This window comes from Acidobacteriota bacterium (genome assembly GCA_028875575.1).
GTDB lineage: Bacteria > Acidobacteriota > Terriglobia > Versatilivoradales > Versatilivoraceae > Versatilivorator.
This window is the reverse complement of record JAPPDF010000020.1, coordinates 1-56,303: the sequence shown is the minus strand read 5'-3', so window position 1 is coordinate 56,303 and position 56,303 is coordinate 1. Positions and strand designations below refer to the sequence as shown.

The window sequence follows — 56,303 nt, the reverse complement described above, 5'->3', positions numbered from 1 at the left end:
CCAGCAGGATGGGGGCTCCATTGCTGCCTACCCCCAGCACGATCCTGCGGATATCCTCCAGATTTTGGATGTAGCCCAGACCTCGTATCATGAACTCCCGCTCGGCAACTTCCAGCAAGCGTCCACCGACGTCGCTGTTACTGCGTTGAACGGCGCGCCGAATCTGGGAAATGGGAATGTTGTAGGCTCGAAGCTTGTTGGGATCGACGGTGATCTGATACTGCCGTACGAAACCGCCGACGCTGGCGACCTCCGAAACACCCGGGACCGCTGTTAGCTCGTATTTCAGATACCAGTCCTGGATGGAGCGCAGTTGACTGAGATCGTGGCGATCCGATTGCAGGACATACATGAACGCCCACCCGACCCCTGTGGCGTCGGGACCCAGAGTCGGCGTGACGTTTGCGGGAAGCATCTGGGAGGCGGCGTCGAGATATTCCAGGACCCGGCTGCGCGCCCAATAGATGTCGGTGCCGTCTTCGAACAGAACATAGACAAAGGAGTAGCCGAAGAAGGAGTAACCCCGAACCACCTTGGTAAAGGGCACCGACAGCATTCGCGTGGTCAGGGGATAGGTAACCTGGTCCTCCACGATTTGAGGGGCCTGTCCCGGGTATTCGGTGTAAACGATGACTTGAACGTCGGAGAGGTCGGGAATGGCGTCCACGGGCACCTGCTGAACCGCGTAGACGCCTGCCAGCGAGAGGAAAGCCGCTCCCAGCAATACCAATAATTTGTTACGGATGGACCAGTCGATGATATTCGTCAGCATCGCCCTTTCCTCGCGATTTGGTCTGGCTAGCGGTTATCGGTTGCCTCCAACTCCCGTCCGACTTCGCTTTGCGCCGCAATTTTGTTGATGGCTTCTCTCAGGTTGCTTTCCGAATCGATCAGAAATTGGGAAGATGTCACCACGCGCTCGCCGGCCTTCAAGCCCTTTCTGATTTCTTGAAAACCGCCGCCCGCGGCTCCCAGCTCGACTTCTCTGGGCTCAAACAGATTGGTCTCCTTCTGCACGACAACCACGCTCCTCTCTCCGGTATGGAGCACCGATTCCTCGGGCACCTTGAGCGCCCTGGCGGGTCCGGGAATTTCAAGCTCCACCTCCGCGACCATTTCAGGGTGGAGGCGCCCGTCACGGTTGGGAATTTCAACCTGGGCTCCCAGGGTTCGAGTACGGGGGTCGAGCTCCGGGTTCAGGGAAACCACGGTGCCTTGCCACTTTCGCTCGGGAAAGGCGTCCAGGCTGACCCGAACTCTCTGTCCGATTCGCAGGTGCCGCATCTCATGCTGATAGATTTCCACCTGCGCCCAGACAGTGGAGGGGTCGGCAACCCGGTAGAGGTTCATCCCCGGGGAGACCTTCATGCCCTCGAGTGTTTCGGCGGCCTGATCGACCACCACGCCCGAAGCCGGCGAAGCGACTTTCAATCGCCTGAATGCCTTGCCCTGGGTTTTGAGCGTTCCGATCTGATCTTCGGTGACGTCCCAAAACAGCAATCGCTGGCGGGCAGCCTCCACCAGGTCCCGAGCCCGTTTGACGGCCTTTGGATGAGCCTGCCCGCGGAGTCGCTCCAGATACTGGATTGCTGCCAGATACTCCTGCTGGGTGGTGAGCAGTTGAGGGCTGAATATTTCGAACAGCAGGTCGCCCTTGCGCACCCGCTGGCCCAGGTAATTGACGTGAGCCGCTTCAATCCAACCCTCGTACTTGGTGTTGATCGACACCATGGTCCTGGGGTTGTAGTGAAGGGTGGCGATGGTCCGGATCAGCCGCGGGATCCGCCCCCTTTCAACCCGAGCTGTTCGAATGGAGAAATTCTGCAGGAAATCGGCATCCACCCGTATGCCGGACTGTGCCTCGGCCGGTTCCTCGTACACCGGAACCAGGTCCATTCCCATGGGTGATTTTCCTGGTTTGTCGGAAATATAGGTAGGATCCATGGGCGCTTGCCAATGCCGAATCCTGCGTTCCTTCTGCGATGGTTCCGGTTCAGTGGCGGTCTCCCTCACCGGAACCAGATCCATGTGACAGATGGGACAACTGCCAGGCTCCTTTTGAATCACCTGGGGATGCATTCCACAGGTCCAGAGCTGGAGTTGCCCCAACTGCTGCCCGAGATCGGATCCCGGGCCGGAAGGCTGCAGGCGGTCCAACCAGCCGGCAAGCCGCTCCCAATCCGGCAGATTCACATCGACCGCCAGCGGTAGCGCCAATCCCAGCAGAAAGGCCAGCAAAAGGCCGAGGATCCAACCGCCGTAGGATTTCATGGTTTCACCTCCCGATACGGAACGCCGACCGCGCGTTCCAATTCAGCTAAGTACTTCATGTAGTCGCTGATCAATTTGGCCAATCCTGTCCGAAGTTGAAATAGATCGCGTTCACTGTCCAACAGGTCCAGCACTCCCAGCCTGCCCGTGGCATAGGCTTCTTCCGTGGAATGAAGGACCTGTTCGGCCTGGGGAAGCAGCGTCCGTTCAAATAACCCGATCTGTTCCGCCAGGGTTTGAATGCGAAACCCAACAGCACGGATGGAGACCTCCACCTGCCTGATCAGGCTGCGGTAGCCGCGCCGGGAGGAGATGGTGCTTTCGGTGGCCTCCAGCACGGCCGCGTCCTGACTCTTGCGGCGGATGGGTAGGTTGACTCCCAGGGTGAGGCCGTAGATGTTCTTCCCGTTCTGGTCCGGGGGGTTCAGTCTTCCCAACCGATCGGAACGCCCTGCCACGTTGACGAAGCTGACTCCGAATGAGAGGTCGGGGCGATAGCCCTTTTGGGCCAGCTCGATCTGTCTTTTTCCCACCTCGATTCGGTGACCCGCCGCTTGAACCTCAGGCCGATTGACCCGTGCCGTCTGCAGAAGCTGCTTGACGTCGATTGAGCGCGGAGGAGGAGAGGGCAGGCGGACCGGGCCTACGGCCGTGGCGGCCGACCGGTCCAGCAAACCGTTCAATCGGGCTTCTACATCCACACGCTGGGTTTGCAAAAGCTGCAAACGGTGTTGAGATCGGGTGATTTGGGCCTGCAACTTGACCACTCCCTGCAGCGAACCCGCTCCCTGGGCATAGCGGGCCTGGGCAAGGGTTTCGTAGTGCCCAAGAATGGATTCATCCTCCCGGGTGATCTCGAGGACACGATCCAGGTAGGCCAGACTGTAATAGGCGTCCTTGACTTTTCGGACGAGTTCAGCCTCGCGGGCTCGATGCTGCTCCCGTAGAACCATGGATCGCTGCACCGACACCTGCTCCCGGTCTTTCAGCTTGCCGAACCAGGGAAAGCGCTGCGACAGGGTCACCATGGTGGTTTGCGGCCCCACTCTGGTTTCAGGGCGGCGTGCATACTGGGTGATCGCCAACATCGGGTCGGGCAGTTGACCAACCTGGGGAAGCCGCTGCAGCGATGCCCGGTAGTCCGCCAGGCTCTGCTGGAGCAGGGGACTGCGATTCAGCGCCAGGCGGATGAATTCGTTCAGGCGGGGATCTCCGTAGCTGGAATAGAGTTCCGCGGCGTGCGAGGATACCGATCCGACCAGGATCAGGATTCCGCCGACGATTGCCCGGGGCAGAGTTTTGGTGCCTCGCCTTCCAATCGGGTATGACTTCATATTTCCCTCATTCCAATTGAGGGCCGACGCTGCGAACCACAACGGTGCTGGGGGAATACAGCCAGGCATCCGAGGGGGTTCGGACGCGATGCCACGCCGGCACCCTCATCAGGTGGGACCGATCAATCGGATGGCTTGGGGTCTAGATACGGAGGACCGTCGAAAGGAGGTCGGGAGGGGACAGATCCTGCAGGAATTGTGGCGGAGGGCCGCCAAGAGAACTGGAGCCGCCCGGAGAGAGCGGCTGGCCGGATGATCTGGCGGAAGAGAGGAGCAATTGCCTGATAGTGTCCTTGGAGAATCGCTCTGCCGTGCGGAAGAAGCTGTTGGTGGCCTCGGACGAAGTTTCGCAGCAAAGCCCCCGATTCAGCTCAGGGGGACTTGCTGTCTCCGCCGGCGCGCAGTGGCCGGCTTCCGCCTTGACCGTCAGCCTGCTTTTCTCGGATTGTGACTGGTGGCAACAACTGTGGGCTTGGCCCTCCGTACACAGCCATTCCGCACAGACTCGGACCAGGTCACCCGCCTGCGATCCCACAAAGAGGATGAGCAGCAGATAGGTAATCGCTCGTTTCATGCTTGCCTGCCTCAAGACTATCCTAACAGCCTGACCCTACAATTACAATCCCGAGCGGTCTCAACGCGATATCAATCCCCTCGTGCCTTTTGCAAAATTCGCAGAGGAACAGGCCACTGTGCCGGCACAGGTGATGTTCTGCCTTCATCAGTGTCGGGTGTGACCTGGTGAGAAATGCGGGTTCACCACAAAAGGCACAAAACGAGTTTCTGGATATCACACAAGGCCCGCATGCCGTGGTCGTTTCTCATCGTCCGGCTCTTTGTGTGTTTTGTGCCTCTTGTGGCCATTTCCGGCAAAGATCTCGCTGCCGAATTTTCGCGAACGCCGTCATTCCCCGAGAACCACGAATCCCTATCCCTCGCGGCAGAGTCGGCCACGGTCGAGCCGTTGGGGGGCAAACAGGACCTCTCCTGAGTCAACAGTCAGCGGCAAGCCGGGCCGACCGTGGCATAATGGGCGACCTGTCCGGGTTGCAGACCGGGACTGCGGAAATTGAATCCAACCGGTTCAAGAGGGCACACATGAGCCTTCGCACGCCCACATCTCTACACAAAAAGAGCAAAGCCTCGACCGCCGAGCTCACCGCCGCTGTGCGGGCCATCCACCACAGGAATCGGGTGCGGCTGTTCGAGGACCCCTTTGCCAGGTTACTCTGTGGATGGTTCTGGCGACTGGTGGTCCGGATTCCTCCGCTGTCGTGGATTCTCATCAAGGGCGTGTTGAGAGCCATAGAACCCGTGTCCTTGTGCGTGCTGGTGCGGGCGCGACATGCCGAAAGAGCTTTGGAAGCCGCCGTAGAGAAGGGTATCGACCAATATGTGATCATTGGAGCCGGGATGGATTCCTTTGCCTTCCGGCGGCCCGACTTGATGCGTCGCATCGATGTCTTCGAGATCGACCATCCCCTCACCCAGAACCAGAAGTTGGCCCGTATCCGCCGGGCAGGATGGACCATTCCCCCTCGCCTGCATTTTGTTTCCGCCGACCTCACCAAAATTTCCGCTGTCGAGGCCTTGGAAAGCTCAGGCTTCCAACGGTCCCGGCCCACCTTTCTGACCCTGATGGGAGTTGCCTACTACCTCAGTGCCGAGGATCTGGGTGAGACGGCGGAATCCATTGCCCGAAACCTGCCTGAAGGTACCCTCCTGCTGCTCGACTACCTGCTGGACGAGACCTCCTCGAGCTCCGAACACCGGGTCATGAAAGAGAAATTGAAAGCTTTCGTAGCCAAGCGGAGTGAGCCCATGATCGCCGAATACTCCCTGGCGTCGATGAAAGCGCTGATGGCTGCTCGTGGCTTCGATACGCTAGAGAACCTCACTCTTCCCGAACTGGAACAGCGCTACCGATCCCCTCAGGGTGCATGGCACCTGGAAATCCCCAGCATCTTCGCGGTCGGCACCTTCCGGGTTGCCGCTCGGGAGCCCAGGAAGGCTTGACCCTTGTCGGGGGGCCTTGACCCGCCAACCTGCATTTCTCGTTGGGTGGCGCTCCAAGCGGTCAGCCTGCCGGCGCCAGCGGTCGACCAAGTCGCTTGAAAAGACGGAAGAACCGGCGGGTGCGCTGGCAGTCTCGGGCAATCTGGCCTCTCAACTGCTGCAGCGACCCGAACCTTTCTTCGTCTCTCAATCGGTGCAAGAAGGCCAGGCCGAGATCGTCCGGGGGGCTGTCCAGGCTGGTGTCGATAAGGTGGGTTTCCACGGTGAGATCCTTCCCGGCGACCGTGGGGCGCCAGCCGACGTTGGTTACGGCGGGATGGGTCTGATGAGTGAATGTGGCCTGGGTGACATAGACCCCGGGTCGAGGGATCAACTCGTCGCCAGGGCGCAGGTTCAAGGTGGGGAACAGGGATTCTCGTCCCAGACCTCGCCCGGACACGACCTTCCCCTTCAGGCTGAAAAACCTCCCGAGCAGGCGGTTGGCGCTGCTGATGCGCCCGGCACCGATCAACTCGCGTATTCGCGTGCTGCTCACCCTGGACCCGCGGACTACCACTTGAGGGCAGATGCGGACCTGAAAGTCGAGTCTCCGGCCAAGCTCTTGAAGCAAGGCAACGTCGCCGGTACGACGGTATCCGAAGGCGAAATCGCTCCCGACGAAAACCTCCCGCGCCCGGAATACCCCCACCACGATCTCCCGCACGAACTCCTCAGCGGTCATTCGGGACAGGGCCCGGTCAAAGTCCAGAACGGCAAGCACCTCCAGCCGACTGGCGCCCAGGAGTCGAGTCTTTTCCTCCGGGGGAGTGATTGCCCGGGGGGCGTTGTCCGGCGCCAGCAGTTGCAAGGGGTGGGGCTGGAAGCTGAGCAGGACCGACCGCGTTCCCGAGGCCCGGGATGCATCCACCAGGGTGTCCAGGATGCGCTGGTGACCCAGGTGGAAACCGTCGAAATTGCCAATGGTCAGGGAACTCCCGCGGTCTGTCCGATAGGATCTGTAGCCGTAGGTAATCTCCATGAAGTCAATGAAGGCGGCAAAGGGGAGGGAAGAGGCTGCACGCACGGGGCGGCGTTGAAGTCTTCCGGAACATATCAGCCGGCCTCGACCGGATTGCTCAACACCCCGATGCCCTCGATTTCAACTTCGACGACATCGCCGGGTTTGAGCCAGTCGGTAGCTCCCGGAGTGCCTGTGAATATCAGGTCTCCCGGGCTGAGGGTGAGATAACGGCTGATGTAGCTGACCACGGTGGCACAGTCGAACATGAGATCGGCCGTAGACTGTTGCTGAACCACCTGGCCGTTGAGACGGGTCTGCAGTTGCAGATTTCGGTGATCCAGCCCCTGAACCATTACCGGTCCGACGGGACCAAAGGTATCGCACCCCTTGGCGCGCCACCACTGCAGGTCCTGGTCGGGACCCCGCTGCCACCCTCGGGCACTGACATCGTTGCCGCAGGTCAGAGCGAAGATAAACGATTCCGCCTGCTCGGGTGAGACGTTTCGTGCGGTCCGTCCAATCACCACAACCAGCTCGCCTTCAAGGTGAACCTCATTAGCTTCGGCCGGAATAACGATGGGAGAGTCCGGATTTTGCAGAGAATTGAAGGGCTTGTAGAAGATTTCCGGGCGGGAGGGCGCCGGTCTTCCCTTGAGGTGGCTCCGGTAGTTTCGGCCCACAGCCAGGATCTGGCACGGTTCGCAGGGAACCAGGGTGCGGACCTCGGAGAGCCGGTGAACAGTCCCGGTCGTCTGACGGGTATGCAGGGGGTTGCCTTCCAGTTGGCGGAGACGATCTCCTTCCAGGATTCCATAGTGGACCCTGGCATCCTTCCGGTAGCGCATGAAAGCGGTCTTGGACATCATTCACCCGGTAGCGCGGGCCTCCTTGATCGCCGGCTGCCTCTGGCAGGCTCTCTGTCCATCAATCGTCGCGTTTGGAAGATTCCATGGCTCTCAACCGGCCCAGATCCGAGGCTAGAGCCGCCTTGCCGCTGAGCACGACGTTGCCGCAAGAGATAAACCGATAACCCTGTTCATGAGCCCTCCGGCACTCCTCCAGGGATTGCAGCGTGATCCCGGCGGCCTTTCCCGATGGAGCCACCCGGCGGGGAAAGTCCGCCAGGAAAGCCTGAACCTCCGGATGCTCAATCTGACCGATATGACCCAGAGCGGCAGAGGTATCGGTGGGGCCCAAAAACAGAACATCCACGCCCGGCAAGGCCGCAATGGATTCCAGGTTCTCGATGCCTGACTCCGTCTCGATCTGCACGACGACCAGGGTTTCCTGGTTGGCCCGGGGCAAGTAGTCGCTCCAGGACACTCCCTCGAAGTGGGGCCAAAGCGGCGAGACGCCTCGGGTTCCCTCGGGCGGGTACTTGCAATATTGCACGGCCAGCTCGGCTTCCTCAGCCGAGTTGACCTGCGGCACCATGATGGCGCTGGCGCCGATGTCGAGGGCCTTCTTGATGAGATGGGATTCCAGCCCCGCCACCCGAATCAGCGGGACACATGAATTTCGGCGGCACAAGAGGGGGATCCAGCGCACGGCCTCCACCTCGTAGGGACGATGCTCCAGGTCGATCCACAGAAAATCGATGCCGGTTTCGATGGTCGTCTGGGCCACGATCTCTGAGGCGTCGGCCAGACCGGCTCCCCAGGCGGCCCTTCCTTCCTGCAATAGCTGCTTTACCCGATTCTCAAACATGGGCAGGCTTCCCTCCCGCTGGCGTGCAAGTTGAGTTGGATTCCCCTTAGCCGGGGAGATTATCGGCCCTGGAGGTCCATACGGTCAAATTCTGCAGGTTTTTGGCGTCTCGAGGGCGCAAGAAGCGACTCAAGAGATAGGCCAGCCCGAACAGAAAGATATTCGAAAACACCACGATCCAGAACTTGTCCGGCAGGACCTGCTTGAGCTCGGGCATCAGTCGAGTTCCCGCGGCGGAGTCCGCAAACAGCCAGAAACAGACCCCTGCAACCGTGACGATGGTGGCAATCAGCGCCGCTCGGCTGTGGACTCTTTCTGTAAGAAATCCCAGCAGGAAGATACTCAGCAGTCCTCCACTGAGAATCGAAAACACCAGGGTCTGCAAGTCCATGAGAGTCTGGGTGCGAGCGAAATGGATGAAAAGCGCCACCGTGATCATGATCGCGCCAAAGCCTACCGAAACCCAGCGGCCGAACCTGAGATAGTGCCGCTCATCCTCCACCGACTTCTTGAATCGGCGGTAGAAGTCATTGGTCAGCGTGGCGGCCGAGGCGTTGATGCCGGAGTCGAGCGTGGACATGGCTGCCGCCAGCAGCCCGGAGAGGACGAAACCGGCCGCACCGGCCGGGACCTGGGTCAGCACGAAGAAGGGAAAGGCCTGCTCGGCAACCAGGCTGTCCAGCTCCGCGGCGGGGAAGTGCTTGTAATAGACATACAAGGCCGTCCCGATGAAAGCGAAATAGATCCAGACCGGAATGGTCATGACGGTCGACAGGATCAGCCCCTGGTTGGCATCCCGGTCGGTCTTCATGGCAATGTAGCGTTGGACGGCGTTCTGATCGGTGCAGAGCAGTTGGAAAAAGATGAACTGGTAGACGATGATGAGCACCCAGACGGTTTGTTCGTTCCAGTCCCAGCCCGTGCTGCCCACCGCGAATTTCCCGTCGGCTATCGCTTCGCTGAACACCTGCGACAGCCCACCCGGAATCAGGTCGATAGCAATGGGAATGCAGATGAGCCCCCCGACAATCAGGGCGATACCTTGAAGCAGGTCGGTGTAGATGACGGCTTCCAGGCCGCCCAGGATGGTGTAGGTGGCCACCAGGATGCCCAGCACCAGGATGACCCACTCCAGCGGGAAACCGGTCATGGGACCGAAGGGCAGGCAGACGGCATAGAGAATGACGCCGGTGCGAAACATCTGAAACACCAGAAAGCCGGCGGCGGCATAGAGCCGGGCCCAGGTGCCGAAGCGACGTTCCAGGTACTCGTAGGCCGAGCGCACGTGCCCCCGGCGAAAGTAGGGCATGAACAGAAAATAGGCGACGATGGCCGGAATGAAGTAGAAGAAGTGGGCCGGCATGTAGCGCCAGTCCTTTGCAAAGGTGAAGCCGGGAATGGCCAGGAAGGTCATCGAGCTGATGATGGTGGCCATCAGCGAAAATCCGACAATCCAGCCCGGCATGCTGCGATTGGCCAGGAAGTAGGCATCGGCCGAACGGTTGCGTCGGGCCGTATAGACGCCGATCGCCACCATCGCGCTCAAGTTGATGCAGATGGCCACCAGGTCGGGCCACCTCAGCAAATGTTCTGAAATCATGTCGTCACGTCCAAGGGACGGGGATGTATGCGATCGCTTTACGGGAGCGCCCAGGCCTCCACTCCGTTATCGATCCTTGCAGTTGCAGTCCCTCTCGCACCTGTCCCGGCCAACCGTGCCGGTCGCCGCACAAATCACCACAAGCTTTTGTTGTTCAGCATCTTGCCATACCCATTGGAAAGTTTTTCCGGCAATGAAATGGCAGGGCGTGCCCGGCGGGATATTCGGTCATGGCCGGTGTGGGGAGGTCATGATGCCGCCACCGCTGCGGCATTATAGGTTCTCTGGGCGCCTGAACCAAAAAAAGAATCCGGCGGTTTGGGTAGCGGCGTCGAACGACAGGTCGAATCTTCAGGGGCTGGCCATTGGCTTGAGGCCCATCCTCATTGGATCTCGAGGATCCAGCAGCAAGGTTGCCTCGGCGGTGACAAACGCAGAACCCTTGATGGAAGGCACGATGCGACCCTGGTCGAGACGGACCGTGGCCTCGAACAGACTGCCGATGATGCTTTCCTGCCGCCAGGTTTGTCCCGGGCCGAAACGGCCGTCGGCGACCAGGCATGCAACTCTTGCAGAGGTGCCGGTCCCGCAGGGTGAGCGGTCGTAGGAGCCCCCCGGGCAGAGAACAAAGTTCCTGGAGTCGGCGTCGGCCCGCTGCGGTGGGGCGTAGAGCGCAATGTGATCGATCTCCCGCCGGTCCCTGCCGGTGATTCCCCGATGGCGTAGCTCTCGCCTGATCTTCCAGGTACATTCGAGCAAGCAGTCGATGTTGTCCTCGGAGAGCTGAAGTCCGTGGTCTTCGCTCAGGAAGAACCAGTTGCCTCCCCAGGCCACGTCTCCCGTCAGGCGGCCGTAACCGTCCAGCTCCAGGGCCACCCCCTTGGCCAACCGATAGCTGGCCACGTTTTCAATGACGACTTCCCCTGACGGTTGCAAGCTGGCGGCAATCGTGCCCGCGGGGGTTTCCAGGCGATGCCGGCCGGGCTGGATGCGACCCAGGTAACCCAGGGTGGAGACTACCCCGATGGCGCCGTGACCGCACATTCCCAGGTAGCCTACGTTATTGAAAAAAATCACTCCGGCGGCGCAGTCCGCCCTGCAGGGCTCGCAGAGAAGGGCTCCGACCAGCGTATCGGAACCGCGCGGCTCGTTCACGACCGCGGAGCGAAAAGGATCGAAACGGTCCCGAAAACAGATCATTCTCGCGGCCATGGGACCGGTTCCGAGGGCGGGTCCTCCCTCGACCACCACCCGGGTCGGTTCTCCTCCGGTATGGGAATCAATGACGCGGATTCGTTTCATGCTTCTGGAAACGCTTGGAATTCAGGACCCATTTGACAAAAACGCCTTTGCCGGGTGGATGGAAACCGATTCAAAGTCGAGCATGGGCAGATTTTTGATTCACATCGATGCACAGGATGCACAAGATAATTTGCCGATACGGCGGACTTGCAGTCCTGGACATTGGTGCTGCTTCGGGCCAAGCGATTGCATTCGAGAGTCGGTCTGCCGAAATGGAAGAGCCTTCCCACCGGCATGCCAGTCGCGTTGCGGGTGCTTCCCAAGAGGGTGCAGGACGGCTTTCAGAGGAGTCGCTCCCCCGACATCCCCCACCGCACCATCGGGGTGGCTTTCTCCCTTGACGTCGTCGCATCATGGGAGGTCCATCGGACTTTGTGTTTGTTCGTGGTTGGTCTTCAACAACGAACGGCAGATTCTTCCTCCAATGATCCATCCGGAACGGCGTAAGCCGGACTCATCTGCGCCGGGAACGGCGGCGATTGAAGAGCCACAGCACCGTCAGCACGGTCCCCCACTGCAACAGGCAGGTCATGACGCTGTAGGGAAGCAGGGGATTGTACCATTCATCCGGGGCGTAAACGGTGGCCGAAAGGGATAGCCACCACAACAACAGCACCGAGGCCCCAACCGGGACCACGTACCGCATGGAGGCATCCCACCAGCGACCCGGGGACAGGTCGCCGGAATCGGCCGTCAGCTCCTCTCCCCGCAGCCGCTCACATCCGTATCGGGTCACGGCAAAGGCGACCAGAGCCCCCGAGATCATCAAGGCCACACCCCAGACGAAGTCCTGGTTCGCAAAAAAGGAAAGGCTGAGCGCAGAGGGAATGCCCATCAGATAGCTGACGACCGCCATCAGCAGCACCGCCCTGGATCGGGTCAATCCGGCATCGACCAGGACCCGGGTCTGCAGTTCCAGCATGGCCATCAGAGAGCTGAAGCCGGCCAGCGTCAGTCCCAGGAAAAACAGAATGGATAGGGGAATCCCCAACGACATGCGGGCGAAGAGCTGCGGCATCCAAATCAGCGTCAGACCGGTGGAAGCGGGGCCGCTGGAACGCAGAACCTCGAGAGTCTCCTGCCGGGAGAGGGTCATCTCCGTCTGAAGGACCGAAAAGACCGTTCCAAATACGATCAAGGCCGCCAGCAAGGAAACCAGGTTGTTGCCGATGCCCGTCAGGATGGCATTCTTGACGATGGGCTGTTGCCGTTGCATATAGGCGGCATAGGTCAGGAAGAGCCCCCAACCGGCTCCGGTGTCCCAGGCATTCTGACTGAGGGCCTCCAGCCAGATTTTCGGCTGGAGCAATTGCTCCCAGTCGGGAGTAAAGAGGTAGGCCACGCCCGCCCAGGAACCGGGAAGTGTCAGGGCGCGGACCAGCGAGATCAGGACGATTGCCAGCAGTGTGGGAATCATCCAGCGGTTGAGGCGTTCGATAGAGCGGATCCCTCGCCAGATGGCCAGGGCGCAAAGCACCAGGGCGAGGAGGTGGAAGAATGAGGGCCATGCCGAAGCCTGGAAGCGGTTCCAGGTCGAGAAGGCAGCCTCGGTGGACAGCGGCAGGGGTGCGGTGACCGTCTGCAGCAGGTAGTAGAGACACCACCCCACCACCACCGCATAGTAGAAAGTGATGGCGGCCGAGACAAAAGCGACGAAGCCACCGGTCCAGGACAGGTTTCGGCCCCCAATGGCGGCCAGCGCCTCGACGGGGCCCTTGCGACTGCGCCGACCAATGGCGTATTCGGCCACGATCAAGGGGATGCTCCATAGAAACAGAAACAGCACCCAACTGACCAGAAAGGCGCCCGCGCCGTGCTCGCTTCCGTTTTGAGCGGCGATGCGGGGGAACCTCCAGATGTTTCCGGTCCCCACGGCCACCCCCAAGACGCTGAACAGAAGGCCCCATCGGGTAGAAAATCGTTGATGGATGCTGCTGTCAGCGTGATCGGACATGCTTAAACCGTTGGAAGGGGATCGGGATTGAGCGCGAAAACATCGCGCCGGGGATGGGAGACGGTGGTCCGGCGGGGGACGGCGGGGATCACAAGGTGACCTTTCGGGAGCTTTGGACGAAGCTCATCTTGAGGTCGTGCAGGCATCGATCCAGGAGCCGGGTTTCATCGGGTTTCAGATTCCCTTGGGTCTTTTCCTGCAAGATCTCCAGGACATCGATGGTTTGCCGCGCCGCCGGGAGATTCTTCTCCATCTTTTGGGTTGCAGGATCGGGGACCAGGCCCATCTGGAGCATGGCCGTGGTGGAGAGAGACAGAACCAAGGTGGGAAAGTCCATTTTGGGTTCCCGGCTGTCCTGGCCGACAACCGGAGACGAAGCGCTCGCGCCGGCCCGCTCCTGGCCCTGGGCGACACCAGACGGGCCGGCAGGACTGGCGGGCCGGCTGGGAGCCTCCTTGGCCGAGTCCCGTAACTCCCCCTCCTCGGTGAACTTGCGGCGATCGGCAACCTTGAAGCCACTGTCTTCTTCAGCCATGGGACCTCCCAGGTGATCCAGATTGTCAGTGATTACTCTTTTTTCCACCGTGGACAACATGGAGTGGCTATAGCGCCAGCTTCCAGGGAGTCCGGTAGTTCACGCCGGTCAGGGCTTCCGCTTCAGGGTCGCCGATCACCTGTTCCTTGTCGACGTCCCAGCGGACCTGACGTCCCAGGCGCTGGGCGATATTGCCCAGGTGGCAGGCAATGACCGAATTGTGCCCGATTTCGACATCCGCCACCGGCGTCTCTCGGGAGCGCATGCAGTCGAGGAAGTTCTGCACGTGGTCGGGGGCATAGTCCCGTCCGACCCTCTGCCGGGGCAGCCCCGCCGCCTTGTAGGTGCGCCGCCTGCTATCGATTCTCCGCGTTTCGGGAAACACCTCCCAGCCGAAGCGATCCACTACCAGAACCCCGTCCTCTCCGTGAAAGGCAACCCCGTGCTCCCGTGCCTCCGGTCCGCGTCCCACGCCCAGGGCGTGTTCCCAGATCATGCTGAAATGGGGAAAGGCCCAGGTGACCTGCTGGGTGTCGGGAGTCTCCATGGCGTCGTCGGGATAGGCGAATTTTCCTCCGGCTGAGAATGCAGCGGAGGGAGCCTTGACCCCCATGCCCCAGTTGGCGATATCGACCATGTGGGCCCCCCAGTCGGTCATCAGCCCTCCCGAATAATCCCAGTACCAGCGGAAGGTGAAATGGAACCGATTGGGGTTGAAGGGTTGGCGCCTGGCTGGACCCAACCACAGGTTGTAGTCCACCCCGGCGGGCGGGGGACCGTCGGGAGCCTTGGGGGTGGCTCCCTTCCAATCCAGGTAGGCCCAGGTCCGAACCAGGCGAATCCGGCCAAGTTGCCCGGATTTCACATACTCCACCGCCTGAGCGAATTGGGGGGCGCTTCGTTGCTGAGTCCCCACCTGGACCACTCGCTGGTAGAGGCGAGCAGCCCTGACCATGGTTCGCCCCTCCTGAATGGTCAAGGAGAGCGGTTTCTCCACGTAGATATCCTTGCCGGCTTGACAGGCCGCCACCGATTGGAGGGCATGCCAGTGATCGGGTGTCGCCACGATGACGGCATCCAGCTCCTTCAAGTCCAGGACCCGGCGAAAGTCCCTGGTCTGCAAGGGCGCGGGACCATTAGCAGCTTCAATCGAACGCAGTGCCTTCCCGGTTTGCCCATCGTCCACGTCGCAAAGGGCCGCGCAACTGACCCCGTCCACCTTGAGGAAAAGTTCCAGGAGCCTGCGGCCTCTTCCCCCGCATCCGATAAGGCCAACCCGAATCCTGTCGTTGGCGCCCAGGGCATCGGAATGGGCTGGAGACCCCGCCCGCAGGGGCGGACTGGATGCAAGGTAAGCGGAGGCGCCCACTCCGGTGATTCCAATGGACTGGCGCAGGAAGTTTCGGCGGCTCTGATGGGTCATGGGTATTCCCCTGGATTCAAGCGAATATCGGTGCCACGACCGGTGATTTGAAGCTCGATCCCGTGGTCCCCGAAGTATCCAATGGTCTTCCGCAATTACCGGCTGTGAGAATACCCGCTTTTGGGGAACCTCGCAACCGGCGCCAAGGCTCCGGCGGCTGCGTCCCACCATCCATTTGAGCAGATCAGGACGCTGCTGAATCGAGCTGGCGTAGTCGGGCCTTGTGCGGGCGGGACGCCCGCACCACACTGGCGAGGCCTCGCCCATCTCCTCCACGCGGCTCGACCGGCAACGGCGCCGGGACTCTGCTTCGGCCGAGCCCATGCCGTTCCCGCCGGCAGGGTGGCCGGGTGCCAAATCGAGGGGAACTGAGCGGCACCGAAGGGAATAGCATGCGGGCGGGACGCCCGCGCTCCCGGGTGGGCCTCTTCCCACCACTCTTGCTTCTCACGGGGCCACGCGCTGGCTTGCCGGGCCTGAGCCCGGCCGATGCGGCAGAGCCGGCACGCTTGGTGGCCCTTCAGGGCCTTCGTGGATAACTCTTTTTTTCGTTTGTTTCAGATAAGAGGCTTAACGTGTCGATCCAACAACTCTCCACTCTCCACTCTCCACTTGCCACGGTTGACTTGACACCAGCCTTGATTTAGATTTCGGCAACGCGGAACTTTGCGCATTCGATACCGCCGGGGTGGGGTCCGAATGAAATCAGAATCCATTGCCCTGCTCATCCAAGCGCAGGATCGTACCGGGGTGCTCTTTCAACTCACCCGGACCATCGCCGAACACGGAGCCAACATCAGCTCCGTGGACATTGTGAAACGGGGAACCCAGGCGGCCAGCGTCTACCTGGAGCTGCGCGATGTCAAGGAGGTGGACGCACTCCTCAGAGACCTGCGAGCACTGGAGGTGGTCACGGCGGTAGACTCGCTCGATCCGTTGCTCAAAGTCTATGGCAAGCGGATCATCATCATCGGCGGCGGAGCCCAGGTGGGACAGGTGGCTCTGGGCGCCATCAGCGAGGCCGACCGGCACAACCTGCGTGGCGAGAGGATTTCGGTGGACACCATCCCGCTGGTGGGCGAAGACCACATCGCGGCTGCGGTGCGCTCAGTGGCCCTGCTGCCCCGGGCAAGGGTTCTGGTCATGGCGGGAGCCATCATGGGCGGAGACATCGCCCAGGCCGTAGAGGAAATCAAGGGGCAGGGAATTACCGTGCTGTCCCTCAACATGGCCGGCACCGTGCCCGAGGCGGCCGATCTGATCGTGAGCGACCCCGTTCAAGCCGGTGTCATGGCTGTCATGGCAGTTGCCGATACGGCCACGTTCGACATCACCCTGCAGCGATCCAGACGTTACTGACATGGCCCGCATTTCTCAACGGGCCGCCCAGTGTTGTCTGCGAAGGAGATCTTCATGAAACTGGCTCAAATCCATGACCCTGAAATTGGACTTCACCTGGCAAAAGTGGAAAACGAGAGTGTCTACCCGGTCCTGGCGGAAGCCAACGGACTGCGCACACTGCTGGACTTCGCCCGCGGAGCCGACCGGGAGGGGATCGCTCTTGTGGACCTGGTGGAAAGACACTGCTCCTCCCAGGCCCTCTCCCTGACCTGGTCGGAGCTGAATGTCTCGCCAAGCCCGACAAAGCCCCATGCTGCCATTCCCGTTCATCCGCCCGAGGTCTGGGCCTGCGGGGTGACCTACAAGAAGAGCGCCGAATTCCGGGACGGGGACACACAAGCGCCCGCGGGAATCTACGACCATGTCTATTTTTCCGATCGGCCGGAACTGTTCTTCAAGGGCACCGAAGCCCGATGCACCGGTCCCAACGACTTCATCGGCATACGGAAAGACTCCAGGTTTACGGCTGTGGAGCCGGAGTTGGGCGTCCTGCTTTCTTCCAAACGCGAGATTCTCGGGTTCCTGGTCTCCAATGACGTTTCGGCTTGGGACATTGAGCGGGAAAACCCTCTCTTCCTTCCCCAGTCCAAGATCTACACCGGGTGCTGCTCCCTGGGTCCGGTCCTGCTGACTGCCGATGAAGTTCCCGATCCCTACGCCCTGTCGATCCGTTGCGAGATCAAAAGAGGCAACCAGGTCATTTTCTCCGGCGACACCCGGCTGAGCATGATGAAGCGAACCATCCAGGAATTGATCGACTGGCTCTTCTACGCCAATCCGATTCCCGACGGCACCGTGTTGCTGACCGGTACGGGAATTATTCAGACCGAAGCGGCGGCTCTGCAGGAGGGAGACACCGTCGAAATTACCATTCCGGAAATCGGCACGCTCACCAACGAAGCCCGAATCGTGTCCTGAGAAAAGGGTGACCTGCCATTTTCATTTTTGCTATTCTGGCAGGAGTGGTGGAAGTGCGGATTGTTTCGGGATAACCATGAACCTGAGAGCGCTCTCTATTGGTCTGCTGCTTGCGGGAACAGGTCTCACCCCAAACCTGCCGGTGTGCCAGGGCCTGGGGGCCACCTCTCTCTTCGCTCAAACCCCACCGTCCTCTGGAACCGGCAAGCTAAGGATCTACGACGCTCCGGAGCCCGCTGACGAGCTGGCCCAAGACCCGCAGGAACAAGAGGACTTTCTCCAGTTAAAGCAGTCTACCGACCCTGCCCCGCGCAGCGTGCTGATCGAGGCATTCATTCAGAAATATCCCGAATCCAAATATCTGGGCCAGGTTCACCATATGGCCACCATGGACTACCGAAGCCTGAATCGGCCGGAGAAAATGTTTGAGCACGGACAGAAAACGCTCGGACATTCGCCCGACAACATTCCGATTCTGGCGCTGATGGCCCTGGCTCACTCCGACAAGGGAGACCCCGACCGTTCCATTCAACTGGCCACCCGATCCCTGGGGCTGCTGCAAAAGATCGTCCGGCCCGCCAACACCGACCAGCAGCAGTGGGAGGCCGAGTACCGCCGATATATGGCCCAGAGCCTAGCCGGGTTGGGCCACGCCTATCTGGTCAAGTATGAGATGGAACGGGAGGCCTCGAAGGAGTCTGCTGCGCTGCAGGAGAGCTCTCCAAGCCCAGCTGGCACCGAAACAGACCCCGCCCAGCCAAAGAGCCCGAGCACCGCAACCGCCGGCAGTTCCAGGCTGGCCACACTCCTGCTGGCCAGGGCCTACGGATATCTCACCAAGTCTCTGAATGAGGAACCGCGGTCCCAATTCGTTCACTTCCAGCTGGGAGTGGTATCCACCCGGTTGAAGCGACTCCCGCAAGCCATGAATGCCTTTGCCCGAGCTTCCCTCCTGGAGGGCGGCTATCAGGAGATTTCCCGTCGCAACCTGGAGTCTCTTTACCGAACAACCCACCAGAACTCTCTGGATGGACTACAAGACCTGTTGGCTCAGGCGCGGGCGGATCTGACAGGCGGCAACGGCAAGCCTGCGCCGGCGGTCGAGGACCCCGCCGAGCCCGACTCGGAGTAATTGCATTCAAGTTCCTCTGAAGGGAGAGTTTGCGTCCATGTCCTTTATTCAGCTCAAGACTCCGGCGGATGTGCAGGAACTACTGGCGGGTTCCGATAGGGAGCCGGTCTTTCTGCTGAAGCACAGCAGCCAGTGCCCCATCAGCGCCGAGGTCTATTCCGCCTTCTCCGAATTCGACCGACAGGGCGGAACCAACCGCCCCTGGAACTGCGCCCTGGTTCGCGTGATCGAGGAGCGCCCGCTCTCCAATCAAATCGCAGAGGAATTGGGGGTGGAGCATGAATCCCCGCAAATTCTACTCATTTCCGGCTCCAAGGTCCTCTGGCACGACTCCCATTGGAGATTGACGCTGGAAAAGATGAACGAGGTGGCCGGCCGCTTCCTTCAGTCCTGACCTGATCCGACCCAAACCCTTAGGAAAGATGATTCTCAAGATGCCGCAGCCTTCGCTGAAGCGGGCCATGCTGGCGCTGGCTCTTTGCTGCACCCTGCTGGCCTGCCGGCAATCTCCCCAATACGAATTTGACCTGATCATCGCCGGCGGCAAGCTCGTCGACGGGTCCGGCTCACTATGGTTTCCCGGGGACCTGGCCATTCACGGCGAAGAGATCGTCTACATGGGGGAGTTGAAGGATCGGGAGCAGAAGGGGCGTCAAGTGATCGACGCGCGGGGACTATGGGTAGCTCCCGGTTTTATCGATAGCCACAGTCGTTCCGAACCCGAGCATATGTTCCATCCAGACTCCCTCGGCAAGGTGCGCCAGGGAGTGACCACCGAGATCCTGGGAGGCGGACACCCGAGCCGTTTTTTCCAGGCCGGCGCCGGGCCGGAACCCGAGCTCCGGGAAGTCTCGGCCGATCGCCCCCCGTGGGGGGAAGCCTTCCACCGGCTTCGGCAAGGGGAATTTCCCCTCAACGTGGCTGCATACGTCCAGGTGGGAGATGTCGTGCGCTCGGTCCTGGGCCACGACAGGCGGGAACCCACCCAGCCCGAAGTTGCCGCAATGAAGCAGACGGTCGGGCAGGCCATGCTGGAGGGTGCACTGGGGCTTGCCAACTCGGTGCGATTGTCTCCGGCAGGCATTCTGAGCGGCGAGCAACTGGCCGAGTTGGCTCGGGAGGTGACCCCTCACGGCGGGATCTACTCCGCCGGGATCGATTCCCGCGCAGGTATCGACAATTCGATCAAGGAGGCCATGGAGTTTGCGGAGCAAGCTCAGATCCCCCTGGACATTCCGGGCTTGAGACTTTCCGGCCACCCTGGCCGCGGTCAGTTGCAAGAGGTGTTCGATTCCATCGAAAAGGGCAGGGAATCGGGACTGGCTCTGACTGCCAGCCTGTCTCCCTATCGAAGCGCCCGGGCAAATCTGGAAAACTTTTTGCCCCCCTGGGCAACCGAGGGGGGGCGGGAGAAACTGTTGGAGCGGCTCTCCCGAAGCGACCTTCGCGCCCGCATCCTGAGAGAACTCCGTCGCAAGCGGCCTGGGCAGTTCAATGCTTTCCTGGCTGCGGGGGGCTGGGAGGGAGTGGTGCTGTTGGAGGCGAACTCCCGAAAATTTCAGGCTCTGACCGGGAAGAGCATTCAGGCAATCGCGACCGAACTGGGTCAAGAACCCGGAGACACGCTGGTTGATATTTTACGGGAAACCGAGGGTCTGGTGGCAGTCCTCTACTCTCTCATGAGCGAGGAGGATCTGCGTAGCGTCCTGCAGGCGCCCTGGGTCTCCATCGGCTCCGGCGGCGCCACCGCCGGCATCGATCCGTCGGGTGGGGAGGTGACTCGACCCCATGGATATGGCGCCTTTGCCCGAGTCCTGGGAAAGTATGTGAGAAAGGAAGGGGTGCTGGACCTGGAAGAGGCCATTCACAAGATGACGGGCATGAATGCAGCCAAGTTGAAGCTCCGAAACCGAGGCTTCCTCCAGGTGGGCATGAAGGCCGATATCACCATTTTTGACGCTGAGCGGGTCGCCGGCCCCGCCACCTTTCAGGAGCCCCATCGATTTGCGGAGGGTATTGAGTACGTCATCGTCAACGGGACGCTGGTCGTCGAAGCCGGACGTCCTCTTGACGCCAGGCCGGGAAAATTCCTGGACGGACCGGGGAAGGCCGACCCGTAAGTGGCGCCGGTTGTTTTTTGTCCCTTAACCTGATAATGAATGGAAGGGAGATCCTACTTGATGCGGATGGCAAAACAGTTCCTGAAGGCATGGCTTGCATTCTCCGTTGGCAGCCTGGTGTGTCTGTCGGTTCCTGCCGGAGCCACTGACTGGCCCATGTGGAGAGGTTCCAACGCCGATGGCGTTTCGGCGGAAACCGGGCTTCCGTCTACCTGGTCTCCGGAGGGAGAAAACCTGAGGTGGAAGCGGCCCATCGGCGGGCGCTCGACGCCGATTGTGGTGGACGGACGGGTCTGTGTCATCACCCTGGCCGAACCGGAAACGCCGTCCCGCTGGCAGGAGCAGATTTCCTGCTTCGACGCCGAGACAGGCGATTTGCGCTGGGAATTTCGCTACAAGGTGTTCCTGACCGATATCCCTCACCACCGGGTCGGTTGGGCCAGCCTGGCGGCCGACCCCGATACGGGTCATATCTACGCCAACGGAATCGAAGGGATGGTGCACTGCCTTGACCCCAACGGCAAGGTGGTCTGGTCGAGATCACTCAAGGAGGAAGTCGGGAGAATATCCGGTTACGGGGGGCGGACAGTGACTCCAACCCTGCACGGTAACCTGCTGTTCGTCAATTTCCTGAACGCCGGATGGGGCGCCACGGCGATCCCACGGGATCGTTTTTATGCCCTGGACAAGCGCACCGGGGAAACCGTCTGGCTGACCACACCCGGCAAGGCGCCCAAGGACACGACCTACACGGTCCCGGTGGTGAGCCGAATCAACGGCCGGGACCTGCTGATCGGCGGCAACGCCGACGGCTCGGTCTACGGCCTCAGCCTGGCGACCGGCGAAAGGGTCTGGGGATTCCCCTTCAGCAAGCGAGGGATCAACTCGTCGGTGGTGGTTCAGGGCAGTCGGGTTTTCGCCTCCCACGGCGAAGAAAATGTCGACGAGAGCACGGCCATGGGCCGGCTGGTGTGCCTGGACGCCGGTAAAATTGTTGACGGCAAGCCCGAGTTGGTCTGGCAGGTGGACGGATTTACCGCCGGCTATGCCTCGCCCGCCCTGGCCGACAACATCCTCTATCACGTGGACAATTCCGCCAATCTGGTTGCCTTTCAGGCCGATACGGGGAAACAGCTCTGGAAGTACAACCTGGGAGTCATGCAGCGAGCCTCCCCGGTTGTCGCCGACGGCAAGCTCTTTGTCTCTGACGTTGACGGGCAGTTTCACATTCTGGGACTGCGCGGCCACCAGCCTCCCCAAAAGCTGGACCTGGAGCGATTCTCCAATGCCGACGGCTCAGCCGTGTCCATCAACGGCTCGCCTGCCGTGGCCGATGGCCGCATTTATCTGTTTACTCGCAACATGCTCTACTGCATCGGACTCGAAGACCGCAGCCCGGCGGCTGCCGCTGGGGGGGAACCGCAACCGGGGGATTCCGACTCTTTTGAGGGACCAGCCCGAAGTGTGTTGGTGGAGCCCGGGGAGGTCGTCCTCTCTCCAGCAGCCTCCAGGACCTTCACGGCACGGGTTGTGGATGCCCGGGGACGGAAGAAAACGGCTCAGGCCGTGTGGTCCCTGCAGGGAATCCAGGGGAAGGTTTCCGCCGACGGACGACTCACCCTCAGTGACGGCAATATCCCTCAGGGAGGCCTGATCACTGCCCAGGTCGGCGACCTGAAGGGAACGGCTCGCATCAGCTCCCGTCCCGCCATTCCCTTCCAGGAGGATTTTGAGCGCCTCGAAGAAGGAACGGTGGCTACAGGCTGGAATTCCGCCCGGGGCCGATTTGTGGTGACCTCCCTGGACGGCAACAAGGTTCTGAAAAAGTTGTCCGCCAACCCTCGATCCTGGCGGACCATGGTATATCTGGGAGACTGGAAGACATCCGGCTACGAGATTCAGGCAGAGATGATGGGCACCGAACAACGCCGGCGTCTTCCGGACATGGGTCTGATCGCCCAGCGCTATATCCTGTCCTTGATGGGCAATCGCCAGAAGCTGCAGATCCGCAGCTGGCTGTCGGAGCTGGGACACTTCTCCAAGACCATCGACTACCGGGTCGACCCGGACGTGTGGTACCGGATGAAGCTTCGGGTCGAGACTCTCTCGGAGGGAACCGGAGGAATGATCCGGGGAAAGGTCTGGAAGCGTGATGAGCCCGAGCCCGAAGGATGGACCATCGAGGTCGAGGACCCCATCGTTCACCGCCAGGGCAGCCCGGGCATCTACGGCTATTCCGCAGCTGAAATCTACTACGATAACGTCTCCGTCACTCCGGCCGGTCATTGAGGATCCTCCGGTCGGGGTCGAGGAGTTGAGAGGAACGCATGTCATTGCCAAAGCTTAAGGTCGTTGCAGCAGTGGTTCTCCTGCTGGCAGGCGGAGCGAAAATCTCCGGACTGGCGGGGGACTGGCCCATGTGGGGAGGCAGGCCCGACAGGAACATGGTTTCGGACGCTACCGGAATACCGGCCGAATGGGACCTGAAGACCGGGAAAAACATCAAGTGGGTTGCCGAAATCGGCTCCCAGTCCTATGGAAATCCCACGATATTGGGTGGCAAGGTCTTTGTGGGCACCAACAACCAGCGGCTGCGCAATCCCAAACAGACCGGAGACCGGGGCGTCATCATGTGTTTCCGGGAGAAGGACGGGAAATTCCTTTGGCAGATGACCCACGAAAAACTGGCTGCCGGCAGAGTCAATGACTGGCCCGAGCAGGGCATTTGCTCCTCGCCGGCGCTGTCCGGAGATCGACTCTACTATGTCTCCAACCGGGCGGAAGTGGTGGCCCTGGACACCGAAGGGTTCCTGGACGGGGAGAACGACGGCCCCGTGAAGGACGAGAAACACTCCTCCCCCATCGACGGGGACGTGGTGTGGACCTTCGACATGATTGAAGAGTTGGGGGTCTTTCCGCACAACCTGGCCACCAGCTCACCGCTGCTGGTGGGGGATCTGATTTTCGTCAACACCTCCAACGGCACCGATGAGAGCCATATCAATATTCCCGTACCCAGAGCACCCAGTTTCCTGGCCGTGAACCGCCACAGCGGCAAGTTGGCCTGGGAGAACTCGGCGCCCGGGGATGCGGTTCTCCACGGCCAGTGGTCTTCTCCATCCTACGGAGAGATCGCGGGCAGGCCCCAGGTCATCTTCGCCGGCGGCGACGGCTGGCTCTATTCCTTTGAAGCCCGGACCGGCAAGGAATTCTGGCGGTTCGACTGCAATCCGAAGGAATCGGAATGGAAGAACGGCAGGGGGGACCGCAACAATCTGATCGGGACACCCGTCGTCTATAACGACATGGTCTATATCGCGGTGGGCCAGGATCCGGAGCACGGCGAAGGCGTGGGACACCTTTTTGCCATCGACGCCACTCAGTCAGGGGATATTACGGAGACCGGGGCCGTCTGGCACCACGACTTCCGCCGCAGCATCTCGACCGTGGCCATCCGTGACGGCCTGCTCTACGCCGCCAATTTCAGCGGCTTCTTTCACGCTCTGGACCTGAAGACCGGCAAATTGCTTTGGGAACACGACATGTTGGCGGCTGTCTGGGGCTCACCCTTCGTGGTCGACGGCAAGGTCATGCTGGGAGACGAGGACGGTGACCTCACCATTCTGGAGGCGGGTCGCCAGAAGAGACTCATCGACGAAACCAACTTCGGCAACACCGTCTACAGCACGCCCGTGGTTGCCAACGGCACTCTCTACATCATGACCCGATCTCATGTCTACGCAATCGAGAAGCAGTGAAAGCCCTCCAATGGGCTTTCGCCCCGTCTTACCCCCGCGGCTACCTGCTGCCGCAGCATTCGCGGCTGTCAAGGAGTCTGGCTCACGCGGCGTTTTTGCAGATGAGCAACGAGCGTGCGCTTGAGTTTGGTTTACCGGCGTTTGCTGCCGCCGCGTTCGTGGCTCTACTCCGCTACGTGACGTTTTCCGATGGCTCCCCCGGGCTCTGGCCCGGGGCATTATTCCCGATAGAAAAGCAGGTTTCCCCTTGCAGCTTTGTGGGTTAGGTGGGAGCTGCGAAGCTGCGGTTGACGTGGGTTACCCGGCGAGACGTTTCCTACAAGCCATCCTTATAGAGCTGCGTAGCAGCGGCTCAGGGTAGCCCCGGGTGTCAACCCGGGGTCGTCTGAATTCCGCGCCAACCTAGCCGCGAATGCGGCGCATAGAAAGCACCCGTTCGGGAAGGCTTTGCCTCTCCAAAGAAACGCCGCCCCACGTCACAATCACCCGCCGCCGCATTCGCGGCTAAATGGAACCCCCGGGCTGGCGCCCGGGGGTTTTTCGTTTCAGGATTCCTTCCGCTCAATTGGCTTTCCACTTGATGTTGCAGCCGATGCTGGGCATCTGGGTTGTTGAGACCGGGGTCCCCGATAGCACGGCATCCATGGCTTCCCTCAGATCCCTGCCCGTGACCGGTTCATCGTTCTCGGGCCGACTCCCATCCAACTGACCCCGATAAACCAGCTCCCGTTGGCCGTCAAAGAGATAGAAGTCGGGCGTGCAGGCCGCCTGGTAGGCCCGGGCTACCTCCTGACTTTCGTCATAACAGTAGGGGAAGGTAAAGCCGAGTTCCTCCGCCATGGCCTTGAGGTTGGCAGGTGCATCATCAGGGTAGGTCTCGGCGTCATTGGAACTGATGGCCACAATGCCCACGTTCCTGGTGCTATAGTCGCTGCCCAGACGGGCCAACTCCTCCTGGATATGCACCACGAAGGGACAGTGCCGGCAGATGAACATCACCAGAAGCGCCTCCTTGTTCGCAAAACTGCCGAGCGTGACCGTGTCTCCCGACACGACATCCGGCAGCTGAAAATCGGGCGCTGGCGATCCCAGTGCGATCATGATTGAAGGTGTCAAGACCATAATATCGGCTCCTTTGATTTTGTGTCCGGCGAACGTCCTTCCATTTGGACTGCAATCAAGAATAGCGCGCCGGGTGCCTGCGAAACAAGATCCCATCGGGGGATTCCTCCGTCCCGGATTGCCGGTCCTTCATCCCGGCGCCATCCCCCATCCGTGGCTTGATCACAATGCAACACGTTAATAGGACACAACTTGACCGTCATGGACGTCGGTGCTAGTGTTCTGTCTCAGGAATCGGGTTGCCAAATTGCGGAGCGCGACGGCCTCGGATTCAAGAAGCGACGACCAGGCGATGCCCGTTCAGTGTGAGGAGGAGCAATACTGAGGGCGGCGCCGGTCCAGCTCAACTTCCATCGGAGACGTTAATTATAGTTGGGAGACAGGAAACCGGTGCCCGAGCTACCCGATATTGTTGTTTACCTCGAATCTCTCCAGGCCAGAATACTTCACCAACGCTTGGAGCGGATTCGTATCGCCAGTCCGTTTCTGCTCCGAACCGTCTCGCCGCGGCCGGAAGAAGTGGAGAATCACCGGGTCGTGGGGTTGTGCCGAATGGGGAAAAGGGTGGTCATCGAGCTGGAGGGAGCCGTCTTTCTGGTCTTTCACCTGATGATTGCCGGGCGCTTCCACTGGAAAGAGAAGCCTATGCGAACCTGGCGAAGAAGTGACCTGGCGGCGTTGGACTTTTCCACCGGTTCGCTTCTCCTGACCGAACCGGGTTCCAAGAAACGGGCCTCTCTCCACCTCGTGAAAGGGAAGGACGCCTTGGCCAAACATGACCCGGGCGGCATCGAGCCGTTGAACGTCGATTTCGACACCTTTCGGCGACGCTTGACCCTTGAGAATCACACCCTGAAACGCTCCCTGACCGACCCTCGCATCCTGAGCGGCATCGGAAACGCCTATTCCGACGAAATTCTCCATCGAGCTCAACTCTCACCCCTGGCCCTCAGTCAAAAACTGACAGAAGGGGAAGTCCGGCGTCTTTACCTGGCTGTGCGGGAGACCCTGGAATACTGGCTGAACAAGCTGCGGGACGAACTCCAGGGAGGCTTTCCCAAACGGGTCTCTGCCTTTCGGGAAGGCATGGCCGTACACGGCCGATTTCGCAAACCCTGTCCCCGGTGCGGGGCCCCGGTACAGCGGATCGTCTATGTCGGAAACGAAGCCAATTATTGCAGCCCCTGTCAGACCCGAGGAAAGCTGTTGGCCGATCGGGCGCTCTCCCGGCTCTTGAAACGGGACTGGCCACGGACTCTGGAAGAGCAAGAGTCCCGACGGGCATCCCTGACGGCAGAGCCGGCAGGCCCGGCCGGCTAACGAGGTCTCATGAAAGTCATCAGTCTGAGGACAAAGGGCAGTTCCAGTGATCCCCTGGGATCGAGGTCGGACCAGGTGAGCCCCGGCCGGATACCGGGTCTGATCCTGCTCCTGGTCGTGTTGACAGGCGTGCTCACCTTTTTTTGCTCGACCTACAGGATTTTCAGCCTGCCCGAGTATCGGGTGGGAGACATTGCCACCTCCGATATCCTGGTCCCGGCGGATGTTCCGATGCAGGACGAAGAAGCCACCAGAATCCGACAGGAGGAAGCCCGAAACGCTGCTCTTCCCGTATATCGCCATTCCGTCAACCAGGCCCAGGCCCGAATCGAACGGATTTGCCGACTGTTTTCCACACTGAGAAGCCAACTGAAACCCCTCAACCCGAACGGTTCACCGGGGGCGGGCTGGAGCTTCGACAAGCTGCCGCCGGAAATCCAGGCAAGCCTCGGAGAACAGTTGAGGCGACTGATGCCGGAGTCCAATCCGGAATCCGCCGCCAGGTTCCTGTCCGGCACTGGATTCAGCCAACCCCTGCAACAGGCTCTGGAGCAAGCGCTTCGCAAGGCCAACAGTTCCTTGGTGATTGAAAGCGCGAGGGATCTGATTCGGGAACAGGGGAGCATCCACGTCCTTTCCGGCACCGGTTCGGGAGAAAGAACGACGATACCGGTGGACCAGGTCAAGACCTTGGACAGCATCCGTCAGGAAGTTGACACCTGGCTGCCGGCGCTGCTGCGATACCACGAACTCCCGCTGCAACCGACGAGCAGGCTGGTCGGTGACCTGCTGCAACCCAATCTTTCCTATGACGTTGAGGCCACCCAGGCCACCCAACGCGAAGCGGTGGCCAATGTTGACCCGGTCTTCGTCATTCTCAAGAAGGGCAAGGTGGTCGTTCGCCAGGGAGACGAGATTGGTTCGGGGCAACTACGACAGATCGAAGCCATTGGCAACCTTCCCCGGGAGTCCTCGTCGCCGGCGCAAGTCGTCAGCCTGGCGCTGCTTATCGGTTCGCTTCTGGCCGTGTTCGGGTACCTGCTGAGGAACCTGTGGCCGACGCAGTGGAATTTCATGAGACTGGCAGTGCTGGCCGGCACCGTTCTGGTCACTCAGACCATCGTTCTCAAGGTGTTTGGATTTGTAGGCGAGGCTCTCAGCGAGTCCCTCAGCCTTAGCTTTGCGGGATTCCCCGACAACGACGAGGCCTATTTCTTTTTTGCTCTGCCTTTTGCACTGGGGGCGATGCTGGTCACCATCCTGGTGGATGACCGTGCCGGTCTGATCTTTTCCCTGCTGTCAAGCATTCTGGCCGTACTAACCCTGGGTAGCGACATCTATGGTTTCTTCTATGTGCTGATGTCCAACCTGATCGGCATTCTCACCATACGCAGCGCCGTGCAAAGAGTGGGTTTCGTGGGCGCCGGGTTCAAGCTCGGATCGGCCGCCATCGGCCTCTTCGTGGTTCTGCAGTACGCCAAGCTGGCTCCGTTCGACTTGGGCACCGGCTTTCTGGGGGCTACGTTGGCCCTGTTGTCCGGACCGATCAACACCGGGCTGCTGGTCTTCCTGTTGCCTCTGTTCGAGAGATTCTTCATGGTCACTACCATCATGAGGCTGCAGGAACTCGGGAACGTCAACCTGCCGCTGATTCGTGAGCTGATCCTGAAGGCCCCCGGAACCTACAACCACAGCGTCGCGGTCGGAACGCTCTCCGAAGGAGCCGCCGAGGCCATCGGACTAAACCCGGTATTTGCCCGCGTCGCCTGTTTTTATCACGACATCGGAAAAACGATTCATCCCGAATATTACGTGGAGAACCAGCGGGGCGAGAACATCCATGACCGCATCAGCCCCGAGGAAAGCGCAAAGCTGGTTGTGCGGCACGTGACCATGGGCATCCGAATGGCTCGAGCCGCCAAACTGCCTTCCTCGATGATCGACATCATTCCCCAGCACCACGGCACCAAGCTCTTGACCTATTTCCACGAGAAGGCCAAGGCAAACGCGGCTGGACGCGACGAAGTCCAGGAGGCTCGCTTCCGCTATCCGGGTCCCAAGCCGCAAACGAAGATGGCGGCCATCATCATGCTGGCCGACGCCGTGGAGGCGGCTGCCAGAACACTGGATGACCACTCCCAGGAAAAGTTGCTGGAGTTGATTCAAAAGATCGTGGCCAGTACAACCGAGGATGGACAGCTATCGGAGTGTGACATCACCCTGGCTGAAATCGACCGCATTGCCTTCAGCTTCCTCGAGACCCTTTCCAGCGTCTACCACGCCCGCATCACCTATCCCGGATTCGAGTTCGAACGCACCCAGGAATCCGCACCCTAGTGTCCTGTCTCAGACCGACGAGCAGACAAAGAGAGATAGCCACGAAGGGGCACGAAGGACGACGAAGGAACACGAAGAAAAACGACAGAGTGGGCTTGTCATCGTTTACCCTCAGCCAAGCGTATTGGCTATCCATGTGTTACTTCAATTTCTTGTTTAACGTGGGAGCCTTTTGCACAATTCGGCAGCGGGATGCTTACCGGGAATGGCCACAAAAGGCACAAAAAACACATAGAGAGCAGAACGATCTCAGAAAATTCGTTTTGTGCTTTTTGTGGTTAACAAGCATGGCTCACCAGGTCGCACCCGATATCGAAAAAGGTAGAACATCCCGTTTGCCGGCACAATGACCTGACCCGCTGCCAATTTTGCGAAGGGCTCAGAATAACAGTATGAGCAGGATCACCAGCCACATTCCAACCGTGGTGGCGTTGCCAGCCGGCGAGTATCTCATGGGCTGCGAGCAGGGGCGTGCGGACGAGCGACCGGTTCATCGCGTCAAGGTCGATGCCCTTGCCATGGGCATTACGACAGTGACCAACGAGCAATACCGGTTCTTTGTGAATCGAATCGGGGGACTGATGCCCGAATCGTTCCTCGAGTCCCGGTTCAGCCATCCGCGACAGCCCGTGGTGTCGGTCAGTTGGCTGGAGGCGACCGACTATTGCAGTTGGCTGAGCGAGTGGACCGGCCAAACCTGGCGCCTGCCCACCGAGGCCGAGTGGGAATGGGCCATTCGCCAGAATCGGGAAGGATGCTTGTATGCCTGGGGCGATGAAGATCCTTCCGAATTCGAGTTGTACCGCACTGGTTGGCGGGACCGGCGCCCGCAACCGGTGGCAATGCGGCCGCCCAACCGATTCGGCCTCTATGACCTGGGCGACAATGTCCACGAGTGGTGCCTGGACTGGTATGCGCGCGACTTCTACCAGCGGTCACCCGGCGACAATCCCGTCAATCGGGACGAGACCCATCGCCGGGCATCTCGGGGCGGAGCCTGGCGCCACCAGATCAAGGTGAGCCGCTGCGCCGCCCGCAGTAGTCTGGATCCCTCCTACAAGTACACCGATTATGGATTTCGAGTGGTAAGGGTCCTCGGCTGACCCGAGTTTACCTGGGCCTCCTCAGGATGAGTGCCGCCTCCGGCGAGGAGCAGGACACTACTCCCCACCCGATCGGTCGCGGCTGAGGAGCAGTTCGGCCCGGGGCAGGGATGCCAGGGCTTGAACGACCTGTGGATCGCCTTCCAGTTCCACTTTCATGCTCTGCTTGGTCTGCAGGGAAAGGAGCAACAGCCGGCTGCGAAGGGTGCGCTGGATGAAAGGAAGGTGGTCGTCAAACTCCCGCTCGGAATGAATCATTTCCCGTGCAGCCAGATAGTCACGCAATTCCCCCAGCACCAAGGGGCTGACAATTGCCGTGGCGGCAAGCACCGGATACCTGGCCTTGAATTCCCGGGCAAAAGCAAAAAGGAGATGTCGAGACAGCAGGCGATGCTGAAAGGATGTCAAGGAGACCGAGTCAGTCAAGACGTCCGGAAGGATACCGCCCCCGCCAGGTTCGAAAGGAATGCCCTCAGCCCCCTGGCTGGCGCGCGGACGGCGCCTCCCCAACCCTTCGACCAATTTCAGATACTCCAGGAGAGAGCGATTCTTGTAGTTGCGCTGAATCATGCGTCCGTTGGGCGTGAACCACTTGGCGGTCGTCAGGGAAAGTCCATTGCCACCGCTCAGTGGGAAAACCGTCTGCACCAGTCCCTTGCCGAAACTGTTTTCTCCGACGATGATTCCCCGCCGGGCATCCTGAATGGCTCCCGCCAGAATTTCGGCCGCACTGGCCGTCTGCTCATTGATCAAGACGACCATCGGATAGGGTTCCCGATCGTATCCGCGAGTGGCCAGATACTTGACATTGGCGTTGGGAAGCCTCCCCTTGGTGATCAAAATGACCTGGTTTACATCCAGGAAGCGATCGGCTACCCCGATGGCGCTTTGCAGGTTTCCTCCCGGATTGTCCCGCAAGTCCAGGACAAGACCCTGTAAATCGGCTTGGAACGGCTTTAGCGCCTGGTCAACCTCATCTTCGGTGGTTGCCGTGAAAGCCACCAGTTGCAGGTACACCACCCCGGGCAGGATGGCATAACAGAGAGGCAGGCTGGGTTCGGGTATTTCCTTTCGAAGAACCTGGAGGCCCAAGGAGCGATCGACACCTATCCTCTCGATCAGGACCTCGACCGGCGTGTCCCGCGGGCCACGCAACAGGCTCACCACCTCCGCTCCGGCACGTTCTTTGGTGGAGATTCCGTCAACCGAAAGGATGACATCCCCAGGGCGGATTCCGGATTCCTCGGCCGGCGACCCTGGATTCGTCGAGAGCACCATCATCTTCCCGTCCGCCGGCGCCACGCGTACACCGATTCCGGAGTAGTTGCCTCCCTGGTAGGAGCGCAGTTCGCCGAAGGTCTTGGGGTCGTAAAAACTGGAATGCGGATCCAGGCGGCCCAGCATGCGCTGAATCGACCGGGCGATGGCTCGATTCACATCTATCGGCTCCGCATACCCGTTTTCCACAAGGCTCAACACCGCCCCATAGGCTTCCAGCTGGCGATAGAACGATTTCGGAAAAGAGAGCTTGGCTTCCTGGGTCTCGGGAGAAGACTCACCACTCGAGAGAAAGACCGACGAATCTGCGAACAGCAGGGCGCAGACAAGTAGCGCCGCCGTTGCCGCTTTGACTGATGCCTGTCGAGTCACTTTGGGAACCGACCGATCCGTGCCAGGGAGTTACCTGGTCGATTGTAACCCGCAATGCCACCTCGAGCGCCGGATACCTGAACAAAGGCGCTTTGTCCACGGCAGCTTGATAGGCCGAATTCCGGGGATTGCGAGCCTCAAGACGTTGCGGTGAACTGCACTGCGCGGTAGTTCCAGATGGCCCGGTAAGCGGTTCGCAACTCTGTTATAATCTGCACCAAGCGGGGTTTTCGGGCAGGCGAGTTGCTGAAGTTCCAGATGAATTCGAAATGGTGTTTACGGGGATTCGCATGACCAGGCAGGGACTCGGGATAGTCTTGCTGGCAATTCTGGCGGCCGCCGGTCCTTCGGCCGAGGCGGTGGTGCTCACTCTGGAGGTTGATGACGTCATTCATCCCGTGATTGCGGAGTACATCGATCGTGGGCTGGAGCAAGCTGAAGAGGAAGGTGCTACGGCCGTGATCATCCAGATGAATACTCCAGGAGGCTTCGACTCCTCCATGCGGGAAATCATCGAGAAGATATTGCGGTCGGAGACTCCCGTGCTCGTTTTTGTCGGTCCCAGCGGCGCCAGAGCTGCATCCGCCGGATTCTTTATCCTCTTGTCGGGAGACCTGGCCGTCATGGCCCCGGGCACCAACACCGGAGCCGCTCATCCCGTGCCCCTGGGCGGGGGCAAGTTGGATGAAGTCATGCAGAAGAAGGTGGAAAACGATGCTGCCGCCTATATCCGCAGTTTCGTGGCCCAACGCGGCCGTAACGTCGAATTGGCGGAGAAAGGGGTAGTGGAGAGCCTGTCCTTCACCGAAGAGGAAGCGCGGCAGGGCAATCTCATCGACGGCATTGCCCACGACCTGAACGAGATTCTCACAAAATTCGACGGAAGGGAGATTCAGCGTTTCGACGGCCAAAAACAGGTTCTGCAGTTGAAGAACGAACGGCTGAAGGCGTTTGAAATGACGGCTCGCCAGAAGGTCCTCTCAAAGGTGCTGAACCCCAATATTGCACTGATTCTGGGCCTGATCGGCCTGCTCGGGCTCTACATCGAATTCAGCAATCCCGGTCTGATCTTTCCCGGTGTGGTCGGCGGGGTCTGTATCTTCCTGGCGCTGGTGGCATTCAATATCCTGCCCATCAACCTCCTGGGAGTGGTGCTGATCCTGGCAGCCATCGTTCTCTTCGTTCTGGAGGCAAAAGTGACCAGCTACGGACTGCTGGCTTCTCTTGGAATCGCCGTCATGATCCTCGGTTCCTTGATCCTCATCAACTCGCCACTCCCCGAGTTGCGGGTACAATTGATCACGGCCGTGGGAATTACCCTCCCCTTTGCCGCCATCACCATCTTTCTCATGCGGCTGGTCATTCTGGCCCACCGCAACAAGTCGGTGACCGGCAAAGAGGGCATGGTCGGAGAGATCGGAACGGCGTTGACCGACATCGGCTCCCAGGGCAAAGTGCAGGTCCACGGCGAGATCTGGCAGGCCAGCAGCCCTCAGCCGATCGAATCCGGCAACCGGGTCCGAGTGGTAGCGGTGGAGGGACTCAACATCCAGGTGACCCGGGCAGACGGTTCCGGGGCTCCCTCGAGCTGAAAAGGAGAGACTCATGTTCGAATTCGATTTGATTTCAGCCCCGGGTCTCTTTGGGCTGCTGCTGGTAGTCATCGTCCTTTTCAACTCCCTGCACGTCCTGCGGGAATACGAGCGCGGAGTCATCTTTCGCTTGGGGCGCCTGTTGCCGCAGCCCAAGGGACCCGGCCTCATCATCGTATGGTGGCCCATAGACCGAATCGTCAAACTGGAGTTGCGAGTGGTGACTCTGGATGTGCCGCCGCAGGACATCATCACCAGCGACAACGTGTCGGTCCAGGTCAACGCCGTCGTCTACTTTCGCGTGATGGACCCCTTGAAGGCAGTGGTGGAGGTCGAGAACTACCTCTATGCCACCTCCCAGCTTGCCCAGACCACTCTGCGTTCGGTTCTCGGCGAAGTGTCCCTGGACGATCTGCTCAGCCGGCGCGAGACCCTGAACGTCCGGTTGCAAAGCATCCTGGACCAGCACACCGATCCCTGGGGCATCAAGGTCGGAACGGTCGAGGTGAAGCAAGTGGACCTTCCCCAGGAAATGCAGCGGGCCATGGCCAAGCAGGCCGAAGCGGAACGAGAACGGCGAGCCAAGATCATCCACGCCGATGGAGAGTTCCAGGCCTCGGAAAAGCTGGCTCAAGCCGCCGAGGTGGTGGCCAAGGAGCCGGTGGCCCTGCAGTTGAGGTATCTGCAAACACTGACCGACATCGGAGTCGAAAGAAACACCACCCTGGTTTTTCCGCTGGCGATCGACATCCTGGAGCCCTTTCTGAAAAAGAGCAAGTAGCGCCTTTTGCAAATTTCGGCAGCGAAACGTTTGTCGGAAATGGCCACAAAAGGCACAACCTCAGGTTTGCCGCCAAGATGACCTGCCCGCTACGAATATTGCAAAGCATTCAGTAGTTGGTCTTATTCCAGGCAGTAAATGGGTGAGCGGTCAATTTCCCGGCAGGAGCCGACCAGCAGCGGTAAGGAGGCGATTTCATGGAGAGGAGCCCTGAGAACAAGGAGCTGCGGCTCGACAACCGGCATTTGCTGCTCTTTTTCCTAGGGGCCGTCCTGATCTGTGCCAGTTTTTTTGCCCTGGGTTTCTGGATGGGACGCGGACAGGCCGGGGAAGCAACGCTGTCTTTCGGAGAGGGAGCCCAGTCCAGACTGACGGCTTCGAGTGCTGTGAGCCCACCCAGGGGCACAGAGGGAACCCGGGCATCTTCTCAGGGAGGGACCGACGGGGCGGGATCCACCATGCAGGACCCGGCAGGCCCACCGGACTTGCGAAAGGAACTGGACTTCTACAGCGCCGTAAAGGATCAACGCGTGGATGAGAACTTCAGTCCGCGCGCTTCCGGAAAGGAGAAGCCAAAACAGGCTCGCCAGCCGTCCAGGGCTCGCGGAGCTTCTTCCGGTTCCGCTGCCAACGCCGGGGGGTTGCTCCATTTGCAAGTAGCCGCTCTTCGGAAACGCGCCGATGCCAATCGCCTGGCCGACGAGCTGCGGGGCAAGGGATACCCTGTGGTGGTGTTATCTCCGTCAAAGGCCGAAAACCCGCAGTGGATCCGGGTCAAGGTTGGACCCTATCGCAGCACCCGGGAAATATCCCAAGTCAAAGCCCGGCTGGCCCGGGACGGTTATGATTCCATTCTGCGGCGCCAGTGAAACGAATCCCGCATGCCCTTCTTTCTGAAGACCATTCGTGTTCTCCTTGCCTAGCCCGCATTTCTCACCACGGGGCGTGATGATGGCGCAGTCATTTCCCCCTCAGCGCGTGCTCGGGAGCGAAGAGCGTAGCGGTTACTACGGTCGAGCGAGCATGGATGCGCTGAGGGGAAAAGGACAAGCCAGGGCACGCCCAGCGCCGTGTGTAACCGCAAGACGTACCAATCAGACCCATGAGGTGCTGAAAATAGATGGACTTTCCTCTATGAATCGAGCGGCCTGGTGAGAAATGCGGGCTAGCCCCTTCAGGGCCTACCGAGCGGCCGGCCTGGCCATTCTCAGTGGCGTCCTGCAGATCCTTCTCTTCCCCAAGTTTTCCCTGTCCTGGGTGAGCTGGGTCGCCCTGGTTCCCTTGTTGATCGCCCTCTTCCGAGAAACTTCCTGGAAGCGGGCGCTGTTGCTGGGGTGGATCTTCGGTGTCGTTTTCTTTTCCGGATGCTGCTACTGGATCCTGGACGTACTGCAAGGCTACGGCGACATGCATTGGTCGGGAGCCCTTTTGCTGTTTGGTCTCCTGATCGTCTACCTGTCTCTGTTCCCCGGTCTGTTCGCCTGCGCATTTTCCGAGACTTCGCTGAAATTTCCCGGAGTCTGCTTCCTGCTGGCCCCGTGCCTATGGGTTGCCACGGAATACCTTCGGGGATACCTTTTGACCGGATTTCCCTGGTGCCTGACGGGCTACGGGCTGATAGACAACACCTCCCTGTCCCAGATCGCCACCTTCACCGGGGTCTACGGACTCTCCTTCCTGGTGGTTTTGATCAACGCTTCCATCGCCGGCCTTTTCTTCCGGTCCAAGCCGGCCCTCCTGAGCCTGCCGGTGACCCTGGCGTTCCTGGGGGTTCTGATGTGGGTGGGAACAAAGCCACTCGACACCAACCACGCCGGGGAGGCTCACGCCCGCCTGGTGCAGACCCATATTCCTCTGGATCACCCCTGGGACCCACAATCGCAAAGCCGGCTGCTGGAAGAGTTGATCGAGCTGTCTCTGTCGCCCCCGATCCAGGATTCGGCAAACACCCCTGCAGCCGACCCACCGCTGTCCGCACCGCATCGGGCAAGCCTCCTCGTTTGGCCGGAGACTCCGGCGCCGTTCTATTTTCATGAGGATCCATCGTTCCGAAGAAATATGAACCGGCTGGCAGAATCTTCCGGCTCCTCGCTGCTGTTCGGATTCGTAGACTGGCCTTCGGGAGATGATGGTTCCCACACGGGCCCTTACAACAGCGTCGGGACGATGTCTCCTGACGGGGATTTGATTGCCCAGTACGACAAAATACACCTGGTTCCGTTTGGGGAATACGTTCCCTGGTCCTGGCTGTTCTTCTTTGTGGAAAAGATATCCACCGGGGTAGGGGACTATCAGCCCGGCAGCCGGGTGGTCGTCTCGCGTTTGGAATCCGGAGAAAAGGTGGGGGTCTTCATTTGTTATGAGGCGATCGTGCCCAACCTGGTACGCCGCTTTGTGGCGGAAGGAGCCGAGGTTCTGGTCAACATCACCAACGACGCCTGGTTCGGCAACTCGGCCGCTCCCCACCAGCACCTGCTAATGGCTCGTATGCGGGCCGTCGAGAACCGGCGGTACCTGCTGAGAGCCGCAAACAGCGGGATCAGCGCCGTCATCGACCCAAAGGGGAGAGTCCTCTCCAGCACCGGCCTCCATCGCCGTACGGTGCTGGATGGTGGCTTCCGCTTCCGACAGACACCCACCTTCTATTCCCGGAATGGAGACCTCTTTGCCTGGCTCTGTCTGGCGCTGAGCCTGATCCCGAGCGTTACAGCAAGCAGATGGTACCGTTCGAATGATCACTGACCTGTAGTCCTTTCTGTTTTTAAGTGCTGCGGTTATGATGAGGCGCTGCCGGTCCGACTCGCATTTCATGCCGAGAGGTAGTGACACTACAAGACTTCCGATCGGCATTGGCTTGATCACCGCCGATCACGGCCGGGCGGAATGACGGACCCGAAGGAGGAAATCCCATGCCAGGAGAGGTGAGGTTCGATATCACCAAGGATGATCTGTCCGGGTTGCAGGGCAGCGGCCCGGTCTTTGTGACCTTTGGAGAGGTTCTGGTGCGGGAGACGCCGGGCGACCTGGAGCGCCCCGAACGGACCCGTTTGGTCCATCTGTCCCTGGCGGGAAGTGAATTTACACTGGCCACCGCCGTCAGCCGGTTCGGCGTTCCCTCCGCCTACATCACCCGCGTTCCGGCAAACCCCTACGGCTTTGCAGTGCGAAATGCCGCTCGGGAGCAGGGCATCGACACCGGCAACATGGTCTGGGCTCCCAAGACCGAACCCATTGGCCGCCTGATCTATGAAATCGGTCGCACGCCGCGTCGAAACATCGGAATCTACCAGCGCATGTACTCGGCGGCATCCAGACTGGGGGCCGGAATGGTGAATTGGCACGAGGCTCTGAAAGACGCCCGGCTGTTCCATACCTCCGGAATCACCTTCGGCTTGGCCGGCCATAGCCAATATGAACGCAACTACAACCTGGAAGCACTCCAGGAAGCACTTGAGAACAAGCCTCCCAACTGCTTGGTTGGAATGGACTTCAACTATCGCGGGACCTTGTGGTCACCCGCAGAGGCCTGCGAGGTTCTGACACCCATCGCCACAGACCACGTGGACGTGCTCATCACCACCATTGAGGACATGGCCAGGCTCTACGGGATGAGCTTGGGAAGCTGTTCCGCCAAACAGATCGTCGACGGCGACCTGGGGCCCATCGACGATGACGATCTTCGCGCCTTTGCCGGCCAGGTAAGGGACCGATTTCAAGCCCGGATGGTGGCCATCACCATCCGCTATCCGGACAACTTCGAGCAACACCGCTGGGAGTCGGCAGCCATCGATTCTCAGGGGCGTTTCTTTCGTTCGCCTGCCGAAAGACCCATTACCCTGTGGGATCGCCTGGGTGGCGGGGACACCTGGAACGCCGGATTCTACTACGGCCTGCTCACCTCGGGATTCAACCGGGAAGGAATGGAGAAAGGGGTCCTGACCGGAGATGCCGCCACCCGCCTGAAACAGACCCTGATGTTCGATCTTCCCATTGTCGACAAGGCGGAAGTTCAGGCGCTGCTGAGATCGGACGTGCTGGGCGGCGGGAAACGTACGTCCCGCTAATGGATGCCAGACTGCTTTGGGAATACTGGAACACGGGACACTCAAGTTACTGAAATGAAGTGGTTTTTATCACTTACCGGCGGCCCGTCAAGAAAGCATGCCGGAGGGCGTTCACCATGACCAAGGACCAAAAGCTGGACCTGATGAGGCAGACGGGATTGATTGCCATTATGCGGGCGGACAGTTCCGATCAGTTGATTGCCGCTGCTGACGCCATAAGGGCAGGCGGCGTGCGGGCCATCGAGGTCACCATGACCACTCCGGGTGCCATTGAGACCATTCGTACGGCCAGCCGGCGATACCGCGGGGAAACCCTTTTTGGAGCAGGCACGGTACTCGACCCCGAAACGGCTCGTGCCGCCATTCTGGCCGGGGCCGACTTCGTGGTGGCGCCGACCCTCAACCCGGAAATGGTGGCGCTCTGCCTCAGGTACGGCGTACCGGTGTTTCCGGGCTGCTACACCCCCACCGAAATGCTGACCGCCTGGGAAGCGGGCGCCTCCATGATCAAGCTGTTCCCGGCGGACGTTGGCGGACCCGCTTACATCAAGGCCATTCGGGCGCCACTGCCCCAACTGGAGATCGTTCCGGTCGGAGGAGTGAACCTGGATACGGCAGCCGACTTCATCAGAAACGGAGCTGCTGTGCTGGGGGTCGGAAGCAGCCTGATCAACCAGAAGCTGCTCGACTCGGGCAACATGGAGGACCTGCGCCGCCGCGCGGCGGCTTTTGTGGCTGAGGTCGCAAAAGGCCGAACCTCCTGAACCCGGCCAGCGGGGCGACCTGAAACAGAGAAAAAGAGTTATCCACCAAGACACACGAAGATTCACGAAGGGCCACTAAGGGTTTGAGGTTGACCGCGACGGAATGCAAGGGTCACGAATGGATGGTCGATTTCAGATTACTTCACTCTCGAATGATCCGCCTGTCGTCGGCGGCGGCACACATTTAAAACAAACGATTGGGGAGGCTCACTATGAGCCATGGGGAAGGGAACAACCGCATTCTCGATTCCAACGATCCGGCTCTGTATGAGATCCGCACCAAGGCGCGGGGCCCGGAGGGCCGTGTTCCGATCAACGAGGACTTGCTCCGCCACGCTCCCAGCGGCAACCTCTTCGCCTTCAGTCAAAATGCGGGCATGGGCTGGAATCCCTCCGAACTGGGTCGAAGGGAGTTTCTCATCCTGAGCACCCAGGGGGGCATTCGGGCCCCGGACGGACGGCCTCTGGCTCTGGGCTACCACGTGGGACATTGGGAGGTAGGACTGTTAATGCAGGCGGCCGCGGAAGAGATCCGCGCCTCCGGCTGCATTCCCTATGCCGCCTACTGTACCGACCCCTGCGATGGTCGCACTCAGGGCACGCCGGGAATGATGGACAGCCTCCCTTACCGCAACGACGCCGCCCAGATTTTTCGCCGTCAGATCCGATCGCTGCCCACCCGCAGCGGCGTAATGGGAGTGGCCACCTGCGACAAGGGACTGCCTGCCATGATGATGGCTTTGGCCTCAACCCGAGATCTGCCCTGCGTCCTGGTCCCCGGGGGGGTGACTCTACCTCCTGCCGAGGGAGAGGATGCCGGCACCGTCCAATCCATTGGATCGCGCTTTGCCCACGGAGAAGCCACTCTGGAGGATGCCGCCGAAGCTCTGTGCCGGGCCTGCGCCTCTCCGGGGGGCGGCTGCCAGTTTCTGGGAACGGCGGCCACGGCGCAGGTCGTCGGAGAAGCCCTGGGTCTGGCCCTGCCGCACTCGGCTTTGGCTCCATCGGGCCAGGAGATATGGCTCGACATGGCTCGCCGGTCGGCACGGGCGCTAATGTTGCTGGAGAGAGAAAACCTCAGCACGGGCCGGCTGTTGACCGAGAAGTCCATTCACAATGCGATGGCTGTGCATGCCGCCTTTGGCGGGTCCACCAACCTGCTCCTGCACCTCCCGGCTATCGCCCATGGAGCCGGACTACGGCGTCCAACGGCGGCTGACTGGGCCGCAATGAACCGCCGGGTGCCGCGCATCGTGGATGTACTGCCCAACGGCCCCCGGCACCATCCGACGGTTCGCGTCTTCCTTGCCGGAGGCGTCCCCGAGGTCATGCTGCACCTGCGGGATCTCGAACTCCTGCATCTGGATGCCCAGACCGTCAGCGGGCTGTCCCTGGGGGAGGTCCTGGAATGGTGGGAGCGATCCGACCGGCGACGTGACTTGCGCCGCAGGCTTGGGGAACTGGACGGCGTCGACCCGGACGACGTGATCATGAGCCCCGCAGAGGCTCGACGACGGGGATTGACCAGCACCGTTACCCTTCCCGGGGGGAACCTGGCTCCGGAGGGCTCGGTGATCAAGAGCACGGCCATCGATCCGTCGGTGGTCGATCCGGACGGCGTCTACCGCAAGGTAGGTCCGGCCCGGGTATTTACCAGGGAGACCGACGCCATTGCCGCCATCAAGAGCCGGCAGCAAGACCGGGTCAAGCCTGGGGATATCGTGGTATTGATCTGTCGCGGCCCGGCCGGATCGGGGATGGAAGAAATTTACCAGATCACATCCGCTCTGAAACACCTCTCCTTCGGGAAACACATCGCTGTGGTGACCGACGCCCGCTTTTCAGGAGTCTCCACGGGAGCCTGTATCGGCCATGTCGGCCCGGAGGCGCTGGCCGGCGGGCCGATCGGCAAGGTCAGAGACGGCGACATCATACAAATCGTCATCGATCGAAATCGGTTGGAGGGAAGTGTCGACCTGGTGGGCTACGAGGGGAAAGTGCTTGGAGCCGTAGCCGGAAGCGAAATCCTGGCGTCGCGGGCAGCGCCAGACCACCTCACTCACGACAGCCGGCTTCCCGGTGACTCGCGTCTCTGGGCGGCCCTGCAGCAGGTGAGCGGGGGGACCTGGGGTGGCTGTGTCTTCGATGTGGAGACCATTGTCAGGACCCTGGAGGCCGGCGCCCGGGCACAGGAAAACCAAAGCTGATTGCGGCGCGGGAACATTTTGGTCAGCCGAGGCATTTGCGAAATGCGGCAGCGGGATCCTTGCCGGGAATGGCCACAAAAGGCACAAAACACAATTGGTGACTTTTGTGCTTTTTGTGGTTAGACAGCATTTTTCACCAGGTCGCACCCGATATCGAAAAAGGCAGAACATCACGTTCGCCGGCAAAATGACCTGCCCCGTTGCGAATTTTGCAAAAAGCTCCCCCTGACTATAGAATAGGCTCTCCGAGCGGTTCGGGAGTTAACGGCATCTCGGCTTGAACCATCGGTGGTTTCCTTCACCGACACCGCCAGGGAGAACCCTGAATGAAAGCTTCCAACCATCTTTGGAAAGAACGGCTTGCAGGCGAAATCGCCGAGCCCCTGAACCGGGAAATCGATATCTTCGAAACCGAGATCGACTTGCGGCGACAGGGGAAGGTGGATGAGCGGGTCTTCGCGGAGACCCGGCTGCGACGTGGCGTTTACGGACAGCGATACGACAACGGTCAACGGCACGACGGCAAAGTCGCCAGATCCCTGGAGTATCCCACCACCAATCCGACCAAGGGCCCCAACACCCTCTGGGATGCCCCGGGTATGCAGCGAATCAAAATTCCCTACGGTGGACTCGATCCCGCTCAACTCGAGGTGATGGCCGACCTGGCCGAGGAGTACTCCGACGGTATCTCCCACATCACCACCCGGCAGGACTTCCAGCTACACTTCGTTCACATGGAGGACACTCCGACTCTGATGCGACGATTGGCGGCGGTCGGAATCACCACTCGTGAGGCTTGCGGCAATTCGGTTCGCAACGTCACCGCCTGCCCCTATTCCGGGGTCTGCCCGGACGAGGCATTCGATGTAACTCCCTATGCCAAGGCTCTGTCCCGATTCCTGCTGGGCCACCCCGACTGCCAGAACTTCGGCAGAAAATTCAAACCGGCCTTCAGTGGATGTAGCCAGCACGCCTGCGGACTCACCACCATGCACGATCTGGGCGCCATCGCCGTGACTCGCAGGGAGAACGGCGTCGAAGCCCGCGGGTTTGAACTGTATGTCGGCGGCGGATTGGGGGCCGTTCCTTATCAGGCCAAACTCTTCGATGAGTTCCTGCTTCCGGAACAACTGCTACCGACCGCACAGGCCATTGCCCGCGTGTTCGGCCGACTCGGCGAGAAGAAGAATCGAGCCAGAGCCCGAATCAAGTTCCTGGTGCACGACCTGGGCATCGAGAAGTTCAAGGCCCTGGTTCTGGAAGAGCGCGACCGCCTTCCTCGGGATCCCCGATGGCAGCAATATGTCGATGAGGCGCTGGCGGCATCCGGGGAAGAATCGGCCATGGCGGGCGACGACCTGTCCGAGCCGGGGGCGGCGTCGCCCGAATTCCAGCAGTGGTTGAAGACCAACGTACGGCCACAAAGACAGACAGGCTTTGTGGTTGCCACCGTCAGCCTGCCCGTGGGGGATATCAGTTCCGATCAGCTTCGCTCTCTGGCGGACATCGCCCGCCGCTTCACTCCGGATGGGGTACGCACGACCGTGGAACAAAACATCGTCCTGCGCTGGGTGCGTCGAAGCGACCTTGCCCAACTCTACCAAGCCCTGGAATCGGCCCAATTGGCCCAGCCCGGGGCAAGCAACATCGTCGATGTGGTGGCCTGTCCGGGTACAGACACCTGCAAGCTGGGGATCTCTTCATCGAGGGGGCTGGCTGCCGAACTCCAACGCCGGTTGGCCGACAAGGGTGCGGAGATGGATCAAGCCATCCAGGATCTGCACATCAAGGTCAGCGGCTGCTTCAACAGTTGTGGCCAGCATCACATCGCCGACCTGGGGTTTTATGGAGTGAGTCGAAAGGTTGGTGGTTACGCCGTACCCCATTTTCAGGTGGTTCTGGGAGGCCAGTGGACCCAAAATGCTGCCTCCTACGGCCTGCCCATCGTTGCCATCCCCTCCAAGAATATCCCCGAGGTGGTTTCCCGCCTGGGAGAACGCTATGTCAGTGATCGCCTGCAGGGAGAGAACTTTCAGGAATTCGTCAAACGCACCGGGAAGCTGCAGGTCCGAAAGTTGTTGGAGGATCTGGCCAAGGTTCCCGGCTATGAAGCCGACCGCTCCTACTTCAGCGACTGGGGGGACCCCAGAGAATACAGCATCAGCGACATTGGAAAAGGCGAGTGCGCCGGCGAGGTAGTCACCGCGGTGGAGTTCGATTTGGTGGCGGCCGAGCGTCAGGTCTTCGAGGCACAGGTACTTGCCGAGGGGAGCAATTTCCAGAAGGCCGGCGAGACCGCCTACGGAGCCATGCTCCATGCTGCCAAGGGACTGATTAAATTAGAGTTTTTGGATGTTGCCGATGATCAGGATGTCATCATAGCCGAGTTCCGCACTCGATATTTCGACACCCGGAAAATCTTCGATCCCTTTGCCGGTCCCAAGTTCGCCAACTACCTCTTCGCCGCCCACCGAAGCTCGGGAAACGGCCACACGCGGGAATCTTCCAGGCGGCTGATCGAGGAGGCCCAGCTCTTTATCGAGGCCTGCCACGGCTGCTTCAACCGCATGGGACTTACTCCCAGCGCGGCTACTGCTTGATTCTTACCGAATGGAAATCCAACACCTCTACCTGAAGCTGCACCTCGAGCACTCAGGCATGGTTGACCTGGAGCCCTTGATCCCGATCTTTCATGACTGGGTGAGGGAGCAGAGTTGTGAGGAAACGCTGGTGGATGTGGCCGACTACCGCCATGTGCCCGCCGGCCCCGGCATTCTTCTGGTGGGCCATGAAGCCGATTTCAGCCTCGACTGGAGCGACAACCGTCTCGGCGTTCGCTACAACCGCAAGGCAAGGCTGAAGGGCGAAAACCATGACCGCTTTCGCCAGGCCTTGCGGGCAGTGCTGATGACCTGCAGGAGATTGGAGGAGGATGGACGCCTGGAGGGGAAGCTGGGCTTCGCGAGCCGGGCATTCGAGATTGGCGTCAACGATCGACTGCTGGCCCCCAATAACCAGGAGACCTACGCTTCGCTGAGCCCCGAGATCAGCTCCTTTTGCGATGGGCTGTTCGGCCGGAACAGCTACTCGGTCACCCACCAGGCCGATCCACGCCGGCGATTCTCAGTACTGGTGCAAACGCCTCGCCCCATGGACCGCTCCGACTTGCTGACGGCCCTGTCGCCGTAGCGCCGTCAATTCACCGAGTCCCGTTCCTCAACTCTCTGTCAGCCTCAGCGATCACCGCTTCCAATCCATCCAGAGAGTCGTTGTTCCTGCTCTTGTAGAGACTCTCCAACTGAGCCCTGGCGGACTCAACCACCTGAGCAGGGGCGTTTTCCCGCAACACGATCACCTTGGCCAGGGCAGTGATGGCCTTGTCCCTCCAGGAAGCAAACTGGGCCTCCTTTTCCTCTTTGGCCGCGGTATCGGGGTTTTCCTTCTGATCCCATTCAGCCAGCTCCTGGCTGACGGCCAGTGCCTGATAATAGTAGGCGATCCCCATCCTGTAGAAATCGACGCTGTCACCCCTGGCCAGAGCGGTCGCTTTCTCGTACTCCTCGATGGCACTCGGATAGTCCTTGCTATTGAAGTAAATCAAACCCAGGGCGGAATGAACGCGGGCAGGCAGGTCTGCCTTTTGCCGGACCCATTGAGCTGCCGTCATTGCTGACGGCTTGGGTCCGCTGACAATGGCTTCGACCCGGCGCTGGGCCCGTTGAGCGATTTCAAGCGCTCTGCCCAATTGCCGGGCCCGGCCCGTCTCGTCCTCGGGCAGGAACCTCGGAAGCACCATCGAGAGCGTGAGGAGGGTCGGCAAGTGGCTGGACTCCACCGTCAGCAGCCTCTCGGCCGCCTCGATGGTCTTGGGAGGATCGTTGAGCTGCTGGTAGCTGCGGATCATCCGCTGAAGGATGAAAATCTTGGGCGCCTTGCCGGCCTCGGGGAACTCTTGCAATGCCCTCTCTCCCGCTGAAACCACCTTCTCATGGTTGCCCAACGCGTCATTGGCCTGAATATCCAATTGATAGGCGCCGAGGAGGTAGTCGGACTCGGGAAAGTCGGCGATGAACTTTCCGGCCAGCATCGCCTTTCGGCGCATATCCTTCTCGTTGTAAAGCTGGGTGTAGGCGTCGAATTCGGCTCTGGTCTTGGGCCGGGGAGCATCCTTCTTCTGCTGGGCGAGCGCGGAAGCAGAGACAACCAATACCACTAGCAGCACAACCGGCATCAGTCTGGCAGGGTCCTTCAGGCAACCGATCCTGCTTGAGAGCTTTGCCACGTTTCCCCTCCTTTGAGACAGCCGTGATCCGTCCATGAGGCTCCGCGTCAGGGCGAAGTCGATAAGAACTGTCACGACGGTCCTTGAGGGCTCGATTCTACGGCATCAAGGTTTTAACCCAATTTTCATGCCTTTGCAAGGGTGGGATGTGCCCTGCTGGACAACCGCTGGATGGGTTCAGGCAAGCGGGACATGGGGTATACTGGCGAATGGTCCGTCTTCACTATCCTCCTTTCGGGAGGTATCTGCGGTGAACCCCTTTGTGACCCATCTGGAATGCAGCGCCTGCGAGAAAATCCTGCCGCCGCGACAACTGATCAACCTGTGTCCCTGCGGGAGCCCCTTGCTGGTCCGCTATGACCTTTCGGCAGTCCGAGCGAAGCTTTCCCGGAAGGTCCTCGGGAGTCGACCTCATACGATGTGGAGGTACCGGGAACTGTTGCCTCCGGGAAATTCGCACGCCAGAATCAGCCTGGGCGAGGGCGGCACTCCGCTGGTCGATGCCGAGAGACTGGCGTCCAGCCTTGGCTTGTCCCGACTTTGGATCAAGGACGAGGGCACCAATCCCACGGGTTCTTTCAAAGCCCGGGGGCTATCGGCAGCGGTAACCATGGCCAAGGCCCTGGGTGCCGAAAATCTGGCAATTCCGTCGGCCGGCAATGCGGGTGGAGCACTGGCGGCCTACGCCGCCCAGGCCGGGCTGCAAGCCCACGTTTTCATGCCCCGGGATGTCCCGCCCGCCAACCGCATCGAGTGCGAAACCCTGGGAGCCCACATCCACTTGGTGGATGGTCTCATCACCGATTGCGGCCGGTTGGTGGCCCGGGAATCCAAAGACAACGGCTGGTTCGACGTCGCCACCCTGAAGGAGCCCTACCGGATCGAAGGCAAGAAGACGCTGGGTCTGGAATTGGCCGAGCAGCTCCGGTGGCGCCTGCCCGACGTCATCATTTATCCCACCGGAGGAGGAACAGGCCTGGTGGGAATGTGGAAGGCCTTCAATGAAATGCGGCAACTGGGCTGGATCGATTCCAAGCAACCCAAAATGGTAAGCGTTCAGGCTGTCGGATGTGCGCCGGTCGTAAGGGCGTTCGAGCAAGGCCACTCGAGATGCGAACCCTGGTCCTCCGCCGCGACACTTGCGGCCGGATTGCGGGTGCCGCGAGCCATCGGCGATTTCCTGATCCTGGAAATCCTGCGTCAAAGCGGTGGTACGGCGGTGGCCGTAACCGATGAAGAAATGTTGGCCGATGCCAGAGCCATGGGGCGATCGGAAGGTCTGTTTGTCTGTCCCGAAGGCGGAGCCACCCTGGCCGCTCTGAAGAAGCTGATCCGATCCGGTTTTGTCCGCCCTTCCGACGAAGTCGTCCTCTTCAATACCGGATCGGGGTTAAAGTACCTGCATCTATTCGAGGCTTGACGGTTCCGGCCCCTTGCCGCCGCGATTGCCAGGCCAAGCCACATTGGGAAGGCTCTCCATGACCGACCGACTCTACTATTCGGACAGCTATCTGGCCGAGTTCGAAGCCCGCGTTCTTCAGGGAGAACAGGTAGGGAAGCTTTTTGAAGTGAGGCTGGATCGAACGGCCTTCTATCCGACCTCCGGCGGCCAGCCTCATGATCTGGGCTCCATCGAGGGACATCCGGTCGTTGAAGTGGATGATGGACCCGGCGGGACCATCATCCATCGACTGGAACACCGTCCAGGCCCGACCAGGGTCCGCTGCCAAGTCCATTGGCCGAGACGTTTCGACCACATGCAGCAGCACACGGGCCAGCATATCCTTTCGCAATCCTTTATCCGAGTCGCTTCACTCGCCACCGTTGGATTTCATCTCAGCGCCGGGTATTCCACCATCGATCTCGAAGCGGCTGATGTAGACCCGAATGCCTTGCGCTCGGCAGAGGATCTGGCCAACTCGATCGTCTACCAGAATCGGAGTGTCACTTCGGAGCTGGTCCCCCCCGATGAAGCTGCCAGACTCAACTTGCGCAAGCCAAGCCAGCGGGAAGGAATCCTTCGAGTGGTTTCCATCCGGGACTTTGACGTTTCAGCCTGTGGCGGCACCCATGTGAGGCAAACCGGGGAAATCGGTGGAATATTCATCAATGGGGTTGAGCGCGTGAACCGCCGGACCCGCGTCGAATTCGTTTGCGGGGGGCGTTCACTCCACTCCTATCGCCGCTGCTCGGAGGACCTGGATCGAATCGCCAAGGGACTCTCGGTAGCCCCTCAGGATGCCCCCGACCGAGTGGAGAAGCAGACGCGGGAAATGAAAAACATACGTAAACGCTTGAAGGCAAAGGACGAATGGCTGGCTGAACTGCTGGCGCAAGACCTTTTCTACCAGTCGCCATCCCAAGAGGGAATCCGAATCGTGCAGCATCAATTTGAAGGAGAAGAGCGAACCTTCCTGACCCTGTTGGCACAACGTCTCCTGGCTTGCGGTCCGTGTTGGGTTCTGCTGGGCAACGGCGGAGAGCAAGCACAACTTCTCCTGGCCCGGAGCCAGTCTCTACCCGGCGATCTTCGCCCAGTGATGAAAGAGTGCAGCCTCATAATATCGGGAAGGGGCGGGGGCTCACCGGCCCTGGTTCAGGGCGGTGGGAGCGATTCCAGCCAACTTCGCAACGCCCTGGATTGCGCGGCCCGACGAGTACTGGCCCTGGCGAACGGTTAAGTGAACTCAAACCCATGCAGGGGTTGCGGCACCGCCGCGAAGCCTGTTCTGGTATAATTATCCGCCCGCTGGTAGGAAATGAACCGCATGGATCTGGACCCCACCCTACTCCAAAAGATCGCCGAGGAATCCGGAGCCTCAACCAAACAGGTTGCCTCCACCCTGGACTTGCTGGAAAAGCGGTCGGCCATCCCCTTCATCGCCAGGTACCGCAAGGAAGTCACGGGGAACCTGGACGAGCCCAGGATTCGACGAATTGCCGAATGCCACGGCCGATATCGGGCACTGCTGAAGCGACGGCGGTCGATTCTGGCCAGGATTGAAGACCAGGGCAAGCTCACCGAGGAGCTAAGGGACCGGATTCTGGCCTGCAACGACAAGACCAGGCTGGAAGATCTTTACTCTCCCTTCAAGCGCAAGGAAAGCAAGGAAGCATCCGCCGCCAGAGAGAAAGGGCTGGAGCCCCTGGCCAAAAAGCTGTGGGAGCAGGAAACCGGGGAATTCTCCGTCGACGCCGCGGCCGAAGAGTTTCTCTCGGAGGAGAAGGCCGTTGCCACAAGAGAGGAGGCCATCGAAGGCGCGCTGGCAATTGTGGCCGGGTGGGTAGCGGACGATGCCGCCATTCGAGGTGCTCTCAGGAAATTGATGGTGTCGGATGGCGTGCTGGTTGCGAAGGTCGTTGAAGGAAAAGAGGGAGAAAAGAGCAAATACGAGAGCTTCTACGACTTCCGCGAAGGAATTTCCCGGATTCCCTTCCAGCGCATGACGGCGCTGCGACGCGGCGCCAGGGAAGGAATTCTGACCCTTGAAATCGAATTGGACGATCAAAAGGCGCTTCAGCTGATCAAGGACAAGGCCATCCGCCAAACCGATTCCCCTTGCGTTCCTCATCTGGAGAAAGCCATCCGGAATGCCTACTTCCACTCCTTGAAACCTCTCCTCCAGGCTGCAGTCCGATCCAACCTGAAGGAAAAGTCCGAAAACGAAGCGCTGAAACTGTTTCAAGCCAATCTTGCCAATTTGCTTTTGGCCCCTCCGGTGGGGTCGGTTCCAGTCATCGGAATCGATCCCGGAGCCCGGCCGGCCTGCAGGATAGCGGTCATCGACGGGAATGGGGGCTATCGTGAGCACGCCACCCTTGCTCCCGGCTTGCCGCGGAAAAACAGCGATCGGGCCGAGGCCATCCTCTACCGGCTCATCCAACGCCACGGAACCCATGCCATCGCCATCGGCAATGGAGTCGGCTCACGGGAAACCGAGCGTTTCGTCAAGAGTTTCCTGGCCAAGTATCACTCCGGGCACTCCTTCGATCTCTCTCTGGTCCGCGGCAAGGCAGCCCGATCCGATTCTCCATCCAAAAAGGGGAAAACAGTCAATGGCCAGACGGCCAGTGAACCTTCCGCCCCGGGAGAACAAAGCCCGCCTCCTCTAACCGACGCGGTGGAGAAGCCCAATCCCCCCCAGGAAGATTCTCCGTCAGCCTCCGACGGGAATGATCCCGCGGTGGTGTCCGATCCGGTCATGCAGAAAAGCGAAGGGGGAATCGACTCGGGTAGCTCCCCCGCCGACCCGTTATCCGAAGACGACCCCGCCCCGACGGCCTCTCCCTCGGCCGACAGCGCGGCGAGTGCTTCCGCCGAAAGCAGCCAGCAGAGCGGCGAGACGGTGTCCTTGAAACCGGGTGACACCGAGACTCCCCCGCCGGCCGAAGCAGCACCGGCTACGGCTGAGACTCAACAGGCTTCACAGGATGCGGTCGACCCCGCCCCGACGGCCTCTCCATCGGCCGACAGCGCGCCGAGTGCTTCCGCCGAAAGCAGCCAGCAGAGCGGCGAGACGGTGTCCTTGAAACCGGGTGACACCGAGACTCCCCCGCCGGCCGAAGCAGCACCGGCTACGGCTGAGACTCAACAGGCTTCACAGGATGCGGTCGACCCCGCCCCGACGGCCTCTCCATCGGCCGACAGCGCGGCGAGCGCTTCCGCCGAAAGCAGCCAGCAGAGTGGCAAGACGGTGCCCTCGAAACCGGTTGACATTGAGACTCCCTCGCCGACAGAAGCAGCACCGGCTCCGGCTGAGACTCAGCAGGCTCCACAGGATGCGGAGCAGTCCCAAAGACAGCCGATCTTTTCCGCCATCGTCCACAAGGGCGGAACGGCAGCCTATGCGAACTCGGAGGCGGCGCGAAAGGAATTTCCCAGACTGGACCTTGGAGTTCGTGGAGCTATTTCCATCGCCCGGCGAATGCAGGATCCGTTGTCCGAGTTGGCGAAGATTCAGCCCGCGGCCGTCGTAGCGGGTCCGGATCCCCACGAGGTTGACCGGCAGCGCCTCAAGCGGAAACTGAACGGAACCGTGGAGTCCTGTATCAACCAGGTGGGTGTGGACGTGAACACGGCGCCGGTGGAAATGCTGGCTCACGTGGCCGGGTTGAACACATCCTTGGCTCGGAGCATCGTCGAATACCGCCGACAGCACGGCCCCTTCTCCTCGCGCTCTCAACTGATGGAGGTTCCGGGCGTTACCGACAACAGCTTCGAGCAGGCCGCCGGATTCCTGCGGGTTCCCGAGAGCGAACAGCCCCTGGACCGAACGGCCGTTCATCCCGAGTGTTACAGCCTGGTGGAGGAGATGGCTGGATCGGTGCAGGCGACCGTGGCTGAACTGATGGAAAGTCCGGAGAAACTCAAGGCCTTGGATCTGGAGAAACTATCCAATGATCGGTTCGGACTGCCGACGCTGCAGGACATTAGACGGGAACTGAGTCGCCGTGGGCGAGACCGTCGGAAAGCCTTCGTTCCACCTTCGTTTCGCGCGGATGTCAAGGAGCTGTCGGATCTGCAGAAGGGGATGTTGGTCGAGGGTACGGTGAGCAACGTGACCAGTTTCGGCGCATTCGTGGATATCGGAGTGCAACAGGAAGGGCTCGTTCATATTTCCGAACTATCCAGCCGGTTTGTGCAGGACGCGAACCAAGCGGTCCACGTAGGCCAGGTGATCAAGGCCAAAGTCATTGGAGTGGACACCGACACCAACAGGATTTCGCTCTCGATCAAGGCACTCCGGGTCAGGGAAAACTCCAGAAAGCGCAAGAAGAAAAAGCCGCTCAAGACAGACTCCCGCCCATCCACGCCCAGGCCCAGGCATGCATCCACCGACGGAAAGGGCGACTACCAGGAAAAGCGCCGCTCCGGGAGGCCGGAACGGAAACCTGTTGGCCGCAAGGGGCGTCCGGGGAAAAAGCGCCAGGCCACCGCCCTCAAGACCGCGGCCATCCAGCGCCATCGAACCAGGACTCCTGAACCCGAAGTTCTCCCGGACACTTCCAATCTATCCTTTTCGGAGAAGATTCGCCTCCTCCAGGAAAAGTTCAGCGGGATCCGTTAGCAGCACCCGAGTCTGCCCGCATTTTTTCCGGTGACCACGCACATCAGAAGACACTATTGGGCCCCATTACTTTTACTCTCGGCGATTCCGCTGGCAGGCTCTGCGGAGGAGTCCCTGGCCGATCGAAGCGCCTCGCCCCTTTTTTACGCTTCCTTTGAAAAGAGAGTTCTAGCCGACCAGGCGGAGGGAGACGCCGCTCCCCTGGGTAACAGGGAGGTGCGCATCGCCAGGCGCGGCCGACAGGGAAGAGCCCTGTTTCTGGACTGGGGAGCCCTGCTCAGCTTTGCCGCAGCCGGCAATGTCTATCCTCATCAAGGGACCTTGTCCTTCTGGTGGCAACTGGACGAGCCTCCCGGAAAGACCCCTTTTTCCCTCATTCGTATCAGTACCCGGCAGCTTCATTCCCCCCAACACCTCTTCGCTCACCTCTTCTGGACAGGTGAAACGCTCAAATTGAGGCTCTTCGACCGGGACTCTCGAATCCTGGAGGCGGATGCCGGAACCAACGCCGGCGTCGTAGCCGGCCGCTGGATCCTTTTGGCCTTTACCTGGCATGAACTGGAGGGACTGCGCTTCTTCATGGACGGGAGGGAGGTTGGCAACAGCCTGGGGCGATACCATTTTGGCAGGTGGCTGGGCCAGATCGGCATTCACACCCAGGCGCTGACCCCCTACTACCGGAAGGGCAATGAGAGACGCGCCTATGTGGACGAATTCCGCATTTTTGCGGAAGCCTTGAGTCCCGGAGCCATTGCAAACCTTTCTCAGCTCGGCGCCGGTCGTTCCGGCCGGCACCCTTCGGCGAAAAAGGTCGACGCCGGATTGCGTTCCGGCCACTGGGCCCAGCGTTTCGGATGGAACAATCCGGAAGCCACGCTGGCGCTGAGGGCCCCGATCTCCATTCGCCCGGTGAGAATCCTGTCCGCCCGGGACCTCAAGCGAGCCTCGCCGGCAGCCGTGGACGGTTTCTCCGAAAGCTCATGGCCGCCGGCAATGCAGGGATATCCACAAGAGGGAAGGACCTTGCAGCTCGAGGCTCCGCAGGAGGCCTTCAGCTACCTCAGCCTGCGAGGCAATCTGAAGGGAAAGATCTATGGAAGCGAGGGAAGCCGGCGCCGGCTGCTTTGGGATCTTTCCTTGCAAGGGACCGGTGACGCCTCCAAGCTCCTGAATGCGCCCCTGTCCATTCCCCGGATCGAAGTGGAAAGAGTGTCCGGTCAGGTTCGAGAATTTTCTCTGCTGTCGATCCGCGAAGCACCCGGGAACGGGAGCGAAAGCGGGTGGCTGACCTTTCGACTGCTGCCCGTGGAACTGGCGGCCGACCTTCCGGGACAGTCTGCCCGGCAGGTCAGGTCTTTCTTCGGGCGACGAACGGATCTGCGTGCGGGCTATATTCCCCGGGATCGGGAGGCCTGGGTGGCTGTCCCCAAGGAAAGCTACAAGGCGCCCTCCGCCCCGCTGAAAACGTCTCCTACCCAGGGCTATCGACATATTTTTCTACCCCCCTTCCTGGGCCACACCGCCGTGAAGGCCATCCGGCTGCGCCTTGCCGGCTCCGGGGAGGGCATCCCGCTGGAGTCTAGGGTGCGATGGACGGTGAAGGACCCCATCCTCCCCCAACGGGATCTGTTTTCCCTGGATTTTCTTTGGTCGGCGGAAAATCCGCTCGACATCGATCTCGATCTTGACAACTGCTTTGTCCCTGCGGGTCAGCCCCTTTGGATGACAGTGGCCAGTGACCGGATCGACTTCTCCAGGCAACATTTCGAAAGTGCGGAGATCCGGGTGCGCACTGCCACAGAGTGGCGGCTGTCCGGGAATCGATCCGTGCAGACCGACCCCTTTAACGAGCGCTATCTGTTGATCCGCCAGGGTCTGCGCAACCTGACCCGGCGGTTGGACTGGATGTCCATGGACTTTGCCTCGGCTCGACGCAATTTCAGCAGCGTTGACGAGACTTTCCGCCTGGTGGAGGGACTGCTGCAATCCAGGCCCAAGGATCCGCAGGGGCTGGCCTTCAAGGGCCTGCTTCAACCCGATTCCATCCCGCCCGAACATCGAGACCAATTCGCCCCTCCTCCCGCATTCCCCCAATGGGCCGTTCAACAAAAGCGGCTGGTGGACCACTTCCGGCGCATTGCTCGCTGGTGGATCGACAATCGACAACTCCCGGACGGAGCATTCGGAGGTGGACTCGACGGGGACACCCGACTGGCGGCGCATTGGCCGGGGATCGCGCTGATGGAGGGCCCGGCACCCCGACTCAGGGAGTCCCTGGCCTCCCTGATCGAGTCCCGCATGCGCGACGGGACTCTGGAAAAAGGATTCAACCGTCAGGTTCAATCCGTCCGCCAGGCTTACCAGGCGGGATTGAGCCTGGCTCCGATGCTGGCCCTGCTGGATTACGGCAATCCCCGCTGGATCGAAATGCTGATGGAGAACTCCCGTCACCTGGACCGCCTCACCGCCGTCAACCCGGCAGGCCACCGCCATTTTCAAACCTCCCGACTGAGCGCAACCGAATCGGTGCGGCAGGGAATCCACGCCCGGGAAGAGGCCTGGAGTCCTCTCCTCTGGCACTCGGCCCTGACGCTGGCCGAGTACAATCGCAACCCAGTCCTGGTCGACCAGTTGAAGGAGTATGCCGCGGCGAGGCTGGAGCACTGGAAGAAAGACCGCTATCCGAGACTGACCCTGGCCATCCACTTTCCTACCGACGAGACCCTGAGCAGAGGACTGCCCGGTCGCCCCCTGCTGGACCTGATGTGGGGAGTCTTCCGGGTGACCGGCGACCCTGCATACCTGCGGCCCCTGGGCAGGCTGGTAAAGACCGGCCATACGGACACTGCCCAGACGACCGCGGCGCGGTGGCAACCGTTTCTGCCGGAGGCTGCCACCCCTGGCCCCTTTCTGAGTCTGCTTCCCCGGCTGAACCTCTGGAACCGTCACCTGCACTTCAGAGAGGCGGCGCTGCTGTCGCGTCAATATGCCTACGAGGCTACAGGCAAGAGAGGCTTTCTGCTCGACTACCAGGCCGCGCTGCTCAAGCACCTGGAACAGAACCGGACTCTTTATACCGAGGCGGAACCAAGCCCGGCCGGTGTCTTTATTCCCCACCGGGCCACCCAGCGGGCTCGCCTCGGTGGAGTCGCCCATGCAGACGAACAGATTTACGCGGGACACGCGCTGAGCTGGGAGAATACCCGCGGGCAGGTGGCCGCTCTGGTCTCCCTGGCCAAGCCCGATGCTCTGGAGGTCACCGTCTTCAATTTGGGCAAGACCCTGAAAGACGTCCGGATGCGGGTGTGGCAGTTGGAAAACGGCACCTACGAGGTGACCGAGGGCCTGGATCTCAATGACGACGGACTGGTCGACCTCGGCCTCACCCGCAGGATTCTAAGGCTCAAGCGTCACAGTTCCATTCCCTTGACACTGCGCGGGGGAAAGTCAACCATCATCAAGGCCAGGCAGAATGAGAAGGGAACTCCGGTCTGGCAGCTTCCCGACCTGGCCCTGGGCTCACAAGACTTTCGATACGAGGCCAACGACGACCAGGGGACAGTGACGCTCCACAACCTGGGCTCTGCCCCTTCGCAACCCTTCAGTCTGCAGATCCGCAATGCCAGGGGAAGCGTGATTCTCGAACGCCGGGTCGCCTCGCTGCCGGCTCCGCTGGACCTTCGCCCCAAGACCACGGCGGTTCCCGTCAGCGGATTGCGGGCTGCCAGCGACGGTTCAAGGCTTCACCTCCAGCTGCTGTCCGGGCCCGAGGTGGAAGAGATCACCACCCGGAACAATTCCCTTTGGGTGGATCTTCCCAGGTAACCCACTCTCAGCCGGTCTATGCACCGCGGACGTTGGAGGGAAACCAGTAGGACAATGGAAGCCGGCTACCGGATCCTGGACCACCCCGCCGACCTGGGGGTCGAAGCCCGTGGGAACACGTTGGCGGAAACCCTTGAGCAGGCGGCCTGCGGGCTTATGTCCGTGATTGTCGACCCCGACTCGGTGCGGCTGGTCGAGTCGAGGACGGTGAAGATCGAGGCAGGAGACCATCAGCAACTTCTGGTCAGGTGGTTGACCGAGGTGCTTTACCTCTACGACGGTTTGAAATTCGTCCCACGGGTCTTCAAGATCGGACGGGTATCTTCCCATCTCCTGGAGGCACGGGTTCGAGGAGAGCCGTTCGATCGCCTGCGCCACAGCGTTCGGCTGGACGTCAAGGCCATCACCTACCACCAGCTCGAGATCCGCAAGCGCCGGTCGGGCCATTGGCTGCAGGTGTTCCTGGACATCTAGCCCGCATTTCTCACCAGGTCGCTGGTAGCATGACGAAAGGTAGTTTATCTTTCAGTACCTTGATTGGCTCCATGGTAAGGGCTTGCAGGTAACAGGCGGCGCTGGGCATGCCCTAGCGTGTCCTTTTCCCTTCAGCGCGCACAGGCTCCCTCGACCGTAGTGACCGCTACGCTCTTCGGTCGCGAGCACGCGCTGAAGGGAAAATTCCTGCGCCATGATCATGCCCCCTGGTGAGAAATGCGG

At 60.5% G+C, this 56,303-nt stretch carries 40 protein-coding genes; 25 read left to right on the top strand and 15 right to left on the bottom strand.

Going from position 1 to position 56,303, the window contains the following annotated elements; translation table 11 throughout:
- The 4 genes from OXI69_02790 to OXI69_02775 all read right to left on the bottom strand — a co-directional run.
- On the bottom strand, positions 1-772 hold a 772-nt coding region (locus OXI69_02790; GenBank protein MDE2665059.1), incomplete at its 3' end, for an efflux RND transporter permease subunit.
- Between the two features lie 26 nt (positions 773-798).
- Positions 799-2,271 carry an efflux RND transporter periplasmic adaptor subunit gene (locus tag OXI69_02785; protein MDE2665058.1) on the bottom strand — a complete coding sequence of 491 codons (1,473 nt, stop codon included), beginning with the start codon at positions 2,269-2,271 and terminating at the stop codon, positions 799-801.
- Complete coding sequence (locus tag OXI69_02780) at positions 2,268-3,605, bottom strand: TolC family protein (GenBank protein ID MDE2665057.1); 1,338 nt, start codon at positions 3,603-3,605, stop codon at positions 2,268-2,270. Before OXI69_02780 ends, OXI69_02785 begins: the two co-directional genes overlap by 4 nt.
- 142 nt (positions 3,606-3,747) lie before the next feature.
- Entirely contained in the window at positions 3,748-4,179 is a 432-nt protein-coding gene (locus OXI69_02775; GenBank protein ID MDE2665056.1) for a hypothetical protein, read from the bottom strand.
- A gap of 524 nt (positions 4,180-4,703) precedes the next feature.
- On the opposite strand from OXI69_02775, the gene OXI69_02770 reads away from it, so the two are divergent.
- Positions 4,704-5,621 (top strand): class I SAM-dependent methyltransferase, encoded by a 918-nt coding sequence (locus tag OXI69_02770; protein MDE2665055.1) that lies wholly within the window; start codon positions 4,704-4,706, stop codon positions 5,619-5,621.
- Positions 5,622-5,682: 61 nt separating this feature from the next.
- On the opposite strand, the gene OXI69_02765 is transcribed toward OXI69_02770, so the two are convergent.
- The 8 genes from OXI69_02765 to OXI69_02730 all read right to left on the bottom strand — a co-directional run bounded on the left by OXI69_02765 (position 5,683) and on the right by OXI69_02730 (position 15,142).
- A complete protein-coding gene (locus tag OXI69_02765) occupies positions 5,683-6,684 on the bottom strand; it encodes a bifunctional riboflavin kinase/FAD synthetase (protein MDE2665054.1) in 1,002 nt (333 codons plus the stop codon).
- Positions 6,685-6,713: 29 nt separating this feature from the next.
- Positions 6,714-7,484, bottom strand: coding sequence for a fumarylacetoacetate hydrolase family protein (locus OXI69_02760; protein MDE2665053.1), 771 nt, complete (start codon positions 7,482-7,484; stop codon positions 6,714-6,716).
- Between the two features lie 61 nt (positions 7,485-7,545).
- Complete coding sequence (locus OXI69_02755) at positions 7,546-8,328, bottom strand: aldolase/citrate lyase family protein (protein ID MDE2665052.1); 783 nt, start codon at positions 8,326-8,328, stop codon at positions 7,546-7,548.
- A 46-nt stretch (positions 8,329-8,374) separates the two neighbouring features.
- Positions 8,375-9,928 (bottom strand): sodium/solute symporter, encoded by a 1,554-nt coding sequence (locus OXI69_02750; protein ID MDE2665051.1) that lies wholly within the window; start codon positions 9,926-9,928, stop codon positions 8,375-8,377.
- 351 nt (positions 9,929-10,279) lie between these two features.
- Complete coding sequence (locus OXI69_02745) at positions 10,280-11,230, bottom strand: proline racemase family protein (protein ID MDE2665050.1); 951 nt, start codon at positions 11,228-11,230, stop codon at positions 10,280-10,282.
- A 454-nt stretch (positions 11,231-11,684) separates the two neighbouring features.
- Positions 11,685-13,184, bottom strand: a complete 1,500-nt coding sequence (locus tag OXI69_02740) for a sodium-dependent transporter (protein MDE2665049.1) — start codon at positions 13,182-13,184, stop codon at positions 11,685-11,687.
- Between the two features lie 88 nt (positions 13,185-13,272).
- On the bottom strand, positions 13,273-13,719 hold the full coding sequence (locus OXI69_02735) for a DUF1844 domain-containing protein (GenBank protein MDE2665048.1): 447 nt from the start codon (positions 13,717-13,719) through the stop codon (positions 13,273-13,275).
- 67 nt (positions 13,720-13,786) lie between these two features.
- Positions 13,787-15,142 carry a Gfo/Idh/MocA family oxidoreductase gene (locus tag OXI69_02730; GenBank protein ID MDE2665047.1) on the bottom strand — a complete coding sequence of 452 codons (1,356 nt, stop codon included), beginning with the start codon at positions 15,140-15,142 and terminating at the stop codon, positions 13,787-13,789.
- A gap of 699 nt (positions 15,143-15,841) precedes the next feature.
- On the opposite strand from OXI69_02730, the gene OXI69_02725 reads away from it, so the two are divergent.
- The 7 genes from OXI69_02725 to OXI69_02695 all read left to right on the top strand — a co-directional run bounded on the left by OXI69_02725 (position 15,842) and on the right by OXI69_02695 (position 24,471).
- A complete protein-coding gene (locus tag OXI69_02725; protein ID MDE2665046.1) occupies positions 15,842-16,501 on the top strand; it encodes a DUF5612 domain-containing protein in 660 nt (219 codons plus the stop codon).
- Between the two features lie 54 nt (positions 16,502-16,555).
- Positions 16,556-17,461: a fumarylacetoacetate hydrolase family protein gene (locus tag OXI69_02720; protein ID MDE2665045.1), complete on the top strand. Its 906-nt coding sequence runs from the start codon at positions 16,556-16,558 to the stop codon at positions 17,459-17,461.
- A gap of 76 nt (positions 17,462-17,537) precedes the next feature.
- Entirely contained in the window at positions 17,538-18,593 is a 1,056-nt protein-coding gene (locus tag OXI69_02715; GenBank protein MDE2665044.1) for a hypothetical protein, read from the top strand.
- Positions 18,594-18,630: 37 nt separating this feature from the next.
- Positions 18,631-18,987: a bacillithiol system redox-active protein YtxJ gene (gene ytxJ, locus OXI69_02710; GenBank protein MDE2665043.1), complete on the top strand. Its 357-nt coding sequence runs from the start codon at positions 18,631-18,633 to the stop codon at positions 18,985-18,987.
- A 28-nt stretch (positions 18,988-19,015) separates the two neighbouring features.
- Positions 19,016-20,713 (top strand): amidohydrolase family protein, encoded by a 1,698-nt coding sequence (locus OXI69_02705; GenBank protein ID MDE2665042.1) that lies wholly within the window; start codon positions 19,016-19,018, stop codon positions 20,711-20,713.
- 60 nt (positions 20,714-20,773) lie between these two features.
- The gene (locus tag OXI69_02700) at positions 20,774-23,002 is read left to right on the top strand and encodes a PQQ-binding-like beta-propeller repeat protein (GenBank protein MDE2665041.1); all 2,229 of its coding nucleotides are present in this window, start codon (positions 20,774-20,776) and stop codon (positions 23,000-23,002) included.
- Between the two features lie 38 nt (positions 23,003-23,040).
- Entirely contained in the window at positions 23,041-24,471 is a 1,431-nt protein-coding gene (locus OXI69_02695; GenBank protein MDE2665040.1) for a PQQ-binding-like beta-propeller repeat protein, read from the top strand.
- Positions 24,472-25,032: 561 nt separating this feature from the next.
- On the opposite strand, the gene OXI69_02690 is transcribed toward OXI69_02695, so the two are convergent.
- Positions 25,033-25,593: a thioredoxin family protein gene (locus OXI69_02690; protein MDE2665039.1), complete on the bottom strand. Its 561-nt coding sequence runs from the start codon at positions 25,591-25,593 to the stop codon at positions 25,033-25,035.
- Between the two features lie 390 nt (positions 25,594-25,983).
- Here OXI69_02690 and OXI69_02685 point away from each other — a divergent pair, with 390 nt between their 5' ends.
- From OXI69_02685 to OXI69_02675, 3 genes are all read left to right on the top strand, one after another.
- Positions 25,984-26,913 (top strand): formamidopyrimidine-DNA glycosylase, encoded by a 930-nt coding sequence (locus tag OXI69_02685; protein MDE2665038.1) that lies wholly within the window; start codon positions 25,984-25,986, stop codon positions 26,911-26,913.
- 9 nt (positions 26,914-26,922) lie between these two features.
- Positions 26,923-29,250 (top strand): HDIG domain-containing protein, encoded by a 2,328-nt coding sequence (locus OXI69_02680; GenBank protein ID MDE2665037.1) that lies wholly within the window; start codon positions 26,923-26,925, stop codon positions 29,248-29,250.
- A 392-nt stretch (positions 29,251-29,642) separates the two neighbouring features.
- Positions 29,643-30,353 carry an SUMF1/EgtB/PvdO family nonheme iron enzyme gene (locus OXI69_02675; protein ID MDE2665036.1) on the top strand — a complete coding sequence of 237 codons (711 nt, stop codon included), beginning with the start codon at positions 29,643-29,645 and terminating at the stop codon, positions 30,351-30,353.
- A gap of 57 nt (positions 30,354-30,410) precedes the next feature.
- Here OXI69_02675 and OXI69_02670 read toward each other — a convergent pair whose 3' ends face one another.
- The gene (locus tag OXI69_02670) at positions 30,411-32,003 is read right to left on the bottom strand and encodes a S41 family peptidase (protein ID MDE2665035.1); all 1,593 of its coding nucleotides are present in this window, start codon (positions 32,001-32,003) and stop codon (positions 30,411-30,413) included.
- Between the two features lie 290 nt (positions 32,004-32,293).
- Here OXI69_02670 and OXI69_02665 point away from each other — a divergent pair, with 290 nt between their 5' ends.
- The 9 genes from OXI69_02665 to OXI69_02625 all read left to right on the top strand — a co-directional run bounded on the left by OXI69_02665 (position 32,294) and on the right by OXI69_02625 (position 44,600).
- Positions 32,294-33,595, top strand: coding sequence for a nodulation protein NfeD (locus tag OXI69_02665; GenBank protein ID MDE2665034.1), 1,302 nt, complete (start codon positions 32,294-32,296; stop codon positions 33,593-33,595).
- A 13-nt stretch (positions 33,596-33,608) separates the two neighbouring features.
- Positions 33,609-34,376, top strand: coding sequence for a slipin family protein (locus tag OXI69_02660; GenBank protein ID MDE2665033.1), 768 nt, complete (start codon positions 33,609-33,611; stop codon positions 34,374-34,376).
- 197 nt (positions 34,377-34,573) lie between these two features.
- The gene (locus OXI69_02655; protein ID MDE2665032.1) at positions 34,574-35,245 is read left to right on the top strand and encodes an SPOR domain-containing protein; all 672 of its coding nucleotides are present in this window, start codon (positions 34,574-34,576) and stop codon (positions 35,243-35,245) included.
- A 289-nt stretch (positions 35,246-35,534) separates the two neighbouring features.
- On the top strand, positions 35,535-37,118 hold the full coding sequence (gene lnt / locus OXI69_02650; GenBank protein MDE2665031.1) for an apolipoprotein N-acyltransferase: 1,584 nt from the start codon (positions 35,535-35,537) through the stop codon (positions 37,116-37,118).
- Between the two features lie 167 nt (positions 37,119-37,285).
- Positions 37,286-38,440: a PfkB family carbohydrate kinase gene (locus tag OXI69_02645; protein ID MDE2665030.1), complete on the top strand. Its 1,155-nt coding sequence runs from the start codon at positions 37,286-37,288 to the stop codon at positions 38,438-38,440.
- Positions 38,441-38,556: 116 nt separating this feature from the next.
- On the top strand, positions 38,557-39,204 hold the full coding sequence (gene eda, locus OXI69_02640) for a bifunctional 4-hydroxy-2-oxoglutarate aldolase/2-dehydro-3-deoxy-phosphogluconate aldolase (GenBank protein ID MDE2665029.1): 648 nt from the start codon (positions 38,557-38,559) through the stop codon (positions 39,202-39,204).
- 212 nt (positions 39,205-39,416) lie between these two features.
- Positions 39,417-41,411, top strand: coding sequence for a YjhG/YagF family D-xylonate dehydratase (locus tag OXI69_02635; protein MDE2665028.1), 1,995 nt, complete (start codon positions 39,417-39,419; stop codon positions 41,409-41,411).
- Between the two features lie 326 nt (positions 41,412-41,737).
- On the top strand, positions 41,738-44,011 hold the full coding sequence (locus OXI69_02630) for a nitrite/sulfite reductase (GenBank protein MDE2665027.1): 2,274 nt from the start codon (positions 41,738-41,740) through the stop codon (positions 44,009-44,011).
- Between the two features lie 10 nt (positions 44,012-44,021).
- Complete coding sequence (locus tag OXI69_02625; protein ID MDE2665026.1) at positions 44,022-44,600, top strand: hypothetical protein; 579 nt, start codon at positions 44,022-44,024, stop codon at positions 44,598-44,600.
- Positions 44,601-44,610: 10 nt separating this feature from the next.
- On the opposite strand, the gene OXI69_02620 is transcribed toward OXI69_02625, so the two are convergent.
- The gene (locus tag OXI69_02620) at positions 44,611-45,693 is read right to left on the bottom strand and encodes a tetratricopeptide repeat protein (GenBank protein ID MDE2665025.1); all 1,083 of its coding nucleotides are present in this window, start codon (positions 45,691-45,693) and stop codon (positions 44,611-44,613) included.
- Positions 45,694-45,943: 250 nt separating this feature from the next.
- On the opposite strand from OXI69_02620, the gene OXI69_02615 reads away from it, so the two are divergent.
- The 5 genes from OXI69_02615 to OXI69_02595 all read left to right on the top strand — a co-directional run bounded on the left by OXI69_02615 (position 45,944) and on the right by OXI69_02595 (position 56,060).
- The gene (locus OXI69_02615; protein MDE2665024.1) at positions 45,944-47,113 is read left to right on the top strand and encodes a threonine synthase; all 1,170 of its coding nucleotides are present in this window, start codon (positions 45,944-45,946) and stop codon (positions 47,111-47,113) included.
- 58 nt (positions 47,114-47,171) lie between these two features.
- Entirely contained in the window at positions 47,172-48,374 is a 1,203-nt protein-coding gene (locus OXI69_02610) for a DHHA1 domain-containing protein (GenBank protein ID MDE2665023.1), read from the top strand.
- 87 nt (positions 48,375-48,461) lie between these two features.
- Positions 48,462-51,761 (top strand): helix-hairpin-helix domain-containing protein, encoded by a 3,300-nt coding sequence (locus OXI69_02605; GenBank protein ID MDE2665022.1) that lies wholly within the window; start codon positions 48,462-48,464, stop codon positions 51,759-51,761.
- A gap of 30 nt (positions 51,762-51,791) precedes the next feature.
- Positions 51,792-55,586, top strand: a complete 3,795-nt coding sequence (locus OXI69_02600) for a hypothetical protein (GenBank protein ID MDE2665021.1) — start codon at positions 51,792-51,794, stop codon at positions 55,584-55,586.
- Positions 55,587-55,640: 54 nt separating this feature from the next.
- Positions 55,641-56,060 (top strand): archease, encoded by a 420-nt coding sequence (locus tag OXI69_02595; protein MDE2665020.1) that lies wholly within the window; start codon positions 55,641-55,643, stop codon positions 56,058-56,060.
- The last annotated feature ends 243 nt before the right edge of the window (positions 56,061-56,303 follow it).

Excerpts from the sequence above, each read along its gene's own strand:
- OXI69_02785 (MDE2665058.1), bottom strand. The coding sequence starts at position 2,271 with ATGAAATCCTACGGCGGTTGGATCCTCGGCCTTTTGCTGGCCTTTCTG.
- OXI69_02780 (MDE2665057.1), bottom strand. The coding sequence starts at position 3,605 with ATGAAGTCATACCCGATTGGAAGGCGAGGCACCAAAACTCTGCCCCGG.
- OXI69_02775 (MDE2665056.1), bottom strand. The coding sequence starts at position 4,179 with ATGAAACGAGCGATTACCTATCTGCTGCTCATCCTCTTTGTGGGATCG.
- OXI69_02770 (MDE2665055.1), top strand. The coding sequence starts at position 4,704 with ATGAGCCTTCGCACGCCCACATCTCTACACAAAAAGAGCAAAGCCTCG.
- OXI69_02760 (MDE2665053.1), bottom strand. The coding sequence starts at position 7,484 with ATGTCCAAGACCGCTTTCATGCGCTACCGGAAGGATGCCAGGGTCCAC.
- OXI69_02755 (MDE2665052.1), bottom strand. The coding sequence starts at position 8,328 with ATGTTTGAGAATCGGGTAAAGCAGCTATTGCAGGAAGGAAGGGCCGCC.
- OXI69_02750 (MDE2665051.1), bottom strand. The coding sequence starts at position 9,928 with ATGATTTCAGAACATTTGCTGAGGTGGCCCGACCTGGTGGCCATCTGC.
- OXI69_02745 (MDE2665050.1), bottom strand. The coding sequence starts at position 11,230 with ATGAAACGAATCCGCGTCATTGATTCCCATACCGGAGGAGAACCGACC.
- OXI69_02740 (MDE2665049.1), bottom strand. The coding sequence starts at position 13,184 with ATGTCCGATCACGCTGACAGCAGCATCCATCAACGATTTTCTACCCGA.
- OXI69_02735 (MDE2665048.1), bottom strand. The coding sequence starts at position 13,719 with ATGGCTGAAGAAGACAGTGGCTTCAAGGTTGCCGATCGCCGCAAGTTC.
- OXI69_02730 (MDE2665047.1), bottom strand. The coding sequence starts at position 15,142 with ATGACCCATCAGAGCCGCCGAAACTTCCTGCGCCAGTCCATTGGAATC.
- OXI69_02725 (MDE2665046.1), top strand. The coding sequence starts at position 15,842 with ATGAAATCAGAATCCATTGCCCTGCTCATCCAAGCGCAGGATCGTACC.
- OXI69_02720 (MDE2665045.1), top strand. The coding sequence starts at position 16,556 with ATGAAACTGGCTCAAATCCATGACCCTGAAATTGGACTTCACCTGGCA.
- OXI69_02715 (MDE2665044.1), top strand. The coding sequence starts at position 17,538 with ATGAACCTGAGAGCGCTCTCTATTGGTCTGCTGCTTGCGGGAACAGGT.
- ytxJ (MDE2665043.1), top strand. The coding sequence starts at position 18,631 with ATGTCCTTTATTCAGCTCAAGACTCCGGCGGATGTGCAGGAACTACTG.
- OXI69_02705 (MDE2665042.1), top strand. The coding sequence starts at position 19,016 with ATGATTCTCAAGATGCCGCAGCCTTCGCTGAAGCGGGCCATGCTGGCG.
- OXI69_02700 (MDE2665041.1), top strand. The coding sequence starts at position 20,774 with ATGCGGATGGCAAAACAGTTCCTGAAGGCATGGCTTGCATTCTCCGTT.
- OXI69_02695 (MDE2665040.1), top strand. The coding sequence starts at position 23,041 with ATGTCATTGCCAAAGCTTAAGGTCGTTGCAGCAGTGGTTCTCCTGCTG.
- OXI69_02690 (MDE2665039.1), bottom strand. The coding sequence starts at position 25,593 with ATGGTCTTGACACCTTCAATCATGATCGCACTGGGATCGCCAGCGCCC.
- OXI69_02680 (MDE2665037.1), top strand. The coding sequence starts at position 26,923 with ATGAAAGTCATCAGTCTGAGGACAAAGGGCAGTTCCAGTGATCCCCTG.
- OXI69_02675 (MDE2665036.1), top strand. The coding sequence starts at position 29,643 with ATGAGCAGGATCACCAGCCACATTCCAACCGTGGTGGCGTTGCCAGCC.
- OXI69_02665 (MDE2665034.1), top strand. The coding sequence starts at position 32,294 with ATGACCAGGCAGGGACTCGGGATAGTCTTGCTGGCAATTCTGGCGGCC.
- OXI69_02660 (MDE2665033.1), top strand. The coding sequence starts at position 33,609 with ATGTTCGAATTCGATTTGATTTCAGCCCCGGGTCTCTTTGGGCTGCTG.
- OXI69_02655 (MDE2665032.1), top strand. The coding sequence starts at position 34,574 with ATGGAGAGGAGCCCTGAGAACAAGGAGCTGCGGCTCGACAACCGGCAT.
- lnt (MDE2665031.1), top strand. The coding sequence starts at position 35,535 with ATGCGGGCTAGCCCCTTCAGGGCCTACCGAGCGGCCGGCCTGGCCATT.
- OXI69_02645 (MDE2665030.1), top strand. The coding sequence starts at position 37,286 with ATGCCAGGAGAGGTGAGGTTCGATATCACCAAGGATGATCTGTCCGGG.
- eda (MDE2665029.1), top strand. The coding sequence starts at position 38,557 with ATGACCAAGGACCAAAAGCTGGACCTGATGAGGCAGACGGGATTGATT.
- OXI69_02635 (MDE2665028.1), top strand. The coding sequence starts at position 39,417 with ATGAGCCATGGGGAAGGGAACAACCGCATTCTCGATTCCAACGATCCG.
- OXI69_02630 (MDE2665027.1), top strand. The coding sequence starts at position 41,738 with ATGAAAGCTTCCAACCATCTTTGGAAAGAACGGCTTGCAGGCGAAATC.
- OXI69_02625 (MDE2665026.1), top strand. The coding sequence starts at position 44,022 with ATGGAAATCCAACACCTCTACCTGAAGCTGCACCTCGAGCACTCAGGC.
- OXI69_02610 (MDE2665023.1), top strand. The coding sequence starts at position 47,172 with ATGACCGACCGACTCTACTATTCGGACAGCTATCTGGCCGAGTTCGAA.
- OXI69_02605 (MDE2665022.1), top strand. The coding sequence starts at position 48,462 with ATGGATCTGGACCCCACCCTACTCCAAAAGATCGCCGAGGAATCCGGA.
- OXI69_02595 (MDE2665020.1), top strand. The coding sequence starts at position 55,641 with ATGGAAGCCGGCTACCGGATCCTGGACCACCCCGCCGACCTGGGGGTC.